This is a genomic window from Salinivirga sp. (genome assembly GCF_055145285.1).
The window spans coordinates 57,672-115,342 of sequence record NZ_JBSRDC010000062.1 but is presented as its reverse complement, the minus strand read 5'-3'; the positions used below and the strand labels follow the sequence as shown (position 1 = coordinate 115,342).

Below are 57,671 nucleotides of genomic sequence, written 5' to 3'. Positions count from 1 at the left end.
AGTGGAGCCGTTAGCAGCGAACTCACATACTGCATTGTAGAAGCCGCAGGTGGCTATGCTTCCTATGTGGGAGCTATTGATATTGATGGAGCTGCAGTATCTATTGACAATACAGAAATCAGGATATCGGCAACTTACGGCATTACCCTCGACGATGTCGGTAAATTCGCATCATTCACCAATAATAATATCCACGATGTAGACAATTATGTGATGCAAATATATGGCAACTGGGCCCACACCTTAGGAGCAGGTAATGTTTATGGAGAAGATGATCTTGGCATTTTGGTCCATGGAGATGGTTTTGAGCACGCCAGCGAAACATGGCTCGCCCAGAATGCAGCTTATGTGATAGATGGCTCACTAAGCATTCAATCAGCATCAGGTTCTACTCTTGAAATACAAGCCGGTAGCACGGTAAAATTTACACAAGGCTCTGAAATTACTGTAGGAGCTTCAGAATTTGGAAAACTTATCGCCAATGGTACATCAGCCTTACCCATCACGTTTACCACATCGGCCCCTGCAGGAGGAGAACAACCCGGTGACTGGGATGGAATATTCTTTGAAACGAATACCATGAATGGCTCGTTACTCAATTATTGCAATATATCCTATGGTGGAGGGTATGCTACAACCTACAATAACGGAAATATTAACCTTGAAAACGTGTCTTCGGGCGAACCCACAATTAGCAATTGCACCATCTCCCACTCAGCAGGATGGGGAATTTACAACGACAATTCATCTCCAACCCTTGTAGGCAACACCTTTAACGGGAATGCCAATGGAGATGTAGGAAACTAAAACAGCTCTTTCTGACAGGACTTATCAATTTGGATTATCTCGTTTTAAAAGCCATTGTCTTAACAGGCAATGGCTTTTTTACAAAACCATTCAAATATATTGCAAGTGTCAAAACGTTTCTTTCTCTCTGTCAGCCAATCGCCTACTAGCATCAATTCATGGCTCAATATAATTTAAAGCGCATGCAAAAAACATACTGAAACATAACTTGTTATTTTAATAACAGCTTGCTCTTTGACAATCAATAATTGAGAGCAACAGCAAAGAATGGAACGAACATACCACAAAAAAACATATACCAATGACCACCTACAACACAGAAGCACTGCTTCCTTTTAATGATTTCATCAACTCATTTAAGCAAACTTTAAAGAGTGTATTCTATGAAAGGGACGATATAAAAAAATTCATACGTCACCGTGGCTTTCCTGCAACTGTATTGCGAGATATTATGGCGACCAATCCTTTTTCAGTAGCCATTCCCAAAAAGTATGGCGGGCGCGGTGGCAATGCCAGGGAATTATTAACACTGATGGATGTGGCATCGTATGAATCACTGCCCCTTTCGTTAATGTTTGGTATCAACATGGGACTGTTTTTGGGTCCTGTAGCCAAATATGCCCGGGAACCCATTAAAGAGGATATTTTTCACCGTTTTCTGCATAAACAAAACATGGGTGGACTGATGATCACCGAGCCCGGATATGGAAGCGATGCGCTGAATATGCAAACTACCAATCTGCGTGAAGGTTCGAAATATTATATCAAAGGGGTAAAACACTGGCAGGGCCTCACAGGAATGGCCGACTACTGGTTAATGACTTCGCGCCGGCAACTCCCCAACGGAGAACTCGCCCGCGATATTGATTTTTTTATAGTTGATACTCAAAGTCCTGAACAGCAAATTATTGTAGATGAGGTTTACAATAATATGGGACTGTACCCGATCCCTTACGGCAAAAATATTATAGATATTCATGTTCCTGAAGACTATAAGCTGGAACCCGATACCACGGGTTTAAAACTTACCATGGATTTGCTGCACCGAAGCCGCTTTCAATTTCCAGGTATGGCCATCGGCTTTATTCGCCGCATGCTGGATGATGCCCTTTATCACACACAGCACCGCTTTATTCGTGGTAAGCCATTGATTGCACTGGACCAGGTTAAGCAACAGGTTGCCCGTATTCAAAGTGCATTTACCATAAGCTCAGCCATGTGCGCACGTAGCAGTGAGGCAAGCGGCATAGAACATAACCTCACAGGTGCCACAGTAGAAGCCAATACAATGAAAGCCCATGTAACAGAATTGATGCATGAAGCGGCACAAACCCTGACACAACTTTTAGGCGCCAATGGATATAAAACAGAAAGTGTGGCCATAAGAGGAATTATTGATTCCCGACCTTTCCAGGTTTTCGAAGGCTCCAATGAAATGCTCTACACCCAAATTACTGAAATGGTGACCAGGCAAATGAACCGGCTTAAAAATATGAATCTTGCGTCTTTTCTGAAAAACTACGACCTGACCCAACGCACATCGTCACATTTTAAGGGACTGACAAATTTTACCGTCGACGAAAATTTACCACAGCGTAAACAAGTAGGACTTGGTAAAATACTGAGCCGAATTATATCGGCCGATTATGTTGCAACACTTGGAAACAAAGGCTTTCGCAACGACCTGATAAATAATAGTATCGATATGATTAAACAAGAGGTATCCGGCCTTGTCAATTCATTTCATTACAGCAAACAGGTGCTTCCTGTGACAGACTACAACGGTAAAAGTTCATGGGCAGATTATTCGTAGGGAGTTGCTTATTATCAATAAAGAAAAAAATACACACTCCTGCATGTTAGTGAGAAAATGGTTCCATGCTCAGCAATAGGGTGTTTGATATTTCTGTTTGCATACAAAAACAAATAAATCCGATAAAATTTCATTAAACCGGCTTTAAATTACTCAAGAAATTCATCTGGATCGAAGGGTATATCGTCGTCCGGGTCTTTATCGTGCGGACCTACGCCCGGTGGATTAAACAAGCCCCAGCGATCAATTATATAGTTCCATTTATCGAAACCTGCCGCCCAATCGATGAACAATAACCGGTATTCTTCTATCAACTTGCGCACAATATCAAAATATTCAACATACTCAAACCCAAAATCTTCCAGTGAATGGTTTTGTATCATTAAATCCATTGCCGCCTTACGGATTAAAGCTGCATTTTGCATTCTGATATCGTATAAATCGCCTCCTTCAGCACCTGCAACCTTGACCGTAAGCGTAGCTGCATCTGATAACATTTGCATTCTAATATCCTGCAAAATCTCGTTATCTTCCGGCATTAAATCGGTAATCTCTTTTACCGTATCATAAATCTCCCGTCCTTTTTTATAAATTGGCAGGTTTTCAGGTTTATTTCCTTCTAATTCATCCATATCATCAAACATGATTTCAATATTAAGTTTACTTTCTGATACAAATTGAGAATAGACCTTACTCACAATTACCTAACAGTAACTCACAAAAAACATCAAAAATATAAAAATCAAATAGTTTTATTGTATGAATTGCTGTATTAACTTCCGAAACAATTCTGCAACGAATTGTTCTTTTTGTATTTCAGCATAAGCAAGTGCAGATAGTTTCCTGGTGTATGTATCCTTTAGTTTTTGACAGATATTATCAAAATCTGTAATAAAAATACTAAATGAAACCTCCATGACAAGGCTTTTGACACACTGCGCCTTTGCGAAGCTTCAGCGGAGCAAGGCACGAACATGATTATTTGCAAGAATGCAGTTAAAAGCCTGGTTGCTAATTAAAAGGAGGTTCCATCCGACCATTGAAAATTAAAAATAAACGGATGAAATATTTTTATTAACTTGGTTATTTATCATAAGGTAAGCATATTGACATCACTTAAGGTTTTACCGCAAAAATTATCCAACATGAACAAAGAAAAAAACAAGGACTTGAATCAGAAAATTGATAATGAACTTAAGAAACAAGAATTGCAAAAGAAGTATGGAGCAGACTTTAGGGGTGAAAGCAACATTTCGCCAGAATTGGAAAATCAATGGTTAAATTATATTGATGAGTTCGAAAAGCAATTCAACAGCACTACAGAACAAATCAGCATTTGGGAGTACATTGGCCAACCTGCTTATCAAAAGATAAATGAGTTAAACCCTAACGAAATTTCTAAAGAACTTGAACGAGTATTCGCTATAATGAGCGAAAACAATATTTACCTGGACACTTTATGTGAAGTAGATGATGAGAAACTCTATCGTTTTATAACCGAAGAACTTTTTGATTACGAAATTGATAATATGAATATCCCAGGCATGTCAACCAATTTTATATACGAAGAGTTTCACCCCAATGCAAAGTATGATATTGAAATGGCCTATGGAAATTTTTTCAGTTCAACGTTGAATAAGCATACAAGTATTGATGGTAAGGGGTATGACTTGACTTATGTTGACACAAAAAACCACAAAAATGCGATAAATGAACCAGTCGATGAAAAAACTGTTATTGAAAAGATCAACACTTTTCTAAATGCCTTCGATTACTTTGAGAACGTCTCCAATGAAATAAAACAAATCACAATTAATCAGGATAAAACAGATGCACAAATTGATTTTCGCATTCATTTGAATGGCCGATTTCACAAAAACACAGAAGCAATTACTTATAAAGGAGATGGATTTTTTAAACTCAAGCCAAGTGAATATGGTGGATGGGATATTTATCACATCAATATGCCGGGATTAAAAATTTGAAAATCAATTACTTCCCGATACAAAATGTATTTAAATTAGCATTAACATCTAACATACAGACGATTAACACTACACCAAATTACCGAAAATTGTAAAATAGTTGTAAAAAGTGTGTATTAATAGTTCTATTGAACATGAGATATTAATCTATGAAAAGATTCTGCAACAAGTTGTTCATCAGGAATTTTCGCATATGCATAAATGGATAATTCCTCAACATAGGTATCTTTTAGCTTTTCCCAAACCCTCTCAAAGTCAGATACCAATATTGACTCACTCAGCTTATACTGCCCCCAACCTTTGGGCTCATCAAATGATTGTTGATCGTGCAAAAGGAGGTTATTGAAACGCTCTCTAAAATTCGCACTGGCAATAAACTCTTTGCCCTCCTTTGTTTGCAACAAATAATACAGATCATAAAAGTGCCTTATCTTCGATCTAATACCTTCCAAGGAATCTTCTTGAAAAGAAAAACGAATAAGCGAAACGAGTTTCTCAATTAAAGTTTGGAAGCGATCCAGAACATTAATTCGAAAAGATTGCAAATTAAAATCATTGATTGCTTTTTCATTACCAGTCTCTCTTAAAAATGCAGCTATAAAGCTTTCAATTTCCCTTTCCTCATAAGGGTAAGGGTTAGCAAAATAATTGGTCTCAATAATTACGAAATTTTCATCTTCAAATTTATCATTAACCGGATAGATATAAGCACTCTTGCGAAAACGAGACCCCTTACTGGTAAGCCCTGGAATTTCCAGTTCTAATAATCCGTTGGCAACTGTCTTTTCAATTTTTCGTATCTCATTCTTAATTCTGTTACCAGAAAAATCAGGGTTTTGAATAACTGCCAGATCAACATCTGTAGAAAAACGATTGATTGTTTTATAGGCTTTTGAAAGCGATGTGCCACCTTTAAATACAACCTGATCACGATTCTGATAATTTGACAAGTTCCATAGCATGTATGTTATCCAATAATCCATCACTATAAATTCTTGATTGATTTTCAAATGACTAGAAGCCGTTTGAATTGCATCATTAAATAATTTAGCTTGTTTGTGTAGATTCATTGTATATTCCATTTAGTTGCATTCGGCAAGCGGTTGATTGACACTCCTATTTTATATTTTGTAATTGGATTAAGTGAATTTGCAAGCGGCTCAACAGCCTTATCACTCATTAATGACTCTAGCATAGCACCTAATAAAGCCCGAACAAAAGGAGGGTATTTTTTTGCCAAGCGAATCATTTGTTTTTGATCATTTTCACTTAGACTGTTCACAATTTCAAATAACCTTTTACACGCATCATTAATTGTGGTGTCGGGTATCTTCTTTATAAAACGGATAGCATCCAAAATCTGTAAAAGCGGTATATTTTCTTCTGTAATGGTGTTTCTTTGATTCACAAAGCTGATTTTGTACATTCCACGCTGCATAGCCGGACGCGTTTCGTTGCGCCCAATTTGTATTGTATTACTTACCTGGGTGGTTAAACCAAGCTTTGTGTAAACTGAATAACCAGTCAGGTACCCGACAACATTATCTCCTCTACCCAATAAATCTTTCACCACCTGGTACTGATCAGGCGGAACCAAACCAAAACTGGTTTCTTTGGGTTTATAATATTTGCCTTTTGAAAGTTTTGCAATCTCCCCTTTAGCAACCATTCTGTTCAATGCTTTAATAATCGCTTCACGGCCATTCACCTCAGGGTTAAAATCCCTATAGGTGAACACATAACTAACAGGAAGTTTATTAATTGTATTTCTTATAGAATCAGTAACTTGCATTCATATATTCTTTCCACAAATATATAAAAAATGTCCAGTTTTTTAATTAAAAAACTGGACAGAATGTATTTACCAGTTAGTATTAATCTTCCCATATTACACTAATTGCAAGATTGACGGACGAATGCACTAAACAAAACTCATAGAAAATATCATTTGCATATTCATTGTTTACTTCTAACCATGTTGATTTTGAAATTTCTTGCTTAGATTCTTCATTTGGATAAATAGTATTTTCATTGAAGTATTCTGCACATACGGAATCCCCCGGTGGCGGTAATTTTGTAATATTTTTTATATAATACTTGAAGAATTCTGATTTACGCCAATAATGTACTTTATTGTTTCTAGTATAAAATACACAAATAGGATGATTTCCATGTTCTACAAACCTATGAATTACAGAAGTTCTACTAACTTTAAACCTATCGGAAACGCTTCGAATTAGTTCAGGGGAAAAATACTGTGATTCTATACAGATTAAAAACTGATCTGTTGGTAATAGAAGTTCCGATGCAAATTCATTTGCTTCAGATTCTTGTTTTAAAATTTCTAGATTATTTTTATTATTAAACCACGAAAGTGAACTAATATCATCATTATGATTTATAGGCTCTTTACGATGCATTAAATAATGTCCAATTTCATGAGCAATAGTAAATCTTTGTCGTGTAATGAATTTTTCGGAGTTATTTAATGTAATCATGGATTGATTCTTTGCATGGGTTATTCTACCTTCACAACCCTTAAGTTGGTTATGTCTTACAGGTATATTTAATGCATATGCAATATCTATAACATCAACATCTTGCGGATTTGTAATACCAAAGTCTTCAAGTAAGGATAAGGCAAGCTTTCGTGGATTATTCATTGTTTTTTGATAAATCTTCCAAGATTAAAGAATCTTCAATTAAACTAAGCATCTCACCTCTATCTAGTTTATCCAGATTGCGAAATTGAGTTTGTGGAATAATTCTCCCTAGCCTTGACCTTAAAGTTTCAATTGGCAAATCAATCAAACGATCCATCTCGTTTCTAATCCTGTTTTTTGACTGAGTAATTTTTTGCTCCCCAATATCTCGGTATAGTTTGCCTTTTGCCTTAAATGCCTGAAATCTAGCAAACTTAATCAAATCAGCATTATCAGTTTCTTCCAGTTCCTCAAAGGGTAAATTCAAACTGGCTTCTTCAGAAATATCTGTCAATAGTTTAAAGTATTCTCGATTTTTCATAATCTCCTAATTATTAATACATTTCTTTTTAGCTTGATAGATTAGTCTATCATTCTTTTTATATATTTCTTTTACGGGAAGTTCCATCAGCTCTGCTATTTCTCTTGACTTCTTACCTTCTTTTATAGCCTCCCAATAAAAGCTTAGTTCTTCAATCTCAGCAACTATTCTCTCTATACATTTGATTAACTCATCTATTTTTTCGTCATAAACTTCCTCAAAAACATCATAATAAAGACCATCATTAAATTCAAACCCTGCCTCAACATTTTTACATTTTCTTTCATAATGATCAAGTTGATTTGAAATTAAACTATTAGCAATAGTTATCATATGTTTAACTATAGACACATTTTCATAATCCCATCGCCATTCAAAACTATAAATTTTTTCTATAGTCTTTTTTACATAATACATATTTGCAGGTTCACCTAATTCTTTTTGAGAATGGGCTCCAAAACTAGTATATCGTAATCTATGCTTTATTCCATCATTAACACGCGATAGTATTTCATCCCAATCTCCGTTACTATAGCTTGATAGAATCGTAATAATTTTACTTTTCTCATTTTTTGTAGCTTTTTCTTCTGGAATTTTATTCATGTTCAATCATATAATTAGTGAGTAAGGTTTAATTACATAAAGATAATAAATATGGCAACAAATCCACCCAAAGATGACAGTCGAAAAGGCTCGGTTAGAAAAAGATCCCAAGTAAAGAATCCTAAAACAGAACTATGGGTAAAACGCAATTTAGAAACAGGAAGATTTATGGATGTAAAAACATCAAATGACAATCCCTTTAAAGGTGTTAGAAAGGAAGGCAAATAATGAAGTGCTATTTTAACTATTTTAAGTCAAGCGTATTAGTCAGTTTTATAGCAACCATTGCAATTTTAATATATTTAGCAAAAGATAGATGGGGCATATCTTTAACCATCGGGGGTACTGTTTCCACACTATTATTTTTCATATCAAAATACCTATGGAAGTATATCCCATTTCAGTGGATGTATTGGATAGATAATTTCTCTGGTAGATATGAAGGAATACTAAAGTATCAGTACATAGATGATAATGGAAATCAAATAACTGGTGAAAAGAAACAGATTAAAATCATCAACCAAACGGGATATAGAATATCAGTCACAACATTTACACTTAATACAGATGGTAAAGTTTCATCTCCTTCAACTAGCAAAGGTATGTTTGTTGAAAAGACTGAAGATGAACAACATTACAGATTAGTATACAATTACCTTAATGAAGGAAGCATTGATCAAGGATTTCCACCACATTATGGCACTGAAGTAATTAAGTTCATTAAAGATGGAAAAGAAAAGCATTTATCAGGAACTTATTACACTAATCGCCATCCTTATCAAACTAAGGGTGAATTGGTTGATTTCAAATACATTAATAACGATTTATCTCACAAAATATAAAGAAAGGAAAATAATTCATGGCTGTTTTACACAAAGAATTTACAAAATTTAACAAGGAAATTAAGCTATCGGGTAGCCGGAAAGAAAAGCTTAAGAAAAGTCGCAAAGACATTAAAAAGAAAATACGAAATTGGTTTAAAGAGAACAAGCCAAATGAATTACAACCGAAGTTTCATGGACAAGGCTCATTCGAAATGAACACAACGGTCAATCCAATCCCGGTAAAGGATGACAATAATGAAACATTATTAAAGTACGATCTGGATTATGGAGTGTACTTCATTGAAAAAGAAGATAAAAATATTAAACGAACGGTAAATACTTGGCATGATTGGGTATATCAATCTGTGGAAGATCACGCCTCACAGAATCCTATTAGAAAAGACACATGCGTAAGAGTTATTTTCAGCGATGGACATCATATTGACTTACCAATATACTATAAAGATGGCAATCAAATTGAATTAGCACACAAATCAAAAGGCTGGATAGAAAGTGATCCGAAAGAATTTTATGAATGGTTTAATAACAAAAAGACCCAACAACTAGAAAGGATTGTAAGGTATTTAAAAGCCTGGAAAAACTATCGTGAAATAAAGAACTCTAACCTAAAACTTCCTAGTGGATTTGAATTTACTATTCTTGCAACAAATCATTATGTGGAGGATGAAAATGATGATAAGGCACTACGTGAAACTGTCAGAAATATTGATTCTGAATTAAACAAGTCCAACGGGTTTAAATGTATCCGCCCAACGACACCAGTTGGCGAAGATGTATTTGCAGATTATTCATCTATAAGAAAAATAAACTTCTTGAATGTATTCAAAAGTTTATTAACTGATTTAGACCGGGCAAATGATGAAAGAAATTTCAAGAAAGGATCTGAAATACTGCGAAAAAATCAATTTGGGAACAGATTTCCATTAGGACAAGATGCTAATGAAGAAGATGTGAGTAATAACTTAGGAGCTGCCATAGGGACAGCTTCAGTCACACCAAAACCCTATGGATATTAAGGATCAAATTCAAGAAGTTATCAGAAACTATCCAACACTTTCATATAATGAAAAGGATAATTCCATAGAGGGAGAATTGTTTATTTCATCATATGATTCATACGATGTTAAAATAAACATTTCTAAGTATCCATATGAATTTCCTCACGTTTATGAAGAAGGGGAAAGAATTCCACGTGTAGCTAACCGTCATATATACACTGATACTGGGTCATGTTGTCTTACCACAAAAGCAAAAGCTCAAATATTACTTAAAACGAAGATTTTCACCTTGTCTATGTTTATAAAAGATATTGTAATTCCATATTTTCAAAATAATTCCTATTATGAAATAAATAAGCAATACAAGACTAATGAGTATGGACATGACAAACTCGGCATTATTCAGGGGTACCATGATATTCTAAAGACAACCAATAATATGAAAATTGCAAATCTGATACAATTTCATTTAACAAGCCCTAATAAATTGAGATTACATGATATGTGCTATTGTGGAAGTGGATTAACTTTTAAGAAATGTAACAGCGGAAAACATTTTGATTGTTATAAAGACTTCAGGAAGATTGAGCATGCAACATTGCATCATGATTTACAAGTATTTAGGATGAGACTTGGAATGTAAATACATAATAATTATCCCTCCTTACTTTTAATTCCATTTTTTAGGAGAGCATATGTTTCATAGACTATATAGTAGACATGATTGAAACAGACTTGCACTATCATTTCAATTGCCCTATAAACGGTGAAAATGCCTTTTCAAATTGCGGCAAATTTTCAATAAAGAACTTGTCGATTTCTGGCCATGTTTCTTCATTAAAAACGTTTACAGTTTTATCTTCTATTTTTATTCGACTCATTTTATTATCCGGTAATTCTTCCCATTCGAGTACGTTGCCAAATGCTTCTTCTATTTCAGTTTTATGAATAAGCAGGTTTTTAAAATACCGCTTATTTTTTTCTTTACTGGAACTACCAATCGTTAATTCAACTCTTGCAAAACTTTTTGAAACGACCATAGTATATGCAATACCGGCTTTGCCCGCACCCGTACTTATCCAATGATCTTTTGATGCGCTTACATTTTCGAAAAGATGAGTATTTTTTATTTTTTCTAAAATGTGTTGCCAGTATTTTTTTCGCACGATATGCCGATTAGCTGTTTTATTATTACCATTATCACTGCCATACTTAATAATTAGCTCTTCTTCTAATTCGAATAAGGTGAGCAGCTTTTTTAAAACTTTAAACTTGCTATTACTATCTATATTAGCTTCGATAAACCAATTATTGACGACTTCCTGGGGTGAGCGAAAATCGTTTTTGTTTCTCGTAATTTTCAAGATATCCTGATTACTAATTAGCAGTTGCGTATTTCTTTTATATAGTTCTCCTATAACATGAAAATACATTTGTGCAATGGCATCGGTTTCAATTTTGGTGTTGTCGAATATAAAGTATTCAAGCTTTTTGAATGTGGGTGCTTCAGCATCATAAATATTTATTTCATCCTCTTGGTTAATCTCTTCAATTTGCACATCCGGATAAGGCCATACTTGTATAAATCGCTCATACATTAGATTAAAACGTTGATTCATAGTTCCAATGTCCCAATGGTCAATTTTCTGAAGGTATTTATTCAACCAAAGTTTGCTGTAATTATAACCTTGTTCTTTCCCATCAACATTCATCGTTTTCTTTTCCTGAAAGCTTTTGTTGCTCAGCGCCCCATTGTTGCCAGATAAAGTTAGATTAGCAATGGTGTGTAAGTATTTTTCTTTGAAGCTGAAATACTCATCTTGCGATAATTGCTCACTCCATTCGTCCGTTGGGTTTTGAGGAAATATATGTTCAATGGTTATTAATTCATTTTTGGTATCAACATATTCCGGGTTATTAAAATTTTCTAAAAGCTCGAAAAAATAGTTTCTGTTTTTTGCTTGAGCTGTGTATACATCTTTATCCTTTAATGCTGCTTTAATTTCTTCATTAGTTGGGAATTTGGCACTACCTTTCTTTTTTAGTAATGCAGTAGCAGCAGAGTTATAATAATCATCAAATTCAACCTCTCCATACAATGTCATAAATATTTTATTTAAGGCGTTTGTAGGAAGCCCAACGATGAATCTTCTCCATGTGTAGCTCTGAATTAGCTTTAATATTTTTATGAGCTCGTCTTTATCTATCAACCCATTCTCTTTGTCTTCAAACACCTGCAAAAGAAAAGGGTAAGCCACATTAATTTCTATCCGGCTAATGTATTCTAATTCTTTCCTGATTTCACTATCTTTTTCAATCGAGGGATTGATAAACTTTTGATAGTGGTAGGATAAAGATTTAATGTTCTCTAATTCCTGATGAAAGCTTTCTGCTCTTTTATCTGGGTACTGTCGCTTGAATTCGAGATAGACCTTATTTTTATTAGGTATTTTTTTAGTTTTTAAAGTGAGGTAGTCTCTGATATAATCTGAAACTAATGATTTTTGCTTTTTTAAGTCTTTGGCATTTTCTTCTATTGGATTCCAAATGGTTTCAAAGGTTTTGTTTTGTTCTTTTGGTGGCAAGTCCATTAAAATGAAGTTCCGGATAAGGTCGGATTGCGATAAATCAAGACCGGTAGAGTTTAGGCTTTCAAAAATCCGTTGTGGATCGTCTTTGTCTCGTTCTAAAGAAATTTCAACAAATATCAGGCGATTAAGACCGTTGATTATTGTATCGAAGAGTTCTTCAGTAATCACACCTTTAAAATAGTTGTAGTTTTCAATTACATTGGAGTAGGGAAGATTATCGTGTTCAATCCCGTTCATTATGGCTTTAAATGCAATCGAACTTGTATCGGTTTGCTTTAGTTTTAATTTACTTGTTTCATTCTGAACGTATTGATTCGTTAAAAACATATTGTAAATGCGTTCTGCCTCATTAGGATTTCCATTTTCTTTAGCAAAACGGTAAAGCGCCACATACAAGATGTTGATTGTAGTGAGTCTTTGTTGCCCATCAATAATTAGGAGTTCTCTTACCTCTTTAGTTCTAAAAGTTCCTTCATGAATAAAAACAACGCTACCTATAAAATGTGAGCCTCTATCGTCTTTTTCTACGTCAATAATATCATTCAGAAGTTGTTCACATTCACTATGTGTCCAATCATAGTTTCTCTGATAAACAGGAATGATAAATTGCACATTAGGAGCTTGTAAAAAATCGGATATTTGAAGTTCACCTGCTTTCATATCATTAATTTATGCTTTGTTCCACAATCTTAATCTCATCCTCCGTCAATCCATATAATTCATAAACCATTTGGTCGATTTCTTTATCTGTTTTTTCTATTTCAGCTTGAAGCTCCTGAGCTTTTTGTTTTTGCTCATTGAAGTATTGCATCCATTCTGCTTCTTCTGATAGAGAAAGTTTCACCTTGGCTTTTGTCAATTCTTTAAGGAAATTACTAAAAGACAGATCATACCAAACCTTTAAATTTTTACTTATTTTATTAACATCAAACTTGCTTTTTAATAAACCAAGAAAACTTCCTTGTAAAGCCTCTAAATCATTTGTTTTCATAGTTAAAAAGTCTACCTTATCACTGAACATTTCATTTTCTTGACTAGATAAATCAGGCAATGGAAATGAAGAAAGGTTATCTAAACTAATTTTTGCAAACACTTTACCCTTTATGTCATGCAATAATCTATAAAAATAGGTTGCTGGTTTCGAATTCAAAATTGCAAGTAACGTTTCTAGCGAATATTCCTTATTTCGCAAGTATATTCCATGAACTAAAGTATCGAAATAATACTTATGATCGTCTAAACATGCAATTAAAGAATCTCCTGTTTTTCTCACTAAAACCTTAGTTGTTTCAAAAATCTCTGGTGATCGTAATGCAAAATCAATCTTTGATTGCCTATTCATACCTTTTTTTGATTTAATATCATCCAAGGATATAGTGTTTCGAATATTTTCATCATAGTTGATAAATTGACCTGACCAGTTTAAACTGTAACGAGAAATATCTTTGCCCCAAATAATTGGTTTATGGTTTTCAGATTTTTTGGTGTCTGATATTAATATATGCTTTACATTTCCAGGATTTAAACCATTTTTTATAGTATAATAATCCTTAATCGAATTTAATTCGTGAAGTTTTCGTAAAATCGATTTAGAATCAGCAGAAGTTACAGAAATCTCACAATTTGGTACTTTTAGGAAGTAATCTTGTGGTAGCTTGTTTTCAGTTAACCCAAATTTGGAAACAAAATTTTCAATTTTATTTGCATTTAGTAACCTGATTGTATTTGTTGGATTATTATCTTTCGCAATAACAAACTGTAGCAACAGGCTACTTCCTACTTCAGCATCCTCAAATACCTTCTCTGTTATTGTATAGATTTCATTTATATTGGTTCTTTGAATGAGTGCTTTTCGAATTTCCTTATAGTATGTATTAAAAAGTAATGACTTTGGAATAATAAAATGTACAATTCCTTTTTCAAATACCTGCAGCATCCTCTCTACGAATAGTATATACAAATTAATTTTATAACTAGTGAGAGGATAATGATCTATGTAGTATTCCTGTGATTTTTTATCTATAAAAATGCCATAAGGCGGATTCCCAATCACCACATCAAAACCACCATTTTCAAACACTTCAGGGAATTCTTCTTCCCATTTGAATGCTTTTTCTCCGGCTATTTCAGGGTCATCAATTAGGGAATTTCCGCATTTAATGTTGCTGCTCAGGGTGTTGAGTTTGCGGCCTTTTTGTGCGGTGCGCAACCAAAGTGAGAGTTTGGCTATTTCAACGGATTCTTCGTTCAGGTCAACACCGTAAATATTGTTTTCAAGAATTGATGATTCAACATCACTAAGCACCATGGGCACTTTATGGTATTTTGCTGTTATTTCGTCAAGATATCGATGTTCGCTAATTAAAAATTCCAAAGCTTGATTTAAAAAAGCACCGGAACCACAAGCAGGGTCACATATTTTTAAATCTAATAGCCAGTCACGATAAGCTTGTAAATCATCAACGCCTTTTTTAGTTCTTTTACCGGAATGGCCAAAACGTTCATCTGTAATGTTTAACTCAGCTTTTTTGTCTTCACAAAGTTTGCCAATGGATTTTTCTACAATGTATTTGGTAATGTATTTGGGCGTATAGAAAATACCATCTTTCTTTCTTCGTGTTTTTTGTGTATCGACTTTTTCACCTTTTATTTCGGCCTGAATGTTCTCAATTTCACCTAAAGAGTGCTCGAAAATGTGTCCCAGGATATTGACATCCACATCGGTCTCAAAATCGTATGCAGTTAGTTTTAGGGTGTGCTCCAATAAAACATTATCATCAATTGTTACGTTGTCTAACACTTCATCTGCTGTGAACAAACCGCCGTTATAGGCAAATACTTCGTATTGTTTGCCCTTGTAACCGGTGTTCAGGTAGCCAAAATACTTTTTGAAACGCTCATAAAGTGGTACGTATTCATCCAAATCTTCTTTGAGCGTTTTCCACTGGTCTACAATTTTACTTATTGAGTTGGGTGGTACCAATAGCCTGTCCTCAGCAAAAAAGATGAACAAAAAACGGTCAAGCAACTTTTGGGTTTTCTTAAATAGCAGTAATTTGTCGGTGTCAGGGTTCTTTTCAACCAAATTATTGAAAATGTCTTGTCTGAATTTTTGATAATCCGCATAAAGTTGCCTGGTTACCTGGTCCTCCTGTAATACCGAAGCATTTTTAATCTTCAGTGGAATATCATTGATTACATTGTCTTTTGACAAACATAGCCACAGTACCGAAAACTTTTCTTTCGAAAGGTTAAAAAGATCAAAGTCGATATGGTCCACCGCATTTTGAGCGTAAAACCTTAATTTCTCAAAATTAGACGTAATGACATACACGCATTCAGGATTGTGGTTTTTATACCCGAATGCCTGCGTTTCGATGGTGTCCAGATCGGTTGTTTGGGTAGATTTTAGCTCAATTACTGCATGGACATTATCATCCTTCAAAATGGCACCGTCAGCTTTTTTGCTGTCGTCTACATTCTTTTGTTCAGTTGTAAGATTAAAGCCCTCATTGGGATTTAGAGTATAACCCAATACATTCACGAATAACTCTCTTAGAAAACCCTCCTGAAACTGTTCTTCTTTTAAATCGCGAATACGTTCCTGCATCTCAGCATTCTCAAAATATGCCTGAAATGCTTTATATTTTTCATCAATCAAACTTTGATCGAGTTCATTGAGGTATTTTTTGAGTACGGAGGTTTGGAATATAGACATATTATTTATTTTGTATCAGTTTTTTTCAAAAAGCTCTTTACACTGTCTTAGGAATATACCACTTAAGTATTGAAATCGCACCCATATCATTATAAAAAGGAAAAATAATACTGATCCTACAATTGATGTATAGGAAAAGTAGTTTGATTCTTGTGGTAAAAAATAAAGTAATACAATTGTTAAAAAGAGTATATTAATTATTGAACCACGAGCAATTCTATCTCGACTACTTCTCATTTCATATTGTTTGCCTAATTCTGAGTTTAAGAAATAAACTTGTGCAACAGAGAAACTTTTGTTTTCAACTTCTTTAAGCCTTTCGTAAAAAAAAACATTTACTAATAAATACCTAATTGCTTCTGTAAAATATTTTCCGATATGATCTACAATTAATCCAATCATATAAACCGATGATATAGCAAAAATTCCTAATATTACTTTATTATCAATTTCTTTTATCTCAGAATAAATACCCGTATGTTTCAAAATTAAATAAACCCAAATGAGAGCAAACCCTCCCGTAATGAAGTATTCAATTAAAATGCCTCTTAAATTCATCTTTTTACAATTTTATTTACATTACTCTTCCACTTCTCCAAAGAAACTATAAACCGTTTCGCTAATTCATCATCGGTGGTTGATAAAGCAGCAATTACATCATCAAAAGAAATGACTGCATCATCGTTTGTTAGGTTTAAGGGTTGTAGGTAAAGAATTTCGGGAGTAATGTTGATGTTACTAATTACGAACGTCTTTTCTGTTCTGCTTATCCAACCGATTTTTTCTATTTTATCCAGAAGGTAATTGTATTTTACTTTTTGATGGGTAGCCTTGTATATTTTTTTTAATCCTTCTAATATGCCTTTTACCTGAACCTGAGCTGTACGCTGCAAATACCAGTCTTGCTTGTCGCGGCGTGAGCGCTGGTCGGTTTTTAACTCTACAAGAAAAACGCGCTCTGCTGCCATTGCATAGGCCAGGTAATCTATTTTAAAGGATTGATTAATATGTGGGTTCTTCTCTGATATTTCACCCACTCGAACCGGAAATTCAGGAATGATGTAGTCAATTTCGGTATCTTTTTTCTGTTTTATGATTTTGTCCAGATACAAAGCAAAGAAAATATCGGCTCTGCGCTCAAGTTGGTAGGCAGGAAGATGACGCCAATCGTCCAGTAAATCAAATAGCTTATTAATGGGTCTTGTTTCTTCCACTTATTTAAAACTTTGAACATTTCGAATATAGCTATGTCTAAAAGATAGTTAACTCACTTATGAATTAAACTCACTTTTGATATCCTCAATATCGCTTTGATTAGGCATTTTTAATTTATCAAGATATGATTCCAAACTTGTTGATTCAATACTTTGAGCATATTGTTTATTAAACAAAAGGTTATCCTTTCCAAAACGATCTATTATTATTTCATCAAAAACTGCTAATCTGCCCCGTAAAAGCTTTAAAAACTGCACTTCATTATCGTCTATTACCTTGTCAGCATATATAATACGTAAAGCTACTTCAAGAATCAATAATTCTTGAACCGGATTAAGTTCGGTTTGCCTTAATTCCTGGAAGAGATCATTTACCACCTGCACTCCTTTTTTTTGCAGTTCTTCTATTAAATCTTTCAAATCACCAGTAAGGTCAATATCACCAAAATATGTGGTGTTTTGATCCATTAACTTCAGTTCATCGATTTCTTTTTGATCGATACGTCCGTCGCAGGCCATGCAACAAAAGGCTGTTTTAAAAAGTATTCTTTTAAAATTTGTATCCATAGTTTTCAATGTTTAAATCCAATAGGTCTACTGCTTTGTTGATCACCTTCATTATCATCAATTTTTTGCTGAAGCTCATTATAATATATTAAATCTTCATTTTTAACCGAAGGTGTTGTATCAGCAATAACCTCCAGTATTGTATTTACATTAATTCTTGATTTCGATTTTAATGCGCTACGCGAAGCTTCATCAATAATAAATTTTATATCGCCAGCCACAAAAAGATTAGACCTTTCTGCGACTAAATCATAGTTAAAACCAAGCTCTACAGGTCTTTTTTCTAAATAGAGGTTAAAAAGAGCTTTACGAGCATCCAAATCAGGGGGTGCGATGTATATTTTTTTATCCAGCCTGCCCGCACGCATCACCGCACGGTCAATTTTGTCCGGTCGGTTGGTGGCAGCAATAATAAATACCTCTTTTTCTGCGGAGTTACTCATTTGTGCCAAAAACTCATTCACAGTAGAAGCACTCATATGATGTAAATTATTATCACGGCTTGGAACCAAAGCATCAAATTTATCAAAGAAAAGTACCGATGGGGCCTGTTCTTCTGCGTCTTTAAATATTTGACCAATCTTTTCTTCGGTTTCATTAACAAACTTACTTTTTACATCTGATGGGTTTAATTTGACAAAATTAAACCCAACTTCCTCAGCAAATTTTTCTGCTATAAATGTTTTTCCACATCCCGGGGGGCCATATAAAAGCATCCCATTAGGTATGGTTAAACCATAGCTTTCATATAGTTCTTTTTCATTAATTGCCCGAATAACGTCGTTATACAAAATATCCTTCATTTCCTGCATACCTGCAATAGCTTCAAACCCTTTTCCTTTAACTTTTGAACCTTTTTTTGCACTCGGATTAGAAGCATCGCTTACATGAACCTCTGTTTTTCTATTAAGCGCATCGGACAATTCCCCAGCATTTTTGAATCGCATATTTATGTCAGTGGCCAATGCTTTACAAATCACATTTTTAAAGTGCTCATCAAAAATTTCGGGATGAGATGACTCAAAATTCAACTTGTTTCGTCGTTTTTTTTGTAGTTTTTCGACAAAATTGTCATTTTCAGTAGTTTCAAAATACCAAGGGGGTAACCCAAAGCATAATTGATAAATTAAAGCTCCTACTCCAAAAATATCTGATTGTGGTAATGTAAGTCCATTAAAATGTTCCGGCGCCATATAAAAAGGGTTCAGTAACTCAGATGAGAAATTTCGGGTAGCTTTAGATAAATGCACCGCAGAGCTAAAATTTGTCAAAATGGGTTTTTCCGAATTTGCATCTAAGCTAATTGTAATATTCTCTGGACAAAGATCATTGTGAATAACCGGGTCATCTAATTGATGTAAATAATTAAGTGCATTTAATAGCTCAATTATGGATGGAATCACACTGTAGGGGTTCAAAACACCTTCTCTTTTCAACTTATCGAGCCATGTTTCTCCACTAAAAAATTCCGTCACCATGAATATATACTCAGTATCCTGAATTTTGATGTATCCACTATCAATAAACTTAATGATATTTGGATGGTCAGCCTGCTTTAAAATTTCGACTTCCTTTAAAATACCATTTTCGTTAAATCTTTGCTTTGGAATTTCCTTTTTACGGTATAATTTCAGCCGCCGGGTATTATTTTCTTGATCTTTTACCCGGTAGATTTCAGCACCATCATTGAATTCATTGAAGAATTGAACCTGATACTGCTGAATTTTTTCTTTTTTTGAAAATATCGGTTTGCTCATTCTCTAATCACTTAATAATGATTTGTCATCTAAACCTAAGTTGTCTTTTTCTACATCCGGCAAAAGTTGATAAATTGCAGCGATTACAGGCCGCAACTTTTCTTCTGTTGGATTGTTAGTGCAAATTTTTAATCCCTGATCGATCAATACTCTGGCCTTATTTTTATCTGACCATGGAAGTGTATCAAAGCTTTCATTGAAATGATAAATAAAGCCAACCCAAAACCGAACATCTTTACTCACAAGATCGAAGCTTAATGATCGCATATCATCAATCATTTGTCTGGCAAGTTTGCCATTCTTCGACTGTATCACTTCAGGTATTTGTGCTCTGAACTGACTAACGACCTTATCTGTTTTTTCATCGCCATGCTCTTTTTGAGCTTTCTCAAGTCTGTAAAAAACATCCTTTAACTCTTCTTCGGTTTTGGGCCATTTAGTGTGTTCTTCGATTTCATCCAGCTTAATCATTTTCTGTTTTAAACTGTCTAATACATTTTTTTTACGGTCATCATCTGTCCTTCTTTCGTTGAAACGCTGTTTTAATTCATCGACTTCCTCTTTGAGTTTTTTCAACTCCTCCGGTTTGTCATAGGCATTTTCCTCTTCAAGCATATTGGCCGTTTGCCGCGCCTTTTCGATTTGTTGCTCCAAATAGTTTTCTTCAATGCTTTTCTGATCAATTTCCGGAACTGTAATATCAACGGTTTCTTCTAATGTGGGAAAAAATGCAGATAGTGTCATTTTTTCTGAACGATCTACTTTTAAAGTGACATCAACAGGGCTTCCCTTTTGGAGCAGGGAAGGCAAGTCATCACCTGTAATTATTACATCATAGACGTGTTCATTGTATATGGCCGGAGTGCCTTCAGCATGATAATTTCCCTGATAAATAGGCACTTTAATGAAATCATCTTTTATACCGGGACGAATTTCTTGTTGAGTTTTCAATCCATTAATTATACCTGTAGCCGGTATAGATTTGTTTTTCTGCAGCCCTTCAATAGTCTGAAACACGAATTTTTCCTTTGAGCTACTTTTGATTTCTATACCAATATGGTAAGGAAGAGTAGCACTACCAACTTTTGAACCCTGAATGATACTAAAACTATTGGGTTCGCATGGCACTTTATTGCCTTGTTCATCAAAAAGTTGTACATAAAATGCATTGGTGGTTCCTTCATTTAATTGTACTTCCAGGACTTCACCAATATTATTAATTTGCACCTTACCGCTACTCCAGCTTTTATCACTTCGGGTAACTTCAGCATATACTATATTGGGAATTGCTCCTTCGGTTTTTTCGGGTTCAGTTTTAACGGTTACGAATTCCTGTGTTTCAACGGTAGAGGTTTCATGTTCTATTTTCAGTTGTATTTTAGTGCGATCGCGGCTTTCATCCACAATGTCATCCGCAATGTCAATGGTAGAAGCATATAATGCTGCACCTTTGGCTACTACTGTCATTGGGTCAACACTGGTATCAGGCTTGCAAATTTGCTCTTCCAGCATATCCCTTAGAATTGTTGAATAGGTTGGCCCACCTACAAGCAACAGGGTTTCCAATTGCTGACCAGTTAAATTATTCCGTTGGAGTAACTCTTTGCTTAAATCGATCGCTTTTTGAAAATATGAACCAAGTACTTTTTTAATATCATCGCGATTTACCGTAATATCCAATTCAAATTCTTCTCCTTCATCATCCTCCCCGGGTATATCGCCAAGATCTGACAGTATACTGTGTGTTTCATTAAAAGACAATTGAATTTTGGCTTCCTCCGCATAATATTTCATAGCGTCCTGAAGGATTTCTTTTTTTGAATCGTCAGCCAAGATACTTTCTATTGTATAATTTTCTTTTAGATAAGGAATGATGATTTCGTTTACAATGGCATAATCAAGATTTTTTCCACCAAGGTAATTGTCTCCCTCTGTATCGATAACCTGCATAATACCTTCTTCTACTCTTACCAAAGCGGCATCAAAGGTTCCACCACCAAAATCGAACACCAGCCAGTGCCCGTTTTTTATTTTAGCATCTAAACCATAAGCCATCGATGCCGCAATAGGCTCCTGTAATAGTTCCACCTGCATAAATCCGGCAAGTTCTCCTGCCCTTCGTGTGGCATCTTTCTGGTTAATAGTAAATTTTGCAGGGACTGTAATCACAATAGATTGAATCTTTTTGTCACTTTCAAAGCTTTTTAATTTCTTCAATATTTCAGATGATAATTCTTCTGAATTATATTCTTTTTCCATATAGGAACTCATCTTTTTAGTAGATGTTCCCATTGTTCTTTTGAATTCAATAAAAAAATTCGACAATTTATTATCCCAGGTTTTTACTGCTCTTAGTTTATCCTGTTTCAATCCATTCCATGCACTTTCTCCAGCTAAAATGCTTTTTTTCTTGTTAAAACCAACGCAGGATGGCATGGTGTCTTTCTGCACATCTGTTTTAATAATTATCTGTTTCCCGTTTTCAATTTTTGCCAGTGCGGAATTGGTTGTTCCTAAATCTATTCCGTAATTTATTTTTGTCTGTGCCATAATATTTGATTTTTATTCTCCTTGACTTACTTCTATTTGTGCTGACTGTATCATCACACCGTTGTAATTAACCTGTGGTTTTATAATTCTCGTAATTATTTGTTCTCCAGCTTCTAGATTCTCATCAGGCCTAAAATTAGCTTGAACCTTCATACCTTCGTGGTAGGGTTTATTTAGCATTTCGACAATCTCATAACCCTGTGCATTAAAATTGTCGCGTATGCGTTCTACAGCGGCAATAAGTTGCTTTCGGCCTCGCACCTTTTCATCCATGCGCGAAAGGTTTTTCTGTATACGAATGATTTCATCGGCCACTTTCAGTGCCAGTTTGTGTTTGTTATCGTCATCCTCGGATTGTGACTGTTTTGATGCTTCCTCTGCAATCTTCATTTGCTTATCTAAAACCTCAATTAATTTTTGATCTAATGCAGCACTTTCACCTTCCAGCTTTTTCCGGGTGGTTTCAATCTCATTTTCTGTAATATCTTTGTTTTTTCTTACTTTTAAACGAAGTACGAAAAACAACACCAAAGTGAGCAATAAAGCGATTGCAATGCCTATTATCCAGTAAGTTGTATTCTGCGATAAGTTGCTTTCAACTTTAGCTATCCCTTCTTTACTGGTTTGTTGCGCACGATTGATTTCCCCCGTCAACTCCTTCTCTACACTGTTGATTAATTTTTGCAAGGCTTGTATCTCATGGATTAAACTATCTTCTGATGTCTTGATTCCCTTTTGGTTTTGTTTTACTGCATTGTTTAATTGACTGATCGACCATTTAAAAGCTCGCAATCTTTCATCCTGTTGTTCCTGTCTTGCATTCAGCACTCGAAGCACTGAATCAATTCTACTATCGTCTATTTTTTCTTGTGCAATTATTGCATTTAAAGAAAAGACAGTGATTAAAGCTAATAGTATTTTTTTCATATTACATTTTTTAAAAGAATTGCCTTTCCGAAACCTTTTCTGTTTCCATATTGCCATTTACGACTTGGTATAATGTTATTTCTCCGGTAGAATACTGGTAACCATTATCTTCTAACTTCATTAAGTCATTATATCCATCAGATTTTGAGTAACTTTCTCTTCTTTCAAAACCGCCTGTAATCTCACCATTTTTTAATTTCTTATGTGGATTCCAATCCTTTCCGGAATAAAATTTAATAAAGTAAGTTCCATCGGGAATTTTGGTCATTTTAAAGGTTGCGCCGGCCCTTATATACTCATTTCGGGTAACTCTATCAGTTTTATAATTTACCAAAAGTACTATAGCGTCTGAAGTATTTCCATTTTTAAACTGAAGCCAATTTCGGTCTTCCTTACTATAAATACCTTTACCATAAACATTATTGTATGGAGAGCTCCCATTTTTGAGTTGATTACCTGTATATTCATCATTAGGTTTTTTTAATCGTAAATCAAAATCTTCTGTATCAGACCCTTCTTCTGTTTTCGTGTATATTTTTTCTTTTTTGTCATTAGCATAACCAGCGTTTGAAGATTCTGGTGAATTATAGTTAGTGTCAGAACCTGAATCCGATTGATTTGATAATGCTATTGCTATAATTATGACAATAATAATTAGACCGATATACCAGCCGGTTTTATTCTTAGAAGCTTCTTCTTCCTTTCTTTGTTCATCCTTAATTGCTTTTTCTATTATTATTTCAGACTCTATTTTTCTTAAAGTTTCTTTGTTTTTATATAAACGATCGACAAGCTCATCTACCATTTTAAATTTTTCCAATCTATTAAGAATTGTTTCACCATCCCTTATCAATGAAAGCAGACTACTTGGTATCGAAGTTGATTTTTGAGCAGCATTAATTTTTTTGACAACTTGGTTTAAGCTTCGATCTACTATTCCACTACTAACGTTCTTTATTAATTTACGATCGGCATCTAATTCTTCCAGCTGTCTAATTATGCTTTCTCCAAGATACATAAAGTCCCAAATTTCTTCGATGGATTTTGTACCTGTGTCCATTTTTTCAATTGCTGGTCCCAGAGGTGCTAGAATTTGCTCTATTTCGTTTTTTTCTTCGTGCAATGACATATTATCTGCAATGCCCTGCAACCTTTCAAGATTCTCTTCAATATGTTTTATGGCTGAAGTATTCGGCGGACAAATATTTTTGGCTGTATCGGCAAGTTCAAAAGTTTTTTTAAGCACTTCTTTTGAGTTTTCTGCTTCATTAAAAAACACGATAGAACACTGCATTATTTCATGTGCAAGCCGAGTAGCAACATTATTATACTCAGCATCACGCTTTTGTTTTATTTCTTCTATTTGCTCCAAATATGTTACAATATCACTGACCAAAGCATTCCCAAGCGTATATCCTTTTTGAGGTGCTTTTTGCCTTTCCTTTTGGCTATTATCAATGGCGTCTTCTATTGTTTGAACAGGCTTTGAAACAGCATCTTTTATCAATTTCTCTCTAATGTTTGTAGGGTAGTTTTCAAAAAGTTCAACTTGATGATCGATTTCTATAATCCACTCGGAACGCTCCAATTCTTTTATGATTAATTTGCAAGTTTTTAATGCTGCTTCATCTGCTGTAAAAACCGCATTGTCACCACCAATAATTGTTACGAATTCTTTAAAAACTGTATCTTGAAATAATCTACCTTTTAACTTAATGGCATTTTCTATTCTGTTAAAATCATTTTCAGCGAAACCCTCTCCAAAACATAAGGTAGATAAGTTTAAAATAGCTGCGAATTGCTTTATGGTTGGTTCCTGGATTTCTGCATAAGCAACCTTTCCCCATATTTCAATTGCTTTCTCATTATCACCCTGTAATAAATGTTTTAAAGCCACTTGATCAATTGAAGAATAATTCCAAAACCAAAACAGCGCATGAACAATTTTTTCCTGAACTTGCTCTAATTGGTTTAAAGCTTTGGCTATTACTTCAGGATCCCTTTCAACTTTTTCTAAAAACTGAAAATCAGTATCTAAAGTGATAGTTTTGCCTACTCTTGAGTAGGCTTTTATTTTTGCTTGCTGCTTTTGCAGTCCTCTGGCATTTGCGCCTATAAAAAGACCAAGGATTCGGTAGGGATTATTTTGTATTACCAGCATACTAAAATATTTGCCAATTATTAAGTCAATATTTATTATGGCTGGTTTTAGGTTGGCTTATTGGTATCCAAATTTAATAATTATCATAACACATTCAAATATATATGGTTAATAATATATATTTTTTATATATTTAACGCATAAAACTAATTAAAATGCTTAAAATCTTAGTATTAAGCCTAATCATAGGCCTTTCAAATAACATTATAACTATCAACCTTAATGAGCATCATTGGGTAGACTATGCAAACTTGGTAAATGAAGATGGAACTGAAATTAGGATGAAAACACTTTCTATTAAGAATGATAGTGTATATTCTTTTTTATATTTAACAGGAGAAACAAAAGCTTTTCCATTAAAAATCAAAGATAGTCTGTTCATATTCAAAAGAAGTGAACATAAACATCATAATCTCACTACCTTTCAAGAGGACACCACATACATTGATTCTATGATTTATGAGTTCAAATATATTCAAAACCAACCTATATTAATTTTGCAACCTATCGATGGATCTAAGCCCCAAGTCCTCCACACATTAAACGAGACTAAGGGTATTCTAGAAACAAATAATCTAAATATTCCTGAAATTGAATACTTCAATTATGAAATTGGCGATACTTTAAATCAGGAAAAACTCATAACCTTGAATAAAAGATTTTCTTCTATATATTACTTTGATTTACAACATAAGGTCTTATTAAGCAATAATGAGAAAAATTTTTATTATATTAATGATGAGAAAATTATATTAGAAATTCAACAACCTAAAATCGTCAGATCGAAAATTAATAATATAAGAAATTACTTCATAAAATCCTTGGGCTTTAATCCAGAAATCACTTATAATCAATCGAAAAATAAGTCTATTGATGGGTATAAATGGGAAAACAATTATATTTATATTTACCTTCACAAAACAGATTCAAAGCCTAATAAAGAAACTAATTTTTGGAGGATTGACTACATTAATAAACTCATATTAAATGTTTTAAATGAAGAAAACCTTAGGTAATATTTAAATAAAGCATATAAATAGCCAAACCTTGCTTTAACATTTAAACTTAATAAAAGCGGCTTCATTATATTGGTGCAATCCTTGCTTTTTAAAGTATTGCAAAAGTTTTTTATTCGTAATCCCCTGATGTATCACTCCATCCCATGGCTGCATATCTTCGGCTATAAAACGAAAATTTTTAAACCATCCTCGTCCTCGATGTCGCTCATGGATCGTTACATAGCCGATGTCTAGGAGATTATAATCCAGTTTGTTTATAGTATATTTGGATTTTCGAATATAAACCTCGAATCCAGCTCGTTTTAGCCATAAGTTAGGATATATTAATCCTTTATCTACCAATTGAAACCAGAATATAAGCTGAGTCTCCACTGATGGGAGTCTTCTCATCTTACGAAAATTTTCATAACATTTATCTTCCATACTACCATTAATTAATTAATAAATCTGAAATATCTGTTCCGTTATTTAGTTGTATATCAAAATCCTGAACAATAACATTTTTACTAATTGTTTTCAATCGATTAAATACTTTCTTAAAACCTTCTCTACCCGCATCATCGCAATGTGGATGAAGAATTACTTTTCTATCTTTGAAAACACTGAGTTTTTCGTTAGAAAGGCTGTTGGCACCGCCTGTGGCTAACCAAATATATTTCCCAATGGTCAGATGTCCCACAATAGCATCTTTTTCGCTTTCTACAAGAACAATTGGCGTTGCCCAATTTGTTCTGTTCAGTTGATGCTCACCAAAAACGCACGTTCCATAACCTTTAGTCTTCGGAAATAAAGAAAAGATAGGTTTGCTTTTGATTCTATGTCCATCTGTCCCATAGAAGATACTTTTCCCTGTGAGATAGTTTCCCCGAATATCTTTAAGCCAAAAGATAGTATTCCCCTGGCGACCGGTTCCAATATTGAAAGTAAAAATTGCTTTTTTAACTTCATTTTCGGGGAAATGTTGTTTAAGCCAGTTTAAAAAGTTATTTCGCCCATTATCTTTAAGTGTGGATCTAACTTTCTCAACAGGAACATATTTTTTTGGCACATCATTTTCAAGTGGTGATTTTTTTAAATGTGGCTTGATATGCTCGCCATCTGGATAAAAAGTTTTGCCACAACTATGACAAAAACCATATTGCGGTGAAGGTGTCCCATTGATGAGAAATGGGACAAATTTTCCATCACGGTTTGATTTTCCGCATGGACATTCGGTGGCAAAACGATGTCTATTGCTGCCTCTGTATAGTTCCATACACTTTTTTTTCAATTTCTGTCCCAAAGTGTCCCACCTGTCCCAGGTGTCCCGCATGGGACAGGTGGGACACCTGGGACACCCCGGGACAAAATGGGACACTTTATTTCAAATATCGCTCTACTGTTGACTTAGATACGCCTATCTCTTTAGCGATTTCGCGAATAGACTGTCCCGCTTCTCTTAGTTCTTTGGCTTTTTCCTTTTTTTCTTCAATCGCCTTCCCTTTATTTAAATGATTTTCTTCATCATCAAAACCAACAAATTCATAATCCAAGCCACCATCAATTTCTTCAATTCTGCAGAGCAGCACATCATCTAACTGCTCAGCATCTCTTGATTTTGTTTGCTTCAAGTAGCGTAAATTGTGGTCAGAGTTGGATTTGGCTATAAAAAACACAGAATCTGCAAAGTTCGTAAGATACTTACTCCCTGCTACGTGATCGACATGGATTCCTTCCTGATTGTAGGTTTTGGGCGTATGTGCTAATACCAGACAACTCTTTCCGTTTCTGGATAACAATTTCAAACCACGCATTATATCAATGGCAATCTGCGTGTCTTCGGTGTTCCTAAGGGATAAGGCAGATATATTGTCAAGAATTAACAAATTTGCTTTTGACTCTTCCATTTTTTGCAGAATATAATCCAAATCAATGGTTCCTTTACCGGTATAGTCTGGGTTCAGCTCTGCTCGAATGAAATCATTTGAAAACTGATGGTTTGAATAGCGTTTGAAAAACTGTCTCTGCGATAATTCAAAATCCAGATAAAGCATTTTCTCGTGTATTTCGATTTTTTGTTCTAAAAAAGAACCAACACTTCTTGTGATTTTGTCTGCAATAGAAACAGCCAGTAAGGTTTTTCCTACACCAGTATTACCTGCTAAAATGGATACTTGTCCCGATTGCCAATAGTTCCCAAATAGTTGCTTTATCGGGGGTAAAAATCTGGCTTCTTCTACCCACTGATTAGCAGGTTTCAGTAAACATATTTCATTTGAATTCAGCTTTTTTTCAGCTTGTTGGAATTGCTTTTCAATTAAAATTAGATTATCTTTGTTCAGCATTTGTACGAATTTTAAAAATGAATGTCTGGTGAGCATAAGTGGTGGCTTTGCTCACTTTTTTTATATACCTCTTGATTTTTTGCGTCGTTTTTTCCGCTTTCTTTTTTCTTCTTCTTCAGGGTCATTCATAGCTTTAGGAAATCGAAATAACTCATCAGAAAAAGAAAAATCAGTCCTGCTCCCAGAATACCTGTTAGAATCGCGATCAGAATCATTTTGAAATTGATGGCTGTTTTGACTTTTTTCGCCTTGTCCAACAACGCTCTCTGGGTTTCTATTGTATTGCCAGCTTGCTCGAAACTCCTGCTCAATTGATTCTGTGCCTGGAATGTTTGCATATTTGCGTCTTCCACGAATAAAATCATTTGCTTCAGTGAGGTGAGAATGGGCAGAAGCGCTTCTTTCATGTCCTCGATGTTTTCCATATTCTGAGAATACAGATTTTCCACCTGTTCTTTGAGAACTCGCTCCCTTTCCTCGATGGCTTTTTTCGTTGATTGTTTTAAGGTCTCTTTGGTATTCATAGTCTATTATGTTTTTAAAGTTTTTCCATTGAAATTTCCGTCCCAGGCTCGAAGCCTTGAATGCAACACCATCAAGCGTAAAGCTCATGCCATATACACCATTTCGATTGGTGTAGAAGCGTACATCTACTCCACTTTTTGCCAACCTTTGAACGAATCCTTGGGTTGTGGGCTTTCCTTGGATGGCTTTTTCCAGAATTTCCTGCAATTGGAGTTTAAGAGGTGCTTCACCCGTTTTCATTGCATTTTCAATCATTCCTTTTGAAGGTGCCTTTTTCTGGGAGTACTTACTTTCTTTCACTTGTTTCAGGTTATAGTCTTTTTCAATCTGTCTGATTATTTTTTCGCTGCGCCTATAGTCATTACTGTCAGATACCAATGATCCATCATACTTAATTCGATTTGCTATGATATGGATGTGACTGTGGTCACGGTCATAGTGACGGTAGGCAATAAATTGATTACTATCGAAACCCATTTCCGTTAAATACTTTTCGGCAATATCTCTAAACTGATCATCTGTTAGGCTTTCACCGTGGCCTAAGTTCAATGAAACGTGATAGACTGCCTTTTTAACTGATGGTCTTAAGCTCTGAATAAGCTCAAACTCTTTGTTCAATTCAGAAGGTTTCTGTCCATACATATTAGTATGAAGAAACTGGCCTACACCTTTTTCTACCTTATTTTCCATGTATTTCAGCACTCCATAAAAACTAGTCCCTTTTATCTGCTTGGCTATCATAAACTTTCGAATTTATTTCGGTTAATAATGCATTCACGGCCTGAATTTCATCCAGAATGCGGGTATACTTACCTTGATTAAGCTTTTTTGCTATTTGGTTAATGTTATTTCCTAGCTGAGCAAGCTGAATATAATAACTCCGATCCATCTTATTGACTTTCATTCGCAGTGGCTTTTTCGAAAAAGCAGAATCACGCATCCAATTAGCCACAGTCCGGCCTGTTAAATCGGCCTGTTCTCTGGCCAATTGATATTCGATTTCTGTCAGCCGGATATTCACCTGGTGAATTCTCAGCTCTTCGATTTTTTTCTTCGGACGAGCCATAGCGAGTGGATTTTTCAAGCGTTAGAGCAAAGGTTTACCGTAGCGAGAACATGGCTTGCTTAGCCAAGTATTCAGCCTTATTACCTTTTTTTCCCGTCGGCGATATTTTTCAATTATTTGTGTGAAAAATGGTCGATAGGAAAAAAATATCTCACATTTATTTATTTAGCAGATAATTTGAGGCCTCTTGATCCAGCTCCTCCTGGCTTTTCACTTTACCGGAAAGTAAGAACTTCTCCAGTTCATCGCGGTCAAAGTATATTACTTTTCCACTGGGCTTGTAGTGCGGTATGTTACCAGATGCAGTTAACCGATAGAGATAGCTTTTCGAATAGCCTGTGAAGGCTACAGCTTCATCGAAGTTAAGTACCTTTTTTTTCTGTAGAAGCAGGCCTTCTATTCGTTGAAGGCGACTGCGAATTTCGTTCATAGTTTCGCTCATGATTTCTATTATTTAAGTTAAACATGAGCAAGCGCTTGCTGTGAAAAATCAACGTCGTACAACAAGAGCAAAGTTGTGGAAAAAAGCAAAGTAAATCACAGGGTTACTTTTCAAAGTAACCCTAATTCTCAAGGTATTCTAGCACTTTATCGAGGAGTAATGCACTCTTAGGATATCCAGCACCTTTGCTATATTGAGACATTTTCTTTTTTAAATAATTTGCTTCCTTCTGGATATCCTTATTTTTATCGGTATAAATAAAAGAATGTATTATTGGTCTTGTATAATCGCCAGTTAATCGCTCCCTCTTTTTCAACAAGAAGATAAAATAGACAAGCTCATTTTTATAGCCTTTCCATCTAATCATTTTATTAAAACGGTTATTAAAAATCGCTTTAAAGTCGATAAGGCTTTCTCCTTCTAGTATAAATTCATTTTTTATCAAATATCGAAAAACTCTATTTATCTCTTCTTGCCTGATTTCAAACTTATGATATTTGAATACCTGAATTGCATTGCCCCCTTTATTGTTTAGAATCTCATTTGAAAGCCTCTTAGTAAGGATTTTCTGTTTTTCTACTAAAAACTTCTCATATTTATCAAAAGTACCGGTATATCCGTATTCCTTTTTTAACTGCATTTGTTCATCGGCCATTTTAAAATATTCCTTACTTACAAGGCTATACGCTAATTGCAGATCTATTTTCGACAAGTTATAAGTTAAAACCTTAATTAAAGAATTATACACAAGTCTCATTCGGTTGTCAGGTGAAAAATAAACTTCTAAGGAATTATTGGAAGAAAGATATTTTGAAAAATCATCAATAATATAATTGACGAATTCTTTAGAAACAGCATATTTTTGCAGTGAATTATTTAAAAATATAGGGATAAAAATATCAATAATGCTAAGAGATTCACTAAACAAACTGGTTTTTGAATAAATAGTTTTATCCTTTAAAATTTTAAGATTTTTTGCAAATCCATTTTGAATATAGTTATAAATATTATTTGAAAATTGATGTTCAAATATCGTTTCTTTAAGGCTGTGAAAGCGACTACGATAATAATCTATTGAGTAATTTAATAAATTCGCTTCTTTTAAGTTAACACACGATTCTCTTAACCATTCTTCATCAATGACTTCTTCAAACATCAGGTTTTCCCATTCTAACTTAATCGCAAGGTATACATTTGCTATAAATTCCTCTGTTGGATTTCTCCATAATTCGGGATTTTCAAAATACAATGGGTCATTCGGATCGGTTGGATAGCTCTGTTTCTCCTTATTTTGATTTGTTTTTTTCTTCCACATAACCTTTAAATTTCAAATTCAGGAATGATATTGGCTGCCTCTTTCATTTTTTTATTCAATATTTTGGCATATATCTCGGTTGTCCTTAACTCTTTATGACCAAGCCTTTTTTGAACCGTGTAAATATCAGCACCATACTCAAGCAACAGTACAGCATTCGTGTGCCTGGCTGAATGAAATGTGATATGTTTTGTAATTCCTGCATTCATTGCCCAATAAACAAGAGCATTATTATAAGTTGTACTGTATTTTAACCCCACAAAAACACGTTCAGAAGGACTTTGTCTCTTGCCCAAGAATTCTCTTGCCTGTGCAGAAATATCTAAATATTCCATGCCATCAGTCTTTTTTTGCCTAAAAACTAAACGATGACCTGTTTTTTCGTCCCGAACCTCTTGCCAGGTTAATTTTTGTACATCTGACCACCTCAAACCAGTTAAGCAACTGAATAAAAAGGCTCTTTTTAAAACTGGGTACCGACACTCAGCTTTGGCTATTGCCTGTAATTCCTCAAATGTCAAATACTCTTTTTTCGTTTCTCCCTGTTTTATTGACTTAATTCTTTTTGCCGGATTCTCAGCAATAATTCTATCATTAAAAGCCTGATTCATGCACGCTTTGAGCTTATTGAAGTATGAATGCTTAGAGTTTTGGGAAAGCAATAATCCAGATTTTGTTTTAGCTTCTTTTTCCAGATATCTTTTATATCCTCTTACAAACTCTTCATCAATTTCCCGGAAAGTGATTTCGCGTGGGCAATATTTCTGTAAATGCTTAAGGTTACTGTCCCAGTTGCCATAGTTCCCATTACTATCTTTACGGTCTTCCATCATTTGTTTATAGTAGTCAAAGAAGCCAGTATTTAGTCGGGATTCAGAACGGAAACCAAATCTGCCATGGTCATATTCTGATTGTCTTTTGGTTCTGATTTTTTCTGCCAGTTGCTTTGTGGTTTTGTTGTGCTGTCGTTCCTCTTGATTTCTGGGATTTATATACAAGTATAAATCTAAGTTCTCAAATTCACGCTCATGCTTAATCTTTCCATCTACTTTATGGGAACCTTTATAATACTCAAGGAATAGACTAATTCGGCCAGACTTTAGAAGTTTGCGTTCGCGAAGATGTATTTTCATATTTACAATTTTTACAACTTTAAAACATCAATAATTGTAAAATTATAGTAAATAATTGTAAAATAAAAGCAAAAATAATGAAAAAACGAACGATTATGTTTATGTTAGTTTATTGATATTCTTTACGATAATATCAATATGCTTTACCATAGTTTACATTACTACTTTCCGATACAAAAGTTCTTGAAAATATGCCCCAGCACATCGTCGGGGGTGATGGTTTGGCCGGTGATGTCGGCGATGTGGTCTAAAACCTGGCGGATTTCGAAAGATAACAGGTCGCCCGGGAGTTGATTTTCGAGGCCTTCGGTGATGCGTTCAATGCCTTCGTGTATATGATGCAGGGCTTCTACGTGGCGAATGTTTGTCACCAATATTTGGTCTTCGTTTTCGAGGCCGCGCGTGCCTTCTTTTACAAGCAGTTGTATGAGGGTTTCCACGCCACGATTCTCTTTGGCTGAAATACTAAGCACCTGCTCATCAAGGAAATACTCCTCATAGTTTTTGTCGGTTTGTTCTAACAGGTCGGTTTTGTTGGCCACCAAAATAATGGGCATCCCCGCTCCCGCCTTTGCGCGAATCCTTTCTAATGCTTTTTTTATTGGTTTTTCGTCGGCGCGGGCATCAAACAAATAAATTACAACTCTGGCTTTGGATACTTTTTGCAGTGCCAGTTCTATTCCTTTGCTTTCAATTTCGTCAGATGATTCGCGAATGCCAGCCGTGTCGATAAAACGGAATTCGTAACCGTCTATCACCATCGTATCTTCGATTACATCGCGGGTGGTTCCGGCAATTTCGCTCACAATGGCGCGGTCCTCGTTGAGCAATCGGTTGAGCAGCGTTGATTTGCCCACGTTGGGTTCACCCACAATGGCTATGGGAATGCCGTTTTTAATGGCGTTCCCAAGTTCAAAAGATTTGGAAAGCGAGCGTACTTCTTCATCGACCTCTTTGAGCAGTTCAAACAATTGGGTACGGTCGGCAAACTCGACATCTTCTTCGCTAAAATCGAGTTCTAATTCAATTAAAGATGTAAAATCCATCAGGCGTGAACGCAAATGTTCCAACTTCGATGAAAACTCTCCCTTCATTTGGCGCATGGCTACTTTGTGGGCCATACGGTTACGCGAGCTAATTAAATCGGCCACGGCTTCGGCCTGCGACAAGTCCATTTTTCCGTTCATGAAGGCTCGCTGCGTAAATTCACCGGGGCGGGCTACACGGGCGCCGGCGCTTACCAACATTTGCAAAATGCGGTGTTGGATGAAAATGGAACCATGGCACGCAATTTCAACCATATCTTCGCCGGTATACGATTTGGGCGCTGCAAACCGCGTAACCATCACTTCGTCAATAATTTCGTCCTGATATTCAAAGCGAGCAAATTGCTGATAATTGGGGTCAATGCCGGTGAGCTGTTTTTTGCCCATGCGAATGTATTTTGCGGCCAAATCAACGGATTTTTCTCCACTCAGACGGATAATGGCAATGGCGCCTTCGCCCGCTGCCGTGGAGATGGCGCAAATAGTGTCGTCAAATTCAGCTAAATGTCGCATGGTTCAATAAATTTTGGTTATCAACCTTTTTGAGAATAATACTTGAACAACTCCCAGGCAATATAGGCCATATAGATAAAAATGAGGCTGTAACCGGCTTTTTTTCCGAGCCGCCAACGGTTTGCTATAAAAATACCCAGCATGAGCACAATGCTGCCCAATAAAATCAGCGCTGAGGTAAACAAGGTTTCGTTGCCCACATGAATGGGTTTGTTGTATAGAATCAGGAAAATAATCCAGGGCAATCCAAGCCCCACGAGCACATCAAATACATTGGAGCCAATGGCATTGCTGATGCCCATATCGCCTTTTCCTTTTTTTGCCACCAATACAGATGAAATTAAATCGGGGATCGATGTTCCGACAGCCAGCACAGTAAGTGCAATTATGGCTTCGGGGATATCCAGGAAATGAGCTACGTCGATGGCACTTTCTACCAGTACCCAGCTAAAAAAAGCAATCCAGGCAATGCTGATAAAGAACCGTGCAATATAGTGTTTGAACGGAAACATAACCATGAAAATGTATCGGATTGGCCCGGGCTTTTTCAGTGCTGGCTCATCAACTACAACCATTTCTTCGGCCGGTTGGTATTTCACCCATCGTTTCCATTTAATGACAACAAATACGTAGAATACATAGAGAATCAAAAGTGCCACGGCTTCCCACCAGAGAATAGCACCATCCCAAAAAGTTGCAACTAACAAAAGAACGCTGAAAAGGTAAAAGCCCAGATCGCGAATTACGGGCTTCCAGTTAATCACAGCAGTTCGCACAACAGCGACAGCACCGCTTATGGCCAACAGATTAAACAACGCTGAGCCTAAAATGGTACCAACCCCGATTTCTTCGTGCCCGCCCGGCACAAATACGGCAAAAAGTGCAATAAACAATTCCGGGGCCGATGAGCCTACAGCCATAAGTGTGGCGCCTGCTACATCGGAAGGCATTTTAAGTTTGTTCGATAATTCATCGAGCGATGGAATAAAATACCGGTCGCAAATAATGCCCAAAGCATAAAAAGATGCAAGTAAAATAAGGATGTGTAGCACTATCATTGCTTTCTTTTTAAATACGTGTTAATATATAACATTTCAAATTCAGCTGAATTGGCCCAATTAGCTTCGGTTACGGTCTTGACAATTTCTGATGAACGTTTCTTGAAATCAGAAAGTATGCCATTTTCTTTCATGTACGTCAGAGCCTTTTCATACTGTTGATAAAAACTACGGAAAAAGCTCATGTCGTGCTTTTTATACTGCGCAGTATAAAGCGCTGCTACCTCTATGGCATAAAGTCGCACATCTGCAATAACGTCGGGTGTGAGCCCAAGGAACTGCAAATCGCGCACTGCTTTTTGGCCAATGCTCCTGCGGGCTTTTATACGTTTGCCCCGTGTTGGAAAATACTCTTTACTGATGCGCACTTTCCATTCCTCAGTAATTTTATTTACATCTGGATTCAATAAAAAGTCATAATACTTTTTTACTTCCTTCGAGGTCTGATATAACTCCACTATCTGATCTTCCATATCTTCCCTGGTAAGCTGATGTAAATATTTCTTTAATTGTTGTTTCGCCATATTATGATGCTTTCCAGAAATCTTCACTTATATAATTTTCATTGCTTTTGCACACCGCCCCGGCAAACGAAATTCCGCGTTCAACTGCTAATAAAAAATCATTAAAGTTTTCCATTGCCTTTGCTCCATAAGAAACAAACCCGGCCGTAAAACCATCGCCGGCACCAACAGAACTTTTCACTTCAACAGCAGGGACTGGTATCTGCATATGCTCTCCTTCGAATACTACCTCAACAGGTTCCACTCCGTGTGTTAAAATATATTTATTTACTCTATGTTTTTTCATGTATTTTTGCCAATCTGCTTTATCCTCGCTCCCCGTGATATGAAAAAGGTCTTCTGCCGATAACTTAACCAAATCAGCCAACTCAAGCATTTTGGCAATGCGCTTGTAAAGTTCTGGGTGTTTGTCAAGATGTTTACTTCTTATATTTGGGTCATAAAGAACACAAATTTTATTTTTCCGGGCTTTAGTAATCATTTCTATAATATGAGGATAATTTTTATTATCAATAGCATAAAATGAGCCTGTTACCAAATAATCTACATTTTTCAAATCTAAATTAAAGGAATGCCCGTTTAGTTTATCATCTCTGTAAAAATTATATTCCGGAATCATTTGTTCGTTCAAAAAAGCCAGGGCCAAATTACTTTTAGCCCCCGGAACTGAATAATAACTACCCGTTTTGACGCCATTTGCCTGTAAAAACTTTTTCGATTTATGTCCAATAAAATCATCGGCATAATAACCGGCAAAAGCCACACTTTCACCTGCTCGTCCTAAGGAAACAGCAACATTATACATACTCCCTCCATGTACCGATACTACGGGTATACTTTCTTTAAACAAGATATCATAAACTGATTCGCCAAGTGTATATATCATAATTTATGCAGATGAAAGGTGACAAAATTCAAAAATACAAAGCGTTTAGAAAAAAACAGGATTTTAATCAATATTTTTGCGAGTATATTTTGTTATTAAGAATATGTTTCAAATTTAACTTAATCCGTCATTGATTTTATATATTTGATGAATAAATATAAAAACGTGAAATACTTAATATACATATTAGCTTTGCTACTTTTCATAGGTTGTGAAGAAGAAAAGGATTGCCTTGAATACAGCGAAAACGGTGGATTAATTATTCGTGAAGCAAGTATGGGAAAATGCTACAGCGTGCTTGACACATCAAAAATATTTATAAACGACACTGTTGCTTACAAGCAATTGGCACAATTGGCGATTGATTCCATTCAACAAAGTCTGGGTTGTGCACCAAGCCCATCGAGACCAGAGCTCGACTTTGACTCATTAACACTTCTGGGAGCAAAAACTGTAGCAGAAGGTTGCATTGTTAGTTACAACAGAAACGTCACATACAACAACCATGACAATAGTATTGCTTACACCCTTGATGTTCACCAATGTGGAGAGTGCAATGAAAAACGAATTAGCATGAATTGGGTTGTTATAGACAAGATTGACACAATAAGCAATCTCAAAGTTGCAATTAAATATTACTAATCGCATTAATGTTTCATTAACAATAAAAGTCAACCCTGATAAACAAAAATTTATATATTTGTTATTATCAATAAGAAGCAATCGGCAAATGGCCTTCAACCTAGACAATTGGATAACTAAAAGGACAAAGGAGCAGGTTATATTCACATTTAAAGGTGAGTTATCAGAGGCCATGCTGACTGATTTGCTGCAGATTATTGAACATAAGATTGAAAACATTGAAGCGAGTAAAAGAATTAAGAAAAAAGCGTATAATGTAGCAATTGAATCACTACAAAACCTGTTTCATCATTCTTGTGAAGTATTTTTAAATGGCACACAAAAGAAAGATTTACGGTACTCAATAATGATAATTTCTTATAATAAAGAAGCCATAACCATTACAACAGGTAATTTTGTAGATGAAAACAAATTAAAATTTCTAAAAAAACATATAGATAAAATTAATAGTTTATCAAGAGATGAGCTCAAACTACTCTACAAAGACATACTTGACAATCAGCAATTTAGCACTAAGGGTGGAGGTGGCTTAGGATTGGTAGACATTGCCCGTAAAGCAGAAAATAAGATTAATTATAATTTTTATTCTGATAAAAATTCATTATCTTTTTTCGATTTTAGTATTGAAATTAAACAATAAATGTAAAGACAATATGGATCCAATAAAAATTGAAGGTACTCCAAAAACACCAACGGTCAATTTTGACGCTGAAAAAGGTAATATTGAAATCAAAGGCCGTTCAATACCTGAAAACTCAATAGAGTTTTACAAACCATTGGTAGACTGGTTAGAGGAATACATGAACAATCCGAAAGAATTAACAGAGGTGGATATTCAGTTGGAGTATTTCAATACCAGTTCTTCAAAATGCATACTTGATGTCTTCAAAAAACTTGAAGCCATTTATAAAGGAGGAAATGAAGTAGTGATTAACTGGCACTACGAAGAAGATGACGAAGACATGCTTGAAGCAGGTGAAGATTACCAGTCTATCATTAAGATTCCATTCAAAATGATGGAAATAGAAGAATAAACTTCTGTTCCGAAAAATATACTTGCCTCTGGAATAAATTTTCAGGGGCAACTTTTATTGCTCAGGATGTAAGTCGTTGCATCATTTTCTCAATCCATGAAAATATCCTCACGAGCCAGCGCTTATAGAGTATGATAAAGAACAGAGCATTCATAACCCACAATATAATTAGGTTTACCCAAAAGGTGGGATAAAAATTGCCAAGAAACTTTTTATACGGCGAATAAAAATGGGCACGAATAAATTCAGGTTCCGGATCTTTATAAATGGGATCCATTTTTTGGTATAACTGTCCATTGTATTCAATTATCCGGTCAAAAGAATTGCTGTTTCGCACCAATTCGCTGAGTTGATCATTGGCATGAACCATTTTAATCCGTATAAATGATTCATTATCCATAAGTCTTGCCCGTTTTTGTTCGAGCAATTCATCTTTCTGATGTGAAGCACTATTATATAAATTCATGTAATATTTGCGCATTTCCTCGAGTAATCGACGCACATTCTGAATAACCTGCTTATTTATAGCAGCCGGCGTTAGGTGGTCTGTTTGAGCAAAGCTGAAAACATCACTTTCATGCATTTGCTTTTTTAATTCGTTCCTGATAAGTCGTAAATTATATGCGAATTTCTCAGATTCGGTTTGATTATTTTCTAATTGCCGGTCAACAGTATTCAGTTTATTTTCCAATTCTTTCAGCCAATAATCTTTGTGATAAATCGCCTCACTCATCACTTTATTATAGGGATAAAAATCCTTTTCAAAAGCATTATTTTTAAACTGATGAACTGCCAGTCCTTCATAAGCCCACCTCGCTGCAATAATTTCGCCGTACCACGGGATTGATGTGGGAGATGAAACACTGGGATTTAATTGATCGTATCTCACAATTATTCCGCTTAAAATTAGCTGAGGAATCACTAAAAACGGTATAAGAATATAAATTGTAACAACTGTTTTAAATAAATCAGAGATAATTAGCCCCATCATATTGGCCACACTCCAGGCCGAAAAAAGCATTAACCAATAATGAAAGTACATGCCCGGAATTTCCATTACAGAATTACCAACCAAGACAAAAAGCAGGGCTTGTAATGCACTTATGAAAAGTAAAATTGCAACTTTAGACGACAGATAACTCAACCAGCTTAAATTAAGAAAGCGCTCTCTTCGTAAAATCTTCCGGTCCTTGATAATCTCTTCTGCACTCACTGTTAGACCTATAAAGATGGCAACAATTACAGACATGAAAATATAAACAGGTAAATTATTGTTTTCAAATAGGGTATAACCAAGTTTATTGGTGGCATCTACATTATAAAACTTAACAATAAATGAGAGGATAAAGGCCAGCAAAGGTGCTTCAAGCAAATTAATTAATAAATATTGCCTGTTAGAAAATTTAGACAAAACATCACGCATTACAAACACCCTGAATTGCTTTAATAAACCGGGTGCTTTAAACTCTATTTTAGGAAGGCTCCGTTTTTCTTTTTCCTGGAATGAATAAGGGTTTTTATCTGATCTTAAGAATTTCCTGGCCCATTCTATCGGGCCAATTTTTCTGGTCTTGGTTAAATTACCATACTCATCGAGTACATTAGCTTCTACAATATTAAAAAGCTGCTCACTATTCACATTACCGCAACAATGGCATTCACTTTCGTTCCAATCTGCCTGATGAATTCGTGATTTAAAATACATAATAGAATCAACCGGGTTGCCATAGTAAATCATGTATCCACCATAATCGAGTAATAATAATTTGTCAAACATTTTAAATATGTCTGAGCTTGGCTGGTGAATTACAACAAATATTAATTTACCTTTGAGGGTCAATTCTTTAAGCAGGTCCATTATATTCTCAGAGTCTCTTGAGGAAAGGCCACTTGTGGGCTCGTCAAGAAACAGCACAGATGGTTCTCTGATTAATTCTAAAGCGATATTCAATCTTTTACGTTGTCCACCACTTATTTTTTTGTTAAGTGGACTACCTACGGTCATATCTTTTATTTCATACAACCCTAAATTTTGAAGAACAGTTACAACCTTCTTGAGTATTACCGGTTTAGAAAGATTATCAAAACACAATAACGCATTATAGTAAAGATTCTGAAATACAGTGAGTTCCTCAATCAACAAATCATCCTGTGAAACATAGCCTATGAGTCCCTGTATTTTGTCTTCCTCTTCGTGAATGTTATATCCATTAATGAGAACCTCGCCCTCATTGGGTTTATAAATGCCATTCAAAACATTTAGAAGCGTACTTTTCCCGGCACCAGAAGCACCCATAATACCAATCAGGTTACCTGATTCTTCTGTAAAAGATATATTATGTAAACCAATATTGCCGGAAGGAAACCAGTAAGAGACTTTCTTTACATCATATTTTATAAGTTCATCGCGTGTAAGATCGCTGAAGGCACTTATAATGTCACTGTAATAAATTGGTTTGATGCGTGAATTGCGCATTGATGACCCAAAAGTAAGGACATATACTTTATCCTGTTGAACCAACTGACCATTGAGGTAAAGTTCATCATCGCCCACATAGCGCATTACATACATATTGGCTTCAGCAATGGAGAAAACCCTGACCTGTCCGCGCATCCCCGGTGTTTGAATATGATTAACCAACATCTCCGGATCGTCTTTCTGATCATCGATAACCAATAACTGGGAACTATTGGGCAAGCGATCAAAATCGTAAAGTACAAATGCTTTTATCTTAACAAACTCCTTGTCAGGAATATAAAAGGTAGATGCTACCGTTTCGACAAACTCTAGCTCCTGGTCTGATATTTCATTGTCGGTTTTTATAAACTCCAGCAAACGGAAAAGCACTACACGTTTTTGCTGATGAGTAAGCTCATTATTAATTTCAGTACATATTTTGAGTACTTTTACAGAGCTGAGGGCAATGCTTTTCTTGCGTTTATGCTTAACGCTTAGTTTCTTCTGGTAGATTGAATAGTAATAATCATAAACCTGCAGATACTCGTTGGCAAGTTCCTGATTAAGCATTTGATTGAGGAATGAATTCACAACAAGCCTTCTGTCGCTACCATCTGCCAATGGTTTGGCAATAATGGCAAATAGCTGCATTAAAGCTTTTAGAATTCTTTCGCTCATTTACTGGAAATATTAATGCTCAAACCCAATGAAAAGAAATACAATGCCAGAATTCAGAACATTAGTATCGAGTCTGGCTTCGATAATACAGTCGGTTGTTGATGAAAAATAAAAATCCCAATACGGGGCATTATCATAGTCTTTATTGGTAAAAAGCAAGTTGCGTTCTTTATCGTAAACGTTAAAAACAATGGTTTGATTATCTCTTGCCCCACAGGCTGCCAGGCGGTATCGGCTATCTTCGTAGAATGTAGCGTGAAACTCTGCTACCTCTTCACCTGCAAGTAGAGCACGGTATTGTTGCCCATCTGAAATATATTTATCCTGAAAATAATTCTGACACTTGTCTATAATTGCTGTGGGCTGTGCAAAACTATTCATCAGAAAGAAAAAAAGTGGTATTATCAATAAATATTTCATTTTCAAATACTTTTTATCATTTATAAACCGCCTAGCTCTTAACAATATAAGCACGTATCTGACCAACTTGTTTCTTGATTTCAAGCAGCGTTTGTTTGTCCATAGTTATGTTAGTCTGGGTTTGTACTTTTGTTAAATTATTTTCCGGATCGGTATCTGATTTTATATATGTATAATCAATTTGAACCTTTTCGTAAACGCTGGCAAGGTCTAAAAGCTTATCTATCAGTATTTCGTAATCTCCTCCCCTGTTTTTATAAGGTGCGAGTATTTCGAGCAGGTTATCGAGTGGGTTTTTGTTCTCGCCAACGCGTTGCATGAGCTGCTGATTTTCTCTTGTTGCCAAATGGGTCATTAGGTACATGCTCTCTATCCAGCCACCGGCAATAACTGCACAAGCCAAATACTCCTGCTCATTCTCTTTTAAATAACCATCAGCATTGCGGTATGTATTTCCTAATATCTGCAAAATGGAATCCTGATTTCCAATATTATTTTCTATACGTTGAATTGTGCCTTTATCAAAAGCGCCCATGAGCTGGAGTTTCTCAGCCAACCCCTTAATTACACTAAAATAATTCATTGCATCGGGCGATTGTTCGTATAGTGTAATATAAGCCATATCAGCACCATAAACACCTAGATTAACTGCGCGAAAAAAAGTTGAATTATAATGGGTTGTTTGTAAGTTGTTTAAAACCCCACTGTTATAAGGCAACTCCTGTTCACTAATAAAAATAGCTGCCTGGTAGGGTGAAGGCACGCTAAAAAGGGTATTATTAAGCTTGACAATACGAGACTGAGAGGTATCTGATGACTCTGTCAAAACTTTTTGTTTTATTGTATCGTCCTGAGATTTTTGCCCCTGATTGCATGATGAAATAATGATGGCAAATGGTAATACCATTAATAAAACAATGGGCCACCGCTTTATGTATACCATAATTTTAATTTTACACGTGTATTTAGTGCAATTAAGCAAAAAAAAAGTAATTCTACAAGGTAATTTTCCCTGATATAGCGTTATAAACATATTTTTAACATGAAAATGTTATTTTTACGAAAAAAAGCGATATGAAAAATTTGATAATTATTCTCACAGTTTTTTTAGTAATAAGTGTTAATCCAACCCATGGACAGGATAAAAAATTCACCATGGAAGAGGCTGTTATTGGTCAATGGAGAGATTTATATCCAAAATCCATTTATGGCAACTGGCAACCGCAAACACATTTTTTGACTTACAAAAAACAAAACAAAATTATTCGACACGATGCAGAGACCAACCAGGAAAGCACTTTGCTTACTTTAGAGGAACTAAATAAAGTACTTAATAATGCTAACATGGATACATTAAAACGAATACCAAATCCAAACTGGTTAAATAAAGAAAATATACTTTTAAGAAATAACAATCAATACATTGTTTTTAACATTAACGACAACAGAGTAGAAAATACATTCAGCTTTAAACAGGAAGATAACAATTTTGATTATCCGGCTAATTTTTCAAAACAAATGATAGCTGTTACAAACGGCAATAATCTTTTTATTGTAACACCTGATGAAAGAGTAACCGTTGCACAATCGAGAAGTAAAGAAATTGTGTGCGGACAGGCTGCAAGCAGGAGGGAATTCGGAATATCTAAAGGAACTTTTTGGTCGCCTGATGCAAATTACCTCGCATATTATATTAAAGACAATTCAAATGTATCCGAATACCCCGTTGTGAATATTTCAACACGAACAGCTGAAGCTCAAATGACTCCATACCCGATGGCTGGCACTCCCAGCGAACATGTAAGCCTGGGTGTTTTCGATGTTGAAAAAAAACAAACCGTATACATTGAAGATGAAAATGCTGATTCGGAACAATACCTCACAAATATTTCTTGGGGCCCCAAAGAAGAGTACATCTACATACAAGTACTTAACCGGGAACAAAATCACATGAAGCTCAATAAATATGACCTAAAAACCGGGGCACTCGTAGCAACATTATTTGAAGAAAAACATGAAAAATATGTAGAACCATATCACAAGTTGCACTTCATTCCAGGCGATGATGACAGTTTCATATATCAAACCAGAAAAGATGGATATAATCATTTATACTGGTATAAAACCGATGGTAAACAAAAAAAACAAATTACGAGTGGTTCCTGGGAAGTTACAGATTTCTTAGGGTTCGATGAAAAAGGCAAGCATGTGTTTTACGTATCTACAGAAAAAAGTCCGTTACAAAGGCATGCCTATAAAATAAACCTGCGAAACCCGAAAAAGAAGACAAGAATCACCAATAATGAAGGATACCATAGCGTTTCAATAACTTCCGATGCCCAATACCTTTACGACCGTTACTCATCTTTAGATATGCCGGGTATAACACAAATTATTAATACAAATACACTAAAAAAACACGTTTTACTCAAAGCTAAAAATCCACTGAAGCTATACAAGCTTGGAGAAACAAAAATTGGGACCATAAAAGCCGGTGATGATAAAACAGACCTTTATTACCGCTTAATAAAGCCCGTAGATTTTGATTCAACAAAAAATTATCCAGCAATAGTATATGTATACGGAGGTCCGCATGCCCAGCTAATCACCAACAGATGGATGGGTGGAGCCAGGATGTGGCAACAATACATGGCACAAAATGGCTATGTAATGCTGACTATAGACAACCGCGGCTCAGCCAATCGCGGACTTGCATTTGAAAATGCAACACACCGGCAACTGGGAAAACTGGAAATGGAAGATCAATTGAAAGGTATTGAGTTTCTTAAAAATCTGGGGTATGTTGACACCGCAAAAATAGGTGTGCACGGTTGGAGTTATGGTGGATTTATGACAACTTCTTTAATGACTAATTATCCGGATATATTTAAGGTAGGTGTGGCCGGTGGACCGGTAATTGATTGGAAATATTATGAAATAATGTATGGCGAACGATACATGGACACCCCCGATGAAAACCCTGAAGGATACAAATCGAGCAGTTTACTTAAAATGGCACCGGAACTAAAAGGTAAATTACTCATTATTCACGGAGGAATGGACGCCACAGTAGTTCAGCAACATAGTCTGGCTTTTGTGAGAGCGTGTATAAAAAACAATATTCCGGTCGATTATTTTATCTATCCTAAGGCTGAACACAATGTAAGAGGGAAAGACCGGATTCATCTTATGCAAAAGGTAACAGATTATTTTAACGATTACCTGAAATAAGGTACGTCCGACTTAAGAAAAGACGGATATATTGGTGAGTTTTTCGTTATCAAATTATACAGTGGTTTTGTTGATTTGTTGATGCGCTTAATTGTTTACATAAATGATAAGTATATACCTAACATCAAAAAATCAACAAGCAACCACAATTAGGCAATAATAAATCACTGACTATAAAACACCTGCATATTAACTTACACTGAAACAAAAAAAGGAAGACTATCTGAGAGCACTCGTTCAGAAAAGTGTGCCCTATTAAAAACCTTCGCTTTCCGGATAGTCTTTTTATTATTAAATCCAGCCCTTCTCTTTTAAATACATGGCAATTTGCACTGCATTTGTTGCAGCTCCTTTTCTTAAATTATCGGCCACAACCCATAGGTTTAAGGTATTTGGTAAAGACTCATCTCTTCGCAAGCGGCCCACAAAGACATCATTTTTGTTTTGGGTGTTGATCGGCATCGGGTAGATATTATTAAAAGGATCGTCTTCCACAACAATTCCTTTTTCATTATTAAGTAAAGTTCGCACCTCATCCAGATCAAAATCGTTATAGAAAGTAGCATTTACAGATTCACCGTGCCCCCCGGTTACCGGTATCCGTACAGCTGTTGCAGTAATCCCTATTGTCTGATCCGAGAGAATTTTTCGTGTTTCATTCACTAACTTTATCTCTTCTTTCGTGTATCCATTTTCCAGAAACTCATCACAATGCGGCAAACAATTCTGGTCAATCCGATGGGGATACACCTTTACACCATCAACGCCATTTCGTTCATTATTCATTTGGTCTACAGCATCTTTACCCGTGCCTGTAATGGATTGGTAGGTTGATATTACCAATCGTTTAATTCTATATTTTTCATGAAGAGGAGCCAAAGCCATTACCATTTGAATGGTACTACAGTTAGGATTTGCGATAATCATATCGCCTGAGTTGAGCACATGAGCGTTTACTTCGGGCACAACTAACTTAATATTCTCTTGCATACGCCATGCACTGCTATTGTCAACCACCCTACATCCAACCGCTTCAAATCGCGGTGCCCACTCTTTGGAAACACTACCCCCTGCAGAGAATAAAGCCAAATCAGGCCTGAGGTCAACAGCCTGCCCGGGTTCAATAACAGTATAACTTTGGCCACGAAAATGTACTATTTGCCCTGCTGAACGTGCCGAGGCTACAGGGATAAGTTGATCGACGGTAAAATCAAACTCATCAAGTACTTCTAACATCTTTTGACCAACAAGCCCGGTTACTCCTACTATTGCAAGTTTCATAATTTTTTATCTTTATAAGAATGAAGTTTATACTAATAATAGATACATGATTGATTGTTCACAATAGCAATTATTTGTATTTTTCAATTCTGTAATTAAATGCAATTGCCCTAATTTTTCAGTCTCAAACACAAAACTAATAAAAGATGCGGATAATATCTCTTTACCTACTCATTGGATTCCTATTTTGCACCAATATAAGTCATGCTCAGCTTTCAGAATCGTTTTCAGACATGAACTTCACCGCTAATCCCCTATGGACAGGCAATACAGATAAATTTTCTGTAGTAGACCCACCCAATACCGGCGATGGAAGCATTGATGAAACATGGAATGATGATGGCCATTTGCTCCGCTCCAAACCAGATAGCGGTGATGCTGCATTGGTTACTGCATCTACGAGGGCTTATGGGGAATGGCTTTTTTCGGTAGCTGATGGTCGCGGATGGGCTGTTTCCGGCTCAAATGACTTTTATGTAGTTTTAATGAGTGATACCAATAACCCGGAATTACTCAAAGATGGCAGCCGGGATTTCAATGGGTATTTTCTCCGCTTCGACGGTAACGAAGGAGATAGTTTTACATTACATAAACAAACAGGTACAACCAGCACACTCCTGCTCAACACAAACTACCCTGGTGGCGACGATGGCACGACCTCGACAACCTACAGCCTGAAAATAAGCCGCCAAACCAACGGTGAATGGAACATATTTATACAAGATAGTTTATACCTGGACCCGCAAATTTTACTGGGTACAGTAACAGATAATGAAATTACCACTTCCTCTTATTTTGGGCTGGTTACCAATATTCAAAATCCGGGGGCTGTGCGAGTAGCGTACATTGACCAAATTATTACAAGAGATATTATTTTAGATGAGCAACCTCCATACATTACCGGACATGCCGTAACAAGTCCCAAAACAATCGACCTCCAGCTGGATGAATTTACAGATTCTGCATCGGCACACAATACAGCTAATTATAATTTGCAAGGAATAGGAGCACCAAACCTGGCTGCATATGTTTTCAATCAACCAGATCGATTACGATTAACATTGACAAATGAACTTGCTGCCAATCAAAGTTTATCACTGTCAATTAACGGTGTAGAGGACTTAGAAGGCAATGCAATGGATACTACCATTCAATTTACAACACCTGCCATACTCAACCAAAACATCACAGAATCATTCACCGATTTTGATTTAACAAGCAATCCACAATGGCAGGGAGACGTTTCCGACTTTGAAATATTGGATCCTCCCACGGAAGGTGATGGAAGTTTTAGCTCAGAATATGTTACAGACAGAGCATTACTGCGGTCACGGCAAAATATGGAAGATAAAGCCATCACATTTGAAGCTTTACGTTCATTCGGGCAATGGTCCTTCACAATAGCTGACGGTGCCAACTGGAGCATTTCAAGCACCAATGATTTTTATATTTTACTCAATGCGTCAACAAACAATCCACAATTGCTTAAGCCCGGCAGCATGGACTTTTACGGTTATTTTTTAAGGTTCGATGGCAGTGCAGATGACAGCTTTGTGCTTTACAAGCAAACGGGCACCCTATGCTCCCCCATCATCGAAACAAACTTTCCGCAAGGCAGCGACGGAGGAAGTCCACAACCCTATACTGTTAAAATCACACGCACAGAAACAGCAGGTTGGAAATTATACATTGATGAAGGCGTTTATGAACAAGCTTCTACCTTGAGAGGTACATCAGCAGACGAAGAAATTGTAACAGGAAATTATTTTGGACTTTGCACCAACATCAACACACCATCTGAGGAACGCGTCGTTTACATGGACAGCATTTACATTGGTGAAATTATTTACGACACCATCGCCCCCGAACTCGTGCAATCCAACGTACTGAATGCCAACACACTGTCGCTTACATTTTCAGAATCTGTAGATACCACACTTACTACAACAAACAGTTTCCAGGCAGCTAAAGCAGGTGTCCCACAATCAGTTAGTTTCGAAAATTCCGGCACTGTTGTAAACCTTGTATTCCCTACCGACTTTGTGAACCGTGAACAAGATACGCTTTACATTTCTGACATACAGGATACAGAGGGAAACATACTGGAAGACACAACAGATATTTTCACCTATTTTATTCCACTGCCCGGCGAAATAGTCATCAACGAAATACTATTCGATACCTACCCGCCAGTTGAGCTGCCGGAATATGATTTTTTGGAACTCTACAACCGGTCAGAATTTGCAATAAACCTCAAAAACTGGAAATTGCTAATTGGTGATGATGAAACCATTCTCCCTGAACACACAATGGCTCCGGGTAGTTACGTAATAATTACCAGCAGTGCAGCTGTTGACGCGTATGGTGTTTATGGAGCTGTGCTGGGCGAAATCACAACATCTGTTTTAACCAACAATGGAAAAACCGTCACACTAAAAGACTCCGATGATCAAACCATCCACACCATACATTACACCCCTAACTGGTATGGTGACCCCGAAAAAGAAGACGGCGGGTGGAGCATTGAACAAATTGATCCTGACACCTGGTGTGCTCAAGCCAATAACTGGCAAGCCTCAGAAAATTCAATAGGTGGTACACCGGGAGCCATTAACTCTGTTGATGCAGAGAATCTCGACCAGACTGCGCCTTATGTAAAATCTGTTTCTGCTATCGATAAAAATACCATAACCGTCTTATTTTCAGAGACAGTACCACAAACCCTGATTAATTCGGATAATATCAGTATAACACCTGACCCTGGCAATGTAATCTTTTCTTATAGCGAAGACAAACCCAAACTATGGCAAATTTCTACAACTGAAACAATGCCTGCACGCACCGGCATTGAAATACAGTTGAGCAACATAGAAGATTTTTGTGGCAACACACTTACAGACACCTCAATTACATGCTACCTTGTGCCCCCGGAGTTTCAACAAATTGTTTTCAACGAAATTCTCGCGGAACCTAACACCGAAAACGGAATAGCTTATGAATTTCTGGAGCTTTACAATCGCGATTCATTGGACGTATCTATCCAAAACTGGACATTGCATGCCGGCAGCCGAACGTGGACACTGCCTTCTGCCATAGTCCCCGCCAATGGATATCTACTCATTTTACCTGAATTCATGGCTGCACATCCTACAGCACCTGAAAATGCCATCTACTTATTCGACAATTCTGACCTCAGCGATGGCGGTACATTGCTTCAGCTTAGCGATTTAGAAGGGAACAATATCTCCTGGGTAGATTACGACGACAATTGGCACGATAATAATCTGGCCGACCTCGGAGGATATGCATTAGAAAGAATTGACCCGGAACATCTGTGCGGAGCAGCTGAAAACTGGCGTACCAGCACATCCGGCAATTATGGAACACCCGGCACTTTAAACGCAGTTTATGAGGCCAACCCGGATAATGAAATGCCACAGGCCCTGTTTTACATCTTACCGGGCGACACCACCATACACATTGAATTTGACAGTCCAATGTGGCCAGACACTGCCACTGATAATATTTCAAGTGATAACCTCAAAATTTCGAACCTTTTTATTCCGCACCCGAAGGGTAAAGAGCTTATAATGAAATTAAATGAGCCTTTATCAGATGATTTAGAATACAACATTACGCTCCGCAATTTCAAAGATTGCAACAATAACCCTCTGGAACCCACAACATTTACCTTTGAAAAACCCATTGCACCGGAAAAAAACGACGTTGTGATTAACGAGATACTGTTTAACCCGGTAACAGGATGCAATGATTTTGTAGAAATCTATAACATCAGTGATAATTATCTAACCATGGACCAATTGCTCATTGGAAACCTCGATGAATTTGACCAACCAGCTGATATTGCAAAGGCCATGGAGAAAAGATATATTTTGCCGCCACAGCAGTATTTCATTCTTACCAGCGACTATGAGTGTATGGAGGAAGTTTATAGTCCAGTTTACAAAAAACGCACATTCATCACCAGTTTACCCTCATTACCTAACGATGCCGGAAGCTTCCTTCTTATGCAAACAGATGGTACGGTGATAGATCAAATGATTTATAATGAATCAATGCATCATGCGCTGTTGGATGACCCGGATGGCGTATCGTTAGAGAGAATTTCACCCCTAACGGCCTCCAACAACCCGTCAAACTGGTATTCTGCGGCAGCAGATGCCGGCTTTGGAACGCCTACACGTGAAAATTCGCAATACAATGAACGAAAAATTGACAAGGATAACATTTCCCTGGAAAATGAAACATTAAGCCCGGATGGCGACGGCTTCCAGGATTACCTGAAAATCAATTACCGCTTTGCGAATCCAAATAATGTTTTAAACATTCGCATATTAAACCACAAAGGCATGCCAGTGCGCCACCTGCTCAATAACGAAACCATATCTTCTGAAGGGTTTCTTACATGGGATGGTACTGATGATGATGGTCAAAAATTGCCTGTTGGTGTGTACATAATTTACGCTGAATGGTTCGATGAAAATGGCAACCAGAGAAACTCAAAACAGACCTGCGTAATTGCCGGGGGGCTGAAATAAACAGAATAACATTTAAAACTATTCTGTGCTTTTTTGTTAACCATATAAAAAGGCACCTGACCACAGCCAGGTGCCTTCTGAGAGTGAACTCACCTAATTATTACCAAATATAAGCTCTTTGTTCCTCAGGGAGGAACATGTAGTCTCCTTGTTTGGCGCCAAAGGCTTTGTGGAACTCCGGCATGTTGCGAAGCGGTTCATTTACACGATTTCTACCGAGTGAATGAACATCCACTTTAGTGAGCCTTATCTTCTCCTTATCACGTATATTTTGTGCCCATACGTGTGCATAAGCAAGGAAAAATCTTTGCAAAGGCGTAAAACCGTCAATTTCTTTGCCATTTTTGTACTGCTCTGTGTTTTTCAAAGCAGTTAAGGCAACATTAAGTCCACCAAGATCGGCAATGTTCTCACCAAGAGAAAGTTCGCCATTAGCCATTATGGTATCGATAATTTTTACATTGTTATATTGCTCCACAAGCTTTTTCGATCTTTCATTAAATCGCTCAGCATCATCTTTGGTCCACCAATCGGTCATATTACCATCTTTATCAAACAGCCGACCTTTATCATCGAAACCGTGGGTCATTTCATGCCCTATAACCATTCCAATGGCACCATAATTCACGGCGTCGTCGCCATTTTGGTAGAAAAAGGGCGGTTGTAAAATACCAGCAGGGAAAACAATCTCATTGTAGGCCGGGTTGTAATAGGCATTTACCATTTGTGGAGGCATAAACCACTCCGATTTATCTACCGGCTTATTGATTTTACTCAGCATATCTTTGTAGTTCCACTGACGGGCTCGCATAATATTGGCCAAATAATTATCATTTTTTATTTCCAGCGTACTGTAATCCTTCCATTCATCGGGATAGCCAACCTTAACCTTTATGGTATTTAATTTTTCCAGGGCGAGCGTTTTGGTGCTATCGCCCATCCACGGAAGCACTTTAATGCGCTCTTCGAGGGCCAGCTTCAGATTACCCACAAGTTTTTCCATACGTTGCTTTGCTTCCGGCGGAAAATACTTATTGACATACACTTTACCTATAGCCTCACTCAACACACCGTTTGTAGCATTCAGTACACGCTTCCACCTTGGACGTATTTCTTCCTGCCCGCTCAAAATTTGTCCGTAAAATGCAAAGTTTTGATTAATAAAATCTTTGCTTAAAAAAGATGCATTTTTATCAATCATGTGCCATTTAAGGTACCACTTCCAGTCTTCTATATTTTGCTCAGCCAGCATTTTATCCAGTTCCTTAAAAAAGTCAGGCATACCAACATTAATTTCACCGGGCTCGGGCAAACCAACGCTAACGAAATAGGTTTTCCAGTCGAAATTATCCATTAAACTATCGACTTTTTTCAGGGGCATTTTATTATAGGTGCGTTTTACATCGCGTAATTCCTCTCTTGTCAATGAAGCTTTGGCCAAACGGGTTTCAATGTCCATAATGTTTTGAGCTGCCCGTTTTGCCTTCTCAGGATTTTCGCCGGCGAACTCCAGCATTTTTTGAACATGCTCTAAGTATTGGCTACGAATTTTTTCAGCATCCTCACCTTTATCAAAATAGTAGCTCCTGTCGGGTAATCCCAAACCACTTTGTGAGAGTTGCGGAATCTGGAAATCAGAATTCATTTTATCAGGCGAGCCATAAAAACCAAAAATAAAGCCCATTCCCTGGGTTTTAAATTCAGCCAGCAAGCTCTGTAAATCTTTCACGTTACGTATGGATTCAATCTTTTCAAGGTATGGTTTTATCGGTTCGGCACCGGCTTTTTCTATAGCTGTTGTATCCATACCCGTGGCAAACATGTCACCTATTTTACGTTCAACTGTTCCTGCAGCTGCATTGGCTTCAGTCATCTCTTTCACAATGGCTTTCAGCTTCTTTTCATTTTTGTCCGCCAATTCTGTAAAAGCACCGTGCCGGGATTTGTCTGCGGGAATTGGGTGCGATTTCATCCATCCGCCGTTAGCATATTGGTTAAAATCTTCAACTGGACTGGCAGTCAGGTCCATATCTTCTTTCTTGATGGGTTTTTCTTCGCCTTTGTTATTCATATTGCATGATAGTATTAAACTACTGATTAATAAAACAAGGGCAAAATTCATGATTTTTTTCATATTTAAAACCTTTTTAAATTATATTTCAATGTTGGGTTATTACAAACCAGACTGAGTAAGCAAAAAAACCACCAAAAAACATAAGTCTCTGAATGCTTTTGAATTGAAATATAAAGCTATACCAGAGTGTTTCAAAAACGGGCAAAAATGCGTTCGCTTTCGCACAGAGAGTGCACAACATTACCTCATTAGTACACTTACAGCAGACCTTTTTTGGAAAAGCACTGAGAAACTCTATATTTGTTGTAAAGTGAATCAGATATATATAAAAAAGTTGAAATATAGTGGAACGTAATTTGCGAAATTCAAGGAAACAAAAAACAGACAATATGCCGGCCAATCTGCGCACATGGATAGAAATCGATAAAAAAGCCTATCTGCATAATCTTGAGTTCCTGAAGAACATTTTTAAAGGCACCGATATTTCTTCGGTTGTAAAAGGAAACGCCTATGGACATGGTATTGAACAAATTGTTCCACTTGCCCAGGACGCCGGCATCAAATATTTTTCTGTTTTTTCATTAGAAGAAGCCTGCCGGGTAAATAGCGTAAAGAACAAAGACGTCCACCTAATGATTATGGGTTTCATTCCAAATGATTCATATGAATGGGTTATTGAACACGATATCAGCTTTTTTGTATATCAACCCGGGGACCTTAATAAAGCCATAGTTGCTGCAAAAAAAGTTAAGAAAAAGGCCAACATACACCTGGAATTGGAAACCGGCATGAACCGTACCGGCCTCGACGACGAAAACCTTAACAGGGCCCTGAAATTAATCAAAGACAACAGAGCCCATGTCAATATTAAAGGCGCGTGCACGCACTTTGCCGGTGCAGAAAGTATAGCCAACCATGTAAGAATTAAAAGGCAAATAATTAATTACAACAGACAGCTCAATCACATCAAAGAGCAGGGCTTTGAGCCGGAAAAACTGCACATGGCCTGTTCTGCTGCCGCTATTTCTTACCCCAGAACGCGAAAAGACTTAATACGCTCAGGTATTCTCCAATACGGCTTCTGGCCAAGCTTTGAAACCCGCATTGCATTTATGCAAAAATACAAACACACCATTGACCCACTCAGGCGTGTTTTAAGCTGGAAAAGCCGTGTAATGCACATTAAATCAGTCGAACCGGGAGAATTCATAAGCTATGGTACTGCATTTTTCGCCAGCGAAAAGAAAAAAATAGCCGTTGTGCCTGTTGGCTATGCCGATGGTTTTAATCGATCATTAAGCAACAATGGGCGTGTACTGATTCATGGAAAAATTGCCCCGGTTATTGGACTCGTAAATATGAATATGCTAATAGCTGATATTACACATATCAATCATGCAAAGGCCGGGGATGAAGTAGTACTCATTGGGCAACAGAAGAATAATATTATCAGAGTCTCTTCTTTTAGTGAATTTACGCAGCAGGTAAACTACGAATTGCTGACAAGGTTGCCCGAAAGTATGCCCCGGATTATCAAAAACTAACATTCAGATAACAAATAAGTAACGATTTCTGGCAACTTTTTTGCTGGTAATTCGTCTAATAATCATATGTCTAACCCATAAAAACAGATTCTATTAAATTATGAATGAATTATTACAAGATCAAACCAATCAAGACATTCTTGAATTATTAGAAAAAAACAATGAAATGACCCTTGGCGGAATCGTTAAAAATTTGGGGATTTCAGCAGAAAGAGGCCTTCAACACATGATTACGCTCAAACGAAAAGGCCTGGTTAAAGTTGAAGATCACGCTAAATATGCCCTCAATATTTAACAGCCAGAGGCTGTTTTGATGGCTGTTAACAATGCAGCCGCTAGCCTTTTTGGTTCGGTTTTTTTTCTAACAAGCCGACCAGGTTCTCTTTTACCCCCTGACGCCAAAAGCTGCGCTATTAACTTCCGGTCTGACAATTGCACCAATCTTACAGGAACCGAAGAGCCTGCAGTTGCTTTTTTTATAAATCGAAAATCCTGTTTTTCCATATATAATGCCTCCTAACGCGAGCATGAAAACCTTTAAAAACAACTATTGGAAGCATGACCATTTGTGGTACGTGAAGTAACACATTTAATAAAAGAGACTGCTTACTGGCATAAGCTACAAGTAATCTCATTAAAGTTACAATTACGATAAACAGGATTATTAAAAAGAGTTTACCTGATAACAAAACCATAAGTGGCCCAAGGATTACAATAACTACAAAAAAAGTTGCCAGAAGCCAGTTATTACCGAAAAAAGCAGGAGCACTCCTTGCCACGCCATTTATTGACTCGCCAAACGACTGGTACATACGGCAACTAATTTCATTGCTGCCGAGCAATGTCTCTACATTAAACCCGGCTTGCTTCATTTTCTTCATGATGGCAATATCTTCTACCGGATTAAGCCTGATTTGACTGTGCCATTGATTTTCAGAATAATTTTCTGTGTCAAAAACCATACACTGCCCGTTAGCAGCCGACAGAGCAGGGTCGGATGACTTTCTCACTAAACTTAATGGCAAAAGCGTCAATAGTATCCAGTTGATTAATGGCACAACCAATCGTTCACCGAATGTAGTGGTAATCTGAACCGGGAAAAATGATAGTAAGTGAAGCTTATGATTACGAAAATGACCCACCACCCGTTCCACAAACGCAGGACTCACCCGTACATCAGCATCGAGAAATATAATAATTGTACCTTTTGCCTGTTTGGCCAATTGATAACAAGCGTGATTTTTTCCGCTCCACCCTTGTGGTAAATTAACACCATTAACAACATTGATTTCCGGATCTATTGCTTTTTGTTTGTATAAAAATTCACTGGTTCCATCTTCCGAGTTGTCGTCGTATACCGTTAATCTAAATTTTTTATAGGTCTGCAAATTAAGATCTGCAAGTATTTTGGGCAAATTATCTCTTTCATTCCGGGCCGGAATGAGAATATCAACAAACTCTGCGACCTCTATAGACTTTTTATCAAGTCTTCTTTTCCAAAGTACATTATAAGTTGCCACCATTGAACGAATTATAGCAAAGCCAATTACAAACCAGGCTCCAATGACTATCCCTTCCATACTTGTTGCTGTTTTTTACACTGTAAGTAAAAGTCGTTATAAGATTTCTCTATGTTTTGGTATTGACTAAGAATTTTGCCATAAATCCAAAGCCCGGTTTTCTTGTTCGAAAAGTAATCGGTAAAAGAAACCAACATTAAAACGGTAATACCGGGTGCTGCGTTTACAATTTGATTGACGCCTTTTTGAAATTTTATGTATTCCTGATGCTGAGATTGTATTTCGCCCTGTGGATATAACAAGACCAGATTTCGGCTGTCTTTCAACAAATGAGCGGTATACTGCAAAGATTCCACGACACTTCGTTCTCCCTTTTTCACAGAATATGCACCCGCAAATTTAAAAGTTGGATGCTTTTTAAGCTGCTCATACAACATCATTACATGAAAACGTTTTTTCCAGATTTGTCTGTTCAAATCCATCACTATAAAACCATCCCACCAGGAATGATGATTCCCAACAACTAACAAAGGTTTATTACTATCAACCACAGGGACATCTGCATGCACGGCATTGAAAGCCCGCTTAATGGCAAACCGGGAATAAAACCCGTAAAACCATTTATAAAAAGCCAAATGACGGGCTATAATCATATCAAATAGTTTTTCAGATTAATAATGATAAAAAATATGAGCTGAGCGAGAAAAACAGTAGTAGCCACAATGTACCCACGGGTAATTTTTATAGGAATTAGAAGAACATGCATAAAGAAGGCAATTACCCACCATGCCAGGTAATTATCGAAAGGCACACCTACAG

Annotated in this window: 50 protein-coding genes (2 of these 50 cut by a window edge); 15 read left to right on the top strand and 35 right to left on the bottom strand. The window is 36.4% G+C overall.

Going from position 1 to position 57,671, the window contains the following annotated elements; all coding sequences use genetic code 11:
• Both ACTB0Y_RS13015 and ACTB0Y_RS13010 read left to right on the top strand, forming a co-directional pair.
• Positions 1 to 807: the end of a right-handed parallel beta-helix repeat-containing protein gene (locus tag ACTB0Y_RS13015; protein ID WP_463207261.1), read on the top strand. Its footprint begins 927 nt before the window's first position; the window shows 807 of its 1,734 coding nt (coding positions 928-1,734); its start codon lies beyond the left edge, outside the window; its stop codon occupies positions 805 to 807.
• A gap of 301 nt (positions 808 to 1,108) precedes the next feature.
• Complete coding sequence (locus ACTB0Y_RS13010; RefSeq protein WP_463207260.1) at positions 1,109 to 2,620, top strand: acyl-CoA dehydrogenase family protein; 1,512 nt, start codon at positions 1,109 to 1,111, stop codon at positions 2,618 to 2,620.
• Between the two features lie 149 nt (positions 2,621 to 2,769).
• Here the strand turns inward: ACTB0Y_RS13010 and ACTB0Y_RS13005 are convergent, their stop codons facing one another.
• Positions 2,770 to 3,264, bottom strand: coding sequence for a hypothetical protein (locus tag ACTB0Y_RS13005; protein WP_463207259.1), 495 nt, complete (start codon positions 3,262 to 3,264; stop codon positions 2,770 to 2,772).
• Between the two features lie 501 nt (positions 3,265 to 3,765).
• Here ACTB0Y_RS13005 and ACTB0Y_RS13000 point away from each other — a divergent pair.
• A complete protein-coding gene (locus ACTB0Y_RS13000) occupies positions 3,766 to 4,605 on the top strand; it encodes a hypothetical protein (RefSeq protein ID WP_463207258.1) in 840 nt (279 codons plus the stop codon).
• A 125-nt stretch (positions 4,606 to 4,730) separates the two neighbouring features.
• On the opposite strand, the gene ACTB0Y_RS12995 is transcribed toward ACTB0Y_RS13000, so the two are convergent.
• From ACTB0Y_RS12995 to ACTB0Y_RS12975, 5 genes are all read right to left on the bottom strand, one after another.
• The gene (locus tag ACTB0Y_RS12995; protein WP_463207257.1) at positions 4,731 to 5,675 is read right to left on the bottom strand and encodes a nucleotidyl transferase AbiEii/AbiGii toxin family protein; all 945 of its coding nucleotides are present in this window, start codon (positions 5,673 to 5,675) and stop codon (positions 4,731 to 4,733) included.
• Entirely contained in the window at positions 5,672 to 6,397 is a 726-nt protein-coding gene (locus ACTB0Y_RS12990; RefSeq protein WP_463207256.1) for a type IV toxin-antitoxin system AbiEi family antitoxin domain-containing protein, read from the bottom strand. The genes ACTB0Y_RS12995 and ACTB0Y_RS12990 overlap by 4 nt, the downstream gene beginning before the upstream one ends.
• An 82-nt stretch (positions 6,398 to 6,479) precedes the next feature.
• Positions 6,480 to 7,268, bottom strand: coding sequence for an ImmA/IrrE family metallo-endopeptidase (locus tag ACTB0Y_RS12985; RefSeq protein WP_463207255.1), 789 nt, complete (start codon positions 7,266 to 7,268; stop codon positions 6,480 to 6,482).
• Positions 7,261 to 7,629 (bottom strand): hypothetical protein, encoded by a 369-nt coding sequence (locus tag ACTB0Y_RS12980; RefSeq protein ID WP_463207254.1) that lies wholly within the window; start codon positions 7,627 to 7,629, stop codon positions 7,261 to 7,263. The genes ACTB0Y_RS12985 and ACTB0Y_RS12980 overlap by 8 nt, the downstream gene beginning before the upstream one ends.
• A 6-nt stretch (positions 7,630 to 7,635) precedes the next feature.
• Positions 7,636 to 8,232, bottom strand: coding sequence for a hypothetical protein (locus tag ACTB0Y_RS12975; protein ID WP_463207253.1), 597 nt, complete (start codon positions 8,230 to 8,232; stop codon positions 7,636 to 7,638).
• A gap of 51 nt (positions 8,233 to 8,283) precedes the next feature.
• Between ACTB0Y_RS12975 and ACTB0Y_RS12970 the strand changes: the two genes are divergently transcribed.
• The 4 genes from ACTB0Y_RS12970 to ACTB0Y_RS12955 are packed head-to-tail and all read left to right on the top strand — an operon-like array spanning position 8,284 to position 10,718.
• Positions 8,284 to 8,460: a hypothetical protein gene (locus ACTB0Y_RS12970; protein WP_463207252.1), complete on the top strand. Its 177-nt coding sequence runs from the start codon at positions 8,284 to 8,286 to the stop codon at positions 8,458 to 8,460.
• Positions 8,460 to 9,074: a Cap15 family cyclic dinucleotide receptor domain-containing protein gene (locus ACTB0Y_RS12965; protein WP_463207251.1), complete on the top strand. Its 615-nt coding sequence runs from the start codon at positions 8,460 to 8,462 to the stop codon at positions 9,072 to 9,074. The genes ACTB0Y_RS12970 and ACTB0Y_RS12965 overlap by 1 nt, the downstream gene beginning before the upstream one ends.
• A 17-nt stretch (positions 9,075 to 9,091) precedes the next feature.
• Positions 9,092 to 10,093 carry a cyclic GMP-AMP synthase DncV-like nucleotidyltransferase gene (locus ACTB0Y_RS12960; protein WP_463207250.1) on the top strand — a complete coding sequence of 334 codons (1,002 nt, stop codon included), beginning with the start codon at positions 9,092 to 9,094 and terminating at the stop codon, positions 10,091 to 10,093.
• On the top strand, positions 10,083 to 10,718 hold the full coding sequence (locus ACTB0Y_RS12955) for a hypothetical protein (protein WP_463207249.1): 636 nt from the start codon (positions 10,083 to 10,085) through the stop codon (positions 10,716 to 10,718). The genes ACTB0Y_RS12960 and ACTB0Y_RS12955 overlap by 11 nt, the downstream gene beginning before the upstream one ends.
• A gap of 100 nt (positions 10,719 to 10,818) precedes the next feature.
• Here the strand turns inward: ACTB0Y_RS12955 and ACTB0Y_RS12950 are convergent, their stop codons facing one another.
• Genes ACTB0Y_RS12950 through ACTB0Y_RS12910 form a run of 9 tightly spaced genes read right to left on the bottom strand, consistent with a single transcriptional unit; the run spans position 10,819 to position 25,560 of the window.
• Positions 10,819 to 13,326, bottom strand: coding sequence for a DUF4268 domain-containing protein (locus tag ACTB0Y_RS12950; protein ID WP_463207248.1), 2,508 nt, complete (start codon positions 13,324 to 13,326; stop codon positions 10,819 to 10,821).
• Between the two features lie 4 nt (positions 13,327 to 13,330).
• Positions 13,331 to 16,384: an Eco57I restriction-modification methylase domain-containing protein gene (locus ACTB0Y_RS12945; protein ID WP_463207247.1), complete on the bottom strand. Its 3,054-nt coding sequence runs from the start codon at positions 16,382 to 16,384 to the stop codon at positions 13,331 to 13,333.
• A 15-nt stretch (positions 16,385 to 16,399) separates the two neighbouring features.
• Complete coding sequence (locus ACTB0Y_RS12940) at positions 16,400 to 16,942, bottom strand: hypothetical protein (protein ID WP_463207246.1); 543 nt, start codon at positions 16,940 to 16,942, stop codon at positions 16,400 to 16,402.
• Entirely contained in the window at positions 16,939 to 17,598 is a 660-nt protein-coding gene (locus ACTB0Y_RS12935) for a hypothetical protein (RefSeq protein WP_463207245.1), read from the bottom strand. Before ACTB0Y_RS12935 ends, ACTB0Y_RS12940 begins: the two co-directional genes overlap by 4 nt.
• Positions 17,599 to 17,655: 57 nt before the next feature.
• Positions 17,656 to 18,165 (bottom strand): tellurite resistance TerB family protein, encoded by a 510-nt coding sequence (locus ACTB0Y_RS12930; protein WP_463207244.1) that lies wholly within the window; start codon positions 18,163 to 18,165, stop codon positions 17,656 to 17,658.
• A 5-nt stretch (positions 18,166 to 18,170) separates the two neighbouring features.
• The gene (locus ACTB0Y_RS12925) at positions 18,171 to 19,922 is read right to left on the bottom strand and encodes an AAA family ATPase (RefSeq protein WP_463207243.1); all 1,752 of its coding nucleotides are present in this window, start codon (positions 19,920 to 19,922) and stop codon (positions 18,171 to 18,173) included.
• A gap of 3 nt (positions 19,923 to 19,925) precedes the next feature.
• Complete coding sequence (locus ACTB0Y_RS12920; RefSeq protein ID WP_463207242.1) at positions 19,926 to 22,472, bottom strand: Hsp70 family protein; 2,547 nt, start codon at positions 22,470 to 22,472, stop codon at positions 19,926 to 19,928.
• A gap of 12 nt (positions 22,473 to 22,484) precedes the next feature.
• Positions 22,485 to 23,399: a hypothetical protein gene (locus tag ACTB0Y_RS12915; RefSeq protein ID WP_463207241.1), complete on the bottom strand. Its 915-nt coding sequence runs from the start codon at positions 23,397 to 23,399 to the stop codon at positions 22,485 to 22,487.
• A gap of 10 nt (positions 23,400 to 23,409) precedes the next feature.
• On the bottom strand, positions 23,410 to 25,560 hold the full coding sequence (locus tag ACTB0Y_RS12910; RefSeq protein ID WP_463207240.1) for a hypothetical protein: 2,151 nt from the start codon (positions 25,558 to 25,560) through the stop codon (positions 23,410 to 23,412).
• A 155-nt stretch (positions 25,561 to 25,715) separates the two neighbouring features.
• On the opposite strand from ACTB0Y_RS12910, the gene ACTB0Y_RS12905 reads away from it, so the two are divergent.
• On the top strand, positions 25,716 to 26,576 hold the full coding sequence (locus tag ACTB0Y_RS12905; protein WP_463207239.1) for a hypothetical protein: 861 nt from the start codon (positions 25,716 to 25,718) through the stop codon (positions 26,574 to 26,576).
• 36 nt (positions 26,577 to 26,612) lie between these two features.
• On the opposite strand, the gene ACTB0Y_RS12900 is transcribed toward ACTB0Y_RS12905, so the two are convergent.
• The 12 genes from ACTB0Y_RS12900 to ACTB0Y_RS12845 form a co-directional block, all read right to left on the bottom strand.
• Positions 26,613 to 26,969 (bottom strand): hypothetical protein, encoded by a 357-nt coding sequence (locus ACTB0Y_RS12900; protein WP_463207238.1) that lies wholly within the window; start codon positions 26,967 to 26,969, stop codon positions 26,613 to 26,615.
• A gap of 40 nt (positions 26,970 to 27,009) precedes the next feature.
• Complete coding sequence (locus tag ACTB0Y_RS12895; protein WP_463207237.1) at positions 27,010 to 27,834, bottom strand: DUF6371 domain-containing protein; 825 nt, start codon at positions 27,832 to 27,834, stop codon at positions 27,010 to 27,012.
• Positions 27,835 to 27,937: 103 nt separating this feature from the next.
• The gene (locus ACTB0Y_RS12890; RefSeq protein WP_463207236.1) at positions 27,938 to 28,903 is read right to left on the bottom strand and encodes an AAA family ATPase; all 966 of its coding nucleotides are present in this window, start codon (positions 28,901 to 28,903) and stop codon (positions 27,938 to 27,940) included.
• Positions 28,904 to 28,963: 60 nt separating this feature from the next.
• Positions 28,964 to 30,169 carry a relaxase/mobilization nuclease domain-containing protein gene (locus ACTB0Y_RS12885; RefSeq protein ID WP_463207235.1) on the bottom strand — a complete coding sequence of 402 codons (1,206 nt, stop codon included), beginning with the start codon at positions 30,167 to 30,169 and terminating at the stop codon, positions 28,964 to 28,966.
• Entirely contained in the window at positions 30,141 to 30,494 is a 354-nt protein-coding gene (locus ACTB0Y_RS12880) for a plasmid mobilization protein (protein WP_463207234.1), read from the bottom strand. The genes ACTB0Y_RS12885 and ACTB0Y_RS12880 overlap by 29 nt, the downstream gene beginning before the upstream one ends.
• A gap of 157 nt (positions 30,495 to 30,651) precedes the next feature.
• The gene (locus ACTB0Y_RS12875) at positions 30,652 to 30,936 is read right to left on the bottom strand and encodes a helix-turn-helix transcriptional regulator (RefSeq protein ID WP_463207233.1); all 285 of its coding nucleotides are present in this window, start codon (positions 30,934 to 30,936) and stop codon (positions 30,652 to 30,654) included.
• A 121-nt stretch (positions 30,937 to 31,057) separates the two neighbouring features.
• Positions 31,058 to 32,251 (bottom strand): hypothetical protein, encoded by a 1,194-nt coding sequence (locus tag ACTB0Y_RS12870; RefSeq protein WP_463207232.1) that lies wholly within the window; start codon positions 32,249 to 32,251, stop codon positions 31,058 to 31,060.
• Positions 32,252 to 32,256: 5 nt separating this feature from the next.
• Positions 32,257 to 33,384, bottom strand: coding sequence for a phage integrase SAM-like domain-containing protein (locus ACTB0Y_RS12865; protein ID WP_463207231.1), 1,128 nt, complete (start codon positions 33,382 to 33,384; stop codon positions 32,257 to 32,259).
• A gap of 161 nt (positions 33,385 to 33,545) precedes the next feature.
• Positions 33,546 to 34,943 (bottom strand): tRNA uridine-5-carboxymethylaminomethyl(34) synthesis GTPase MnmE, encoded by a 1,398-nt coding sequence (gene mnmE / locus ACTB0Y_RS12860; protein WP_463207230.1) that lies wholly within the window; start codon positions 34,941 to 34,943, stop codon positions 33,546 to 33,548.
• A gap of 20 nt (positions 34,944 to 34,963) precedes the next feature.
• Positions 34,964 to 36,001, bottom strand: coding sequence for a calcium/sodium antiporter (locus ACTB0Y_RS12855; protein WP_463207229.1), 1,038 nt, complete (start codon positions 35,999 to 36,001; stop codon positions 34,964 to 34,966).
• Positions 35,998 to 36,525 (bottom strand): DUF6155 family protein, encoded by a 528-nt coding sequence (locus tag ACTB0Y_RS12850; RefSeq protein WP_463207228.1) that lies wholly within the window; start codon positions 36,523 to 36,525, stop codon positions 35,998 to 36,000. Before ACTB0Y_RS12850 ends, ACTB0Y_RS12855 begins: the two co-directional genes overlap by 4 nt.
• Before the next feature lies 1 nt (position 36,526).
• Entirely contained in the window at positions 36,527 to 37,411 is an 885-nt protein-coding gene (locus tag ACTB0Y_RS12845) for a PfkB family carbohydrate kinase (RefSeq protein WP_463207227.1), read from the bottom strand.
• A 165-nt stretch (positions 37,412 to 37,576) separates the two neighbouring features.
• Here ACTB0Y_RS12845 and ACTB0Y_RS12840 point away from each other — a divergent pair, with 165 nt between their 5' ends.
• The 3 genes from ACTB0Y_RS12840 to ACTB0Y_RS12830 all read left to right on the top strand — a co-directional run bounded on the left by ACTB0Y_RS12840 (position 37,577) and on the right by ACTB0Y_RS12830 (position 39,087).
• A complete protein-coding gene (locus ACTB0Y_RS12840; RefSeq protein ID WP_463207226.1) occupies positions 37,577 to 38,053 on the top strand; it encodes a hypothetical protein in 477 nt (158 codons plus the stop codon).
• An 88-nt stretch (positions 38,054 to 38,141) separates the two neighbouring features.
• Complete coding sequence (locus ACTB0Y_RS12835) at positions 38,142 to 38,693, top strand: SiaB family protein kinase (protein WP_463207225.1); 552 nt, start codon at positions 38,142 to 38,144, stop codon at positions 38,691 to 38,693.
• Positions 38,694 to 38,706: 13 nt separating this feature from the next.
• Positions 38,707 to 39,087, top strand: a complete 381-nt coding sequence (locus ACTB0Y_RS12830) for a DUF1987 domain-containing protein (RefSeq protein WP_463207224.1) — start codon at positions 38,707 to 38,709, stop codon at positions 39,085 to 39,087.
• Positions 39,088 to 39,148: 61 nt separating this feature from the next.
• Here ACTB0Y_RS12830 and ACTB0Y_RS12825 read toward each other — a convergent pair whose 3' ends face one another.
• Genes ACTB0Y_RS12825 through ACTB0Y_RS12815 form a run of 3 tightly spaced genes read right to left on the bottom strand, consistent with a single transcriptional unit; the run spans position 39,149 to position 43,586 of the window.
• Positions 39,149 to 42,223, bottom strand: a complete 3,075-nt coding sequence (locus tag ACTB0Y_RS12825; protein ID WP_463207223.1) for an ATP-binding cassette domain-containing protein — start codon at positions 42,221 to 42,223, stop codon at positions 39,149 to 39,151.
• Between the two features lie 12 nt (positions 42,224 to 42,235).
• Entirely contained in the window at positions 42,236 to 42,643 is a 408-nt protein-coding gene (locus tag ACTB0Y_RS12820) for a hypothetical protein (RefSeq protein ID WP_463207222.1), read from the bottom strand.
• Positions 42,644 to 42,674: 31 nt separating this feature from the next.
• Complete coding sequence (locus ACTB0Y_RS12815) at positions 42,675 to 43,586, bottom strand: hypothetical protein (protein WP_463207221.1); 912 nt, start codon at positions 43,584 to 43,586, stop codon at positions 42,675 to 42,677.
• A gap of 131 nt (positions 43,587 to 43,717) precedes the next feature.
• Here ACTB0Y_RS12815 and ACTB0Y_RS12810 point away from each other — a divergent pair, with 131 nt between their 5' ends.
• Complete coding sequence (locus ACTB0Y_RS12810; protein ID WP_463207220.1) at positions 43,718 to 45,874, top strand: S9 family peptidase; 2,157 nt, start codon at positions 43,718 to 43,720, stop codon at positions 45,872 to 45,874.
• Between the two features lie 291 nt (positions 45,875 to 46,165).
• Here ACTB0Y_RS12810 and ACTB0Y_RS12805 read toward each other — a convergent pair whose 3' ends face one another.
• Complete coding sequence (locus tag ACTB0Y_RS12805) at positions 46,166 to 47,155, bottom strand: aspartate-semialdehyde dehydrogenase (protein WP_463207219.1); 990 nt, start codon at positions 47,153 to 47,155, stop codon at positions 46,166 to 46,168.
• Between the two features lie 146 nt (positions 47,156 to 47,301).
• Here ACTB0Y_RS12805 and ACTB0Y_RS12800 point away from each other — a divergent pair, with 146 nt between their 5' ends.
• A complete protein-coding gene (locus ACTB0Y_RS12800; protein ID WP_463207218.1) occupies positions 47,302 to 51,714 on the top strand; it encodes a lamin tail domain-containing protein in 4,413 nt (1,470 codons plus the stop codon).
• 100 nt (positions 51,715 to 51,814) lie between these two features.
• On the opposite strand, the gene ACTB0Y_RS12795 is transcribed toward ACTB0Y_RS12800, so the two are convergent.
• A complete protein-coding gene (locus ACTB0Y_RS12795) occupies positions 51,815 to 53,848 on the bottom strand; it encodes a M13 family metallopeptidase (protein WP_463207217.1) in 2,034 nt (677 codons plus the stop codon).
• A 284-nt stretch (positions 53,849 to 54,132) separates the two neighbouring features.
• Here ACTB0Y_RS12795 and alr point away from each other — a divergent pair, with 284 nt between their 5' ends.
• Positions 54,133 to 55,332 carry an alanine racemase gene (alr, locus tag ACTB0Y_RS12790; RefSeq protein ID WP_463207216.1) on the top strand — a complete coding sequence of 400 codons (1,200 nt, stop codon included), beginning with the start codon at positions 54,133 to 54,135 and terminating at the stop codon, positions 55,330 to 55,332.
• 100 nt (positions 55,333 to 55,432) lie between these two features.
• Positions 55,433 to 55,627, top strand: coding sequence for a hypothetical protein (locus tag ACTB0Y_RS12785; RefSeq protein ID WP_463207215.1), 195 nt, complete (start codon positions 55,433 to 55,435; stop codon positions 55,625 to 55,627).
• A 181-nt stretch (positions 55,628 to 55,808) separates the two neighbouring features.
• On the opposite strand, the gene ACTB0Y_RS12780 is transcribed toward ACTB0Y_RS12785, so the two are convergent.
• The 3 genes in view from ACTB0Y_RS12780 to ACTB0Y_RS12770 are tightly spaced (each overlapping or abutting the next) and all read right to left on the bottom strand, a layout consistent with a single transcriptional unit that may run on beyond the window.
• Positions 55,809 to 56,912: a glycosyltransferase family 2 protein gene (locus tag ACTB0Y_RS12780; protein WP_463207214.1), complete on the bottom strand. Its 1,104-nt coding sequence runs from the start codon at positions 56,910 to 56,912 to the stop codon at positions 55,809 to 55,811.
• On the bottom strand, positions 56,900 to 57,505 hold the full coding sequence (locus ACTB0Y_RS12775) for a lysophospholipid acyltransferase family protein (RefSeq protein WP_463207213.1): 606 nt from the start codon (positions 57,503 to 57,505) through the stop codon (positions 56,900 to 56,902). Before ACTB0Y_RS12775 ends, ACTB0Y_RS12780 begins: the two co-directional genes overlap by 13 nt.
• Positions 57,502 to 57,671 carry the end of a carotenoid biosynthesis protein gene (locus ACTB0Y_RS12770; RefSeq protein WP_463207212.1) on the bottom strand. 493 nt of this gene lie beyond the right edge of the window, so only the last 170 of its 663 coding nucleotides appear in the window; the start codon falls outside the window, past its right edge; it ends in the stop codon at positions 57,502 to 57,504. Before ACTB0Y_RS12770 ends, ACTB0Y_RS12775 begins: the two co-directional genes overlap by 4 nt.

What these genes read in the sequence shown, in the direction of transcription:
- ACTB0Y_RS13010 (WP_463207260.1), top strand. Translation starts at nt 1,109, where the DNA reads ATGACCACCTACAACACAGAAGCACTGCTTCCTTTTAATGATTTCATC.
- ACTB0Y_RS13005 (WP_463207259.1), bottom strand. Translation starts at nt 3,264, where the DNA reads ATGTTTGATGATATGGATGAATTAGAAGGAAATAAACCTGAAAACCTG.
- ACTB0Y_RS13000 (WP_463207258.1), top strand. Translation starts at nt 3,766, where the DNA reads ATGAACAAAGAAAAAAACAAGGACTTGAATCAGAAAATTGATAATGAA.
- ACTB0Y_RS12995 (WP_463207257.1), bottom strand. Translation starts at nt 5,675, where the DNA reads ATGAATCTACACAAACAAGCTAAATTATTTAATGATGCAATTCAAACG.
- ACTB0Y_RS12990 (WP_463207256.1), bottom strand. Translation starts at nt 6,397, where the DNA reads ATGCAAGTTACTGATTCTATAAGAAATACAATTAATAAACTTCCTGTT.
- ACTB0Y_RS12985 (WP_463207255.1), bottom strand. Translation starts at nt 7,268, where the DNA reads ATGAATAATCCACGAAAGCTTGCCTTATCCTTACTTGAAGACTTTGGT.
- ACTB0Y_RS12980 (WP_463207254.1), bottom strand. Translation starts at nt 7,629, where the DNA reads ATGAAAAATCGAGAATACTTTAAACTATTGACAGATATTTCTGAAGAA.
- ACTB0Y_RS12975 (WP_463207253.1), bottom strand. Translation starts at nt 8,232, where the DNA reads ATGAATAAAATTCCAGAAGAAAAAGCTACAAAAAATGAGAAAAGTAAA.
- ACTB0Y_RS12970 (WP_463207252.1), top strand. Translation starts at nt 8,284, where the DNA reads ATGGCAACAAATCCACCCAAAGATGACAGTCGAAAAGGCTCGGTTAGA.
- ACTB0Y_RS12965 (WP_463207251.1), top strand. Translation starts at nt 8,460, where the DNA reads ATGAAGTGCTATTTTAACTATTTTAAGTCAAGCGTATTAGTCAGTTTT.
- ACTB0Y_RS12960 (WP_463207250.1), top strand. Translation starts at nt 9,092, where the DNA reads ATGGCTGTTTTACACAAAGAATTTACAAAATTTAACAAGGAAATTAAG.
- ACTB0Y_RS12955 (WP_463207249.1), top strand. Translation starts at nt 10,083, where the DNA reads ATGGATATTAAGGATCAAATTCAAGAAGTTATCAGAAACTATCCAACA.
- ACTB0Y_RS12950 (WP_463207248.1), bottom strand. Translation starts at nt 13,326, where the DNA reads ATGAAAGCAGGTGAACTTCAAATATCCGATTTTTTACAAGCTCCTAAT.
- ACTB0Y_RS12945 (WP_463207247.1), bottom strand. Translation starts at nt 16,384, where the DNA reads ATGTCTATATTCCAAACCTCCGTACTCAAAAAATACCTCAATGAACTC.
- ACTB0Y_RS12940 (WP_463207246.1), bottom strand. Translation starts at nt 16,942, where the DNA reads ATGAATTTAAGAGGCATTTTAATTGAATACTTCATTACGGGAGGGTTT.
- ACTB0Y_RS12930 (WP_463207244.1), bottom strand. Translation starts at nt 18,165, where the DNA reads ATGGATACAAATTTTAAAAGAATACTTTTTAAAACAGCCTTTTGTTGC.
- ACTB0Y_RS12925 (WP_463207243.1), bottom strand. Translation starts at nt 19,922, where the DNA reads ATGAGCAAACCGATATTTTCAAAAAAAGAAAAAATTCAGCAGTATCAG.
- ACTB0Y_RS12920 (WP_463207242.1), bottom strand. Translation starts at nt 22,472, where the DNA reads ATGGCACAGACAAAAATAAATTACGGAATAGATTTAGGAACAACCAAT.
- ACTB0Y_RS12915 (WP_463207241.1), bottom strand. Translation starts at nt 23,399, where the DNA reads ATGAAAAAAATACTATTAGCTTTAATCACTGTCTTTTCTTTAAATGCA.
- ACTB0Y_RS12910 (WP_463207240.1), bottom strand. Translation starts at nt 25,560, where the DNA reads ATGCTGGTAATACAAAATAATCCCTACCGAATCCTTGGTCTTTTTATA.
- ACTB0Y_RS12905 (WP_463207239.1), top strand. Translation starts at nt 25,716, where the DNA reads ATGCTTAAAATCTTAGTATTAAGCCTAATCATAGGCCTTTCAAATAAC.
- ACTB0Y_RS12900 (WP_463207238.1), bottom strand. Translation starts at nt 26,969, where the DNA reads ATGAGAAGACTCCCATCAGTGGAGACTCAGCTTATATTCTGGTTTCAA.
- ACTB0Y_RS12895 (WP_463207237.1), bottom strand. Translation starts at nt 27,834, where the DNA reads ATGGAACTATACAGAGGCAGCAATAGACATCGTTTTGCCACCGAATGT.
- ACTB0Y_RS12890 (WP_463207236.1), bottom strand. Translation starts at nt 28,903, where the DNA reads ATGCTGAACAAAGATAATCTAATTTTAATTGAAAAGCAATTCCAACAA.
- ACTB0Y_RS12885 (WP_463207235.1), bottom strand. Translation starts at nt 30,169, where the DNA reads ATGATAGCCAAGCAGATAAAAGGGACTAGTTTTTATGGAGTGCTGAAA.
- ACTB0Y_RS12880 (WP_463207234.1), bottom strand. Translation starts at nt 30,494, where the DNA reads ATGGCTCGTCCGAAGAAAAAAATCGAAGAGCTGAGAATTCACCAGGTG.
- ACTB0Y_RS12875 (WP_463207233.1), bottom strand. Translation starts at nt 30,936, where the DNA reads ATGAGCGAAACTATGAACGAAATTCGCAGTCGCCTTCAACGAATAGAA.
- ACTB0Y_RS12870 (WP_463207232.1), bottom strand. Translation starts at nt 32,251, where the DNA reads ATGTGGAAGAAAAAAACAAATCAAAATAAGGAGAAACAGAGCTATCCA.
- ACTB0Y_RS12865 (WP_463207231.1), bottom strand. Translation starts at nt 33,384, where the DNA reads ATGAAAATACATCTTCGCGAACGCAAACTTCTAAAGTCTGGCCGAATT.
- mnmE (WP_463207230.1), bottom strand. Translation starts at nt 34,943, where the DNA reads ATGCGACATTTAGCTGAATTTGACGACACTATTTGCGCCATCTCCACG.
- ACTB0Y_RS12855 (WP_463207229.1), bottom strand. Translation starts at nt 36,001, where the DNA reads ATGATAGTGCTACACATCCTTATTTTACTTGCATCTTTTTATGCTTTG.
- ACTB0Y_RS12850 (WP_463207228.1), bottom strand. Translation starts at nt 36,525, where the DNA reads ATGGCGAAACAACAATTAAAGAAATATTTACATCAGCTTACCAGGGAA.
- ACTB0Y_RS12845 (WP_463207227.1), bottom strand. Translation starts at nt 37,411, where the DNA reads ATGATATATACACTTGGCGAATCAGTTTATGATATCTTGTTTAAAGAA.
- ACTB0Y_RS12835 (WP_463207225.1), top strand. Translation starts at nt 38,142, where the DNA reads ATGGCCTTCAACCTAGACAATTGGATAACTAAAAGGACAAAGGAGCAG.
- ACTB0Y_RS12830 (WP_463207224.1), top strand. Translation starts at nt 38,707, where the DNA reads ATGGATCCAATAAAAATTGAAGGTACTCCAAAAACACCAACGGTCAAT.
- ACTB0Y_RS12825 (WP_463207223.1), bottom strand. Translation starts at nt 42,223, where the DNA reads ATGAGCGAAAGAATTCTAAAAGCTTTAATGCAGCTATTTGCCATTATT.
- ACTB0Y_RS12820 (WP_463207222.1), bottom strand. Translation starts at nt 42,643, where the DNA reads ATGAAATATTTATTGATAATACCACTTTTTTTCTTTCTGATGAATAGT.
- ACTB0Y_RS12815 (WP_463207221.1), bottom strand. Translation starts at nt 43,586, where the DNA reads ATGGTATACATAAAGCGGTGGCCCATTGTTTTATTAATGGTATTACCA.
- ACTB0Y_RS12810 (WP_463207220.1), top strand. Translation starts at nt 43,718, where the DNA reads ATGAAAAATTTGATAATTATTCTCACAGTTTTTTTAGTAATAAGTGTT.
- ACTB0Y_RS12805 (WP_463207219.1), bottom strand. Translation starts at nt 47,155, where the DNA reads ATGAAACTTGCAATAGTAGGAGTAACCGGGCTTGTTGGTCAAAAGATG.
- ACTB0Y_RS12800 (WP_463207218.1), top strand. Translation starts at nt 47,302, where the DNA reads ATGCGGATAATATCTCTTTACCTACTCATTGGATTCCTATTTTGCACC.
- ACTB0Y_RS12795 (WP_463207217.1), bottom strand. Translation starts at nt 53,848, where the DNA reads ATGAAAAAAATCATGAATTTTGCCCTTGTTTTATTAATCAGTAGTTTA.
- ACTB0Y_RS12785 (WP_463207215.1), top strand. Translation starts at nt 55,433, where the DNA reads ATGAATGAATTATTACAAGATCAAACCAATCAAGACATTCTTGAATTA.
- ACTB0Y_RS12780 (WP_463207214.1), bottom strand. Translation starts at nt 56,912, where the DNA reads ATGGAAGGGATAGTCATTGGAGCCTGGTTTGTAATTGGCTTTGCTATA.
- ACTB0Y_RS12775 (WP_463207213.1), bottom strand. Translation starts at nt 57,505, where the DNA reads ATGATTATAGCCCGTCATTTGGCTTTTTATAAATGGTTTTACGGGTTT.